This is a genomic window from Streptomyces sp. NPDC053474 (assembly GCF_044544845.1).
Lineage (GTDB): Bacteria > Actinomycetota > Actinomycetes > Streptomycetales > Streptomycetaceae > Streptomyces.
The window spans coordinates 115,344-171,891 of sequence record NZ_JBITXV010000005.1 but is presented as its reverse complement, the minus strand read 5'-3'; the positions used below and the strand labels follow the sequence as shown (position 1 = coordinate 171,891).

Here is a 56,548-nt window from a genome sequence, read left to right as displayed (position 1 = left end):
CCTGGGTGATCTGGTGGGCGAAGGCCGCGCGCAGCAGTCGCGCCATGTCCTCGCCGGGGCGGTCCACGCTCGCCGGGTTCTCGGCGCGGCGCAGCAGCCTGCGCGCGTGGTCGGCCGAGTCGTCCGGAACGTACGTGTGCCGCGGCTCGTGCGCGGCGGTCAGCTGGAGCACGACCGGCAGGTCCCCGGCCGGGGTGTCGGGCGGCAGCGGAAGGCGCGCGGTGGCGACTCCGGCCTCCTCCTCGTCCAGATACAGCTCGTACTGGGCCTGGCTGTCGGGCCCTGTGTTGTGCACGAGCTCCCAGAGGGTGAGCGCGCTGCCGTCGGCGAGCAGCCAGGTGTGGCGGTACGTCTCGCGGTGCAGGCCCGCGCTGTGGTGCGCGGAGTGCAGCGAGCTGTCGTAGGCCAGGGACCGCTCCAGGCGCCGGACGGTGTCGTCCGGCAGGTCGAAGGAGTTCAGCGCGCGGCTGAGCAGTCGCTCGAGGTGCTCCTCTGGAGTCAGGGGCTCGGGCGACTCAGGTGGTTCGTACGCTGTCTCGTACGGAACGCTCACGGATACTCCCGGATGCTTCCGGCGTTGCTGCATGTCACCTTGTGCGTGCATACCGTAGCCCCTGGGTCCGACATCATGTCCGGGAACAGGAAAACGATCGAGCCGCACGGCAAGTTCCCGTGCGGCTCGCTCCGTTGAGGCCCTGAGTGCGCCGTTCGGGGCGCCACGCGCGCCCCTTTTGTGGCGTGTCCGTCAGGCGCGCGTCACTCGGCGCTGCCCGCCGTCCACTGGCTCCACGACATGTTCCAGCCGTTCAGGCCGTTGTCGGGGGCGATGGTCTTGTCCGGCGAACCCTTGACCGTCACGACGTCACCGATCAGCGAGTTGTCGTAGAACCACTTGCCCATCGTGTCGCCCTGCGCCCCTTGCACATCCTGGAGCCCCACACAGCCGTGGCTGGTATTGGTGCTACCGAAGATGGAGGGCGAGCTCCAGTAATTGCCGTGGATGAACGTGCCGGACGTCGACAGACGCATGGCGTGCGGCACGTCCTTGATGTCGTACTCCCCGCCGAAGCCGACCGTCGAGCCGTTCATCCGCGTCTGGACGAACTTCTCGGAGATCACCATCTGGCCGTTGTACGTGGGGTTCTGCGCGCTGCCCGCGGAGATCGGGACGGACTTGAGGACCTTGCCGTCCCGCTCGACCGTCATCTTCTTGGCGCCCACGTCGACCGTGGAGACCTGCTTGCGGCCGATGGTGAAGGTGACCGTCTTGTCCTGGACGCCGGTGATGCCGTTGCCGCCCTTCACGCCGTCCAGGGCGATCTTCATCGTGACCTTGGAACCGGCCTTCCAGTACTCCTGCGGCCGGAAGTCCAGGCGCTGGTTGCCGAACCAGTGGCCGACGACCTTCTGCCCGCTGCTGGACGTGACCGTGATGTGCGACTGCACGTCCTTCTTGTTGGTGATCGCCTTGTCGAAGTTGAACGACACCGGCATGCCGACGCCGACGGTGGTGCCGCCGTCCGGCGCGTACGAACCGATGAAGCTGTTCGCCGACGACACCGTCGTGAACGTCGCGTTCTCCGTCGCCGGGCGGCCCTCGCCGTCCTTGGCGTTGGCGGTGACCTTGTACTTCGTGCCGCGCTCCAGCTGCGCCTTGGGCTTCCAGGTGCTGCCGTCGGCGGATATGGAGCCCTCGACCGCGGCGCCGGACGTCACCTGCGTCATCTTCACGCTGGTCAGCTTGCCGTCCTTGACCTTCACGCCGGTGGCGTTGATCGAGGCGTCGGTCGCGCCGTCCTTGGAGGAGATGGATATCTGGGCGCCGGACGCGTCCTTGGCCGCCCCGGACTTCTTGTCGTCCTTGGCGTCGGCGTCACCGCCGCAGGCCGTCAGGGTCAGCGCGCCGACCGCCGCGAGCGCGGCGGTCGCCAGCATGACCCGCCGACGGCGACGGGGCTGAGGCTGCGCTGCAATGTCCGGCGTTGTCACGGGCTGCTCCCATTCGGTCTGCGTTCAGCACGTTCTTGGTATGTACGTGGTCTGATCCAGTACGGGTAAAGAGTCGCCCGGCCGGGGATTGGTTCCGGGGCGCGGGTGTGAGCGCTGGCACATGGCTGCGCCCGCGGCTGTTTTCAAGGTCCTTTGCCTTGGCGGCACTTGGGGTGTTCTGGGCTGTATATGGGGCTTCGCCCCTTTCCCCCTTTGTTGGCCCTTCGGGCCTCGTCCTCAAACGCCGGACGGGCTGGGATCGTAGAGGCTTCGGTAGGACGGGAAGGTGCCGCCCGGGGTTTCCACTGGTTCTGCTGCCAGGAGGGCCCTGACGATCGCTCGCGTCACCATGTCCGCGCCCGCCGCCAGGATCTCGTTCAGCGCCAAGGGGTTCGCGGCGTCGAGCTGGTGCTCGCCGGTGGCCAGGGCGAACACCGTGTCCCCGTCGTTCAGCAGGTGCACCGGGCGCACGGCCCGCGCCATGCCGTCGTGCGAGGTGCCCGCGAGCTTCTGCGCCTGGGCCTTGGTGAGCTCGGCGTCCGTGGCGACGACGGCCAGCGTGGTGTTCAACGGCGGCCGTCCGTTGCGCGCCGCCGCCTCGGCCAGGCGCCGCCGGGCCGCCTCGTGGACCTCGGCCGTGGGCAGCTCGACCCGCGCCCCCTCGAAGAACCGCCCGTACAACGCCCCCGTCGCCGGATCCACCCCCGACCCCGCCGCGTTCGCCACCACCAGGGCGGCCACCGTGACGCCCGAGTCGAGGACCGTGCTCGCCGTGCCGACGCCGCCCTTGAGTACGCCCACCACCGCGCCGGTGCCCGCGCCCACATTGCCCTCGGCCATCGCGTGACCGCTCGGGCGCGCCGCCGCGTCCTCCACCGCCGCCCGCCCCAGCGCCGCGTCGGGCCGCGCCCGGAACGCGCCGCCGCGCCCCAGGTCGAACACGCACGCCGCGGGCACCACCGGCACCACGTGCACGCTCTCGGGCCCCACCCGCACCCCGCGCTCCTGCTCCTCCAGCCAGGCCATCACTCCGGTCGCGGCCTCCAGGCCGTACGCGCTGCCGCCCGTCAGCACGACCGCCTCCACCCGCTGGACCAGGTTCCGCGGGTCGAGCGCGTCCGTCTCCCGGGTGCCCGGGCCGCCGCCGCGCACGTCCACGGCCGCCACGGCCCCGCCCTCCGGCGCGAGCACGACGGTCGTCCCGCTGAGCCAGCCGTCGCCCACCCGGCCCGCGTGCCCGACCCGCAGCCCCGCGACGTCGGTCAGCGCTCCGTCCGACCCGTCCCGCGTCCCTGCCCCAGGTGCGTCAGATGTCGTCATGCGGCCATGCGTATCACGGACTTCGCCGGAGGGGACCGGGTGTTCGGGACGGATGGGCGCCCTTCTGCGGCCGCTGTCAGGCAGTCTGCTCGGACCGCACCATCCGGGTCGTCAGCGTCACCCCGACCGCCACCGCGAGCGCCGCCACGATCCCCGCGGCGAGCACCGCCCAGCGGCCCGCGAACGTGCACGCCAGGATCGCGACCGCCGTCACCGGAAGCACCAGTTGCTGCGCGAGCCCCACCTTGAAGTGGCGCGAGTGCAACAGCCACACCGCGAGCAGATACACCGCCGCCGGGACCGTCACCGCCGCCGACGCCGCCGTCTCCGAGATGTGGGCCTTGCCGACCGCCTGCTCCACCGCCACCTCGATCCCCGCGCCGATCGCCGCGGCCGAACCGAAGATCACGTAGTGGCCGTAGCCCCAGAGGAACGCCTGCTGGTTGGAGCGGAGGTGGCCGTGGATCGGCACCACGAAGTAGATCCACCACGCGGAGAAGATCAACAGGAGTCCGCCGACGGCGATGGGCAGCATCTCGCCGAGCGCGTCGTTCTCGTCGATGCCCGACTTCACCGCGATCGTCGCCGCGGAGATCGTCTCGCCGAGCATGATGATCGTGAACAGGCCGTACCGCTCGGCGATGTGGTGCGGGTGCCACGGCGTCGTCCGCGCCCGCTCCGCGATCGTCGGCACGGCCATCTCGGCGATCGCCATCACCAGGAACGTCCACGACCGGGCGCCCTCCGGCAGGACGAGGAGGCCCAGCCAGCCCACTTGGCAGAGCGCGACCCCGGCCGCGTAGCGCAGTGCCGTGCGCCGCTCGTCGCCCGTCGTCGAGGCCGCCGCCCGCAGCCACTGGGCGATCAGCGCGAGCCGCATGATCAGGTAGCCGAGCCAGAGGGCCAGGAACTGATGCTCCTCGAAGGCCTTCGAGACCCCGGCCGCGAGCACCAGGACACCGGCGATCTGGAGGAGGGTCACGACGCGGTACAGCGAGTCGTCGTTGTCGTACGCCGAGGCGAACCAGGTGAAGTTCATCCAGGCCCACCACACCGCGAAGAACACCATCGCGTAGTTGAGGACCCCGTCGCCCGGGTGTCCCTCGGCCACGGCGTGCACCAGCTGCACCCCGGCCTGGGCGACCGCGACCACGAAGCACAGGTCGAAGAAGAGCTCCAGCGGTGTCGCCGCGCGATGGGCCTCCTCCCGCCCGCGGGCGACCATCGGGCGCAGCGGCGGGGGAGGGGAGGCGGGGGCCGGGCTCGCGGCGGAGGGAGTGGACGTCATGGGGCAAGAACAGCAGAGCCGGGCGGCCCGACGGCCCGGGTCGAGCCGTGTCGGGGCGGGAGCACCCGGGTGGGCGGCGACGACCTTCCACCACACGCCGGGCCACGGCGGTCACGCGCGGGGCCGGGGTCGAGGACCGGGCCGTGCCCATCACACGCTGGGCCGTGGCCGCTGCGGATTGGGCTGGGGCCTTGACGTGCTGGGCCGTGGCCGCTGCGGCTCGGGCCGGGTCCGTGACGTGCTGGCCCGTGGTCACCACCGCTCGGGCCAGGTCCGTCACGCGCCGGGCCGGGGTCGCCATGGACCGGGCCAGGTTCGTCACGCCTCGGGGTGTGGCCCGTGCATCCCGGGCCACAGTCACCGAAGGGTCGGGGCCGGGGAGGCGGACGTACGCTGGAGGCATGAGTACCGCCCCCGCCCCTGAGCCGCGCGACCCCGAGGGCGCCACGCCCCGGCAGGCTCCCAAGAAGCCGTCCAGCGCGCTGATCTTCGACGATCCGCTGTCGCAGCAGTCCGCGGACGACTCGGACCGCGGCTGGGGCGAGCGGCCGACGGCGGGCGGCGACAGCGCCGCCGACCTCGCCCGCTTCCTGGACGAGAAGCCGCCCCACCACATCTGAGCCCGCGCCGCCGCCCGCGCGGCGCGGGCCCGCGGCCCCGCTAGCGCGCGTCGCCGCCGCTCTGCCCCGTCTCGCCGGGGCTCGCGCCGCGCTGGGCGACCAGGGCGTCGCGGATCTCCTTGAGCACCTCCAGCTCCGTCACCTCGATGACCTCCTGCGTGCCCTCCTTGGCCGCCTGGCGCGCCGTCTGCTTGGCCAGGTACTTCGACATCGGCAGGACCATGAGGAAGTAGACGACGGCCGCGGTGATCAGGAAGCTGAGGGTGGCGCTGAGCACCGAGCCCCACATGATCGGGATGCCGCTCACGGCTTCGCCGTTCTTCACCACGCACGGGTCCTTGAGACACGAGCTGTAGTGGTCGAGATCCTTCGTCCCGAAGGCGCCCACCAGCGGGTTGATAACGCCTTTCACGACGGAGTTCACGATGTTCGTGAACGCGGCGCCGATGACGACCGCGACCGCCAGGTCGACGACGTTCCCGCGGGTCAGGAAGGCCTTGAAGCCCTGCCAGACGCTCGGTTCCTTCTTCTCGCTCACCACTAGGCCTTTCGTTGCAAATGCGGGTTGTGCGGCAAACCGCTCCGCAACCTACGGCAGCGCCCGGCTGCCCTGTCCACTTCCGTAACGCGAACGAGCGACTTGACAGGGCATCAGCCGTCTGCCTGGGCTGGTGGTTCATCGCAGCGTCACCGCGAGGCGTGCCGTGGCACTCGCTCCCGCGAGCCGCGCCGCCGTCGCTCTCGGCACGGAGAGGACGACCAGCGCCCCGGCCTCGGCCGTGCCGTCGGCGGTCTCGGGCACCTCGGACACCCGGGCGTTGGCCGCGATCACGCGGGGTGCGGCGCCGCGGCCCGTCGCGGGGTCCTCCGCCGCGACCACGTCCACGCGGTCGCCGGGGCGCAGCAGGAGTGCCGTCGCCGCGTCCGCGATCCGGACCGGGGCGGTCACCGGCCGGGCCGCCCGCCGCACCGGCTCCCGGCCCCGGTCCGCCCCCTTGGCGGCCACGGACGTGGCGGAGTCCCCGGGCCGCGCCCGCTCGGGCTCCCGCGGGCCCGCCGCCGCGAGCGCCGCGGCGGTCATCGCGAGCCCCACGGCCACCGCCCGCCTGCGGTGCCGGGCGAGGCGCCGCAGCCGCTGCCGCCCGCCGCGCACGTGGACCGGGGAGAAGTGGGGCACCTGGCAGGGCGGTGGCGGGGCACCCCCGCCCCCACCGCCGCCGGGCCCGGGCCCGGGCCGCGCCCCGGATCCGTACGCCACGGTCCGGGCACCGGGCCGGGTGCCGGTGCGCGTACCGATGTGTGAAGCGTCCTGCGTCATGACGACCACCGCCCGCCGTGAGGATGTCGGACCGATGAGCTCGGATTCCGATTCCACGATGCGGGCCCGCCGCCGATCCCGCTGAGCCCCGTGCGCTACCGCCCGGTTGTGGACAACTCCCTCACCCGAAGGGAAGGTTCCGCCTAGGGCCGCGCAAAGCCGCCCAGAGCCACCCCGGCACCCGGCGGCAGCAGCCCGAACCGGGCTACGGCAACCGGAACCCCGGATCCATCCCGCCCAGCGCCCCCACGCACAGACAGTCCCGCTCCCCGCCCTCCGGCAGCCCCGCCACCGCGTCGAAGAGCACCGTCCGCAGCCGGTCCACGTTCGCGGAGAACACCCGCAGGACCTCGTCGTGGGAGACGCCCGCGCCCGACTCCGCGCCCGCGTCCAGGTCGGTGACCAGCGTCAACGAGGTGTAGCAGAGCTCCAGCTCGCGGGCGAGCGCCGCCTCGGGGTGGCCGGTCATGCCCACCACGGACCAGCCCTGCGCCGCGTACCAGCGCGACTCCGAGCGGGTCGAGAACCGCGGGCCTTCGATCACCACGAGCGTCCCGCCGTCCACCGGCTCCCAGTCCCGGCCGCGCGCGGCCTTGAGTGCGGCGGCCCGCCCGGCCGGGCAGTACGGGTCGGCCAGCGACACGTGCACCACGTTCGGCACGCTGCCGTCGGGCAGCGGAAGCCCGTCGAAGTAGGACTGCGAGCGCCCCGACGTGCGGTCCACGAACTGGTCGGGCACGAGCAGCGTCCCCGGCCCGTACTCGGGGCGCAGCCCGCCCACCGCGCACGGGCCGAGCACCTGCCGCACGCCCAGGGAGCGCAGGGCCCACAGGTTGGCGCGGTAGTTGATGCGGTGCGGCGGCAGGTGGTGGCCGCGGCCGTGGCGGGGCAGGAAGGCCACCCGGCGTCCCGCTATGTCGCCGAGGAAGAGGGAGTCGCTCGGGGCGCCGTAGGGGGTGTCGACGTGCACTTCGGTCACGTCGTCGAGGAAGGAGTAGAAGCCCGATCCGCCGATGACGCCGACATCGGCCTGCTGCGCGTTCGCCGTGTTCACCATGGCTCGCACAGTAGCCGTAGGGGGAAACGGCCGGGAGTACGCCGAAGGCCCCGCCGTCCCGGGGACGGCGGGGCCTTTCGGAGTGCGGAGAACCGGCGCGCTACGCGGCCGAGGAGCTCGACGAGGTGGTGCTCGACGCCTTGGAGTCCGAGGACGACGAGGAGGAGGACGACGCCGAAGCGGGCGACTTCGAAGAAGACGACGACGTCGAAGAGGACGACGCGGGCGAGCTGCTCGACGACGAGCCGCGGCTGTCGTTGCGGTAGAAGCCGGAGCCCTTGAAGACGATGCCGACCGCCGAGAACACCTTCTTGAGGCGTCCGTCGCAGTTCGGGCACACGGTCAGGGCGTCGTCCGTGAACTTCTGCACCGCCTCGAGGCCCTCGCCGCACTCGGTGCACTGGTACTGGTACGTCGGCACTTGCTTCCTCCTGGCACTCTCACTCGATGAGTGCTAACGACGGTCCATAGTGACGTATTCCGCGGGTTCAGTCCACCGCCACCGGTGCGCGGTGACCCACGCCACGTGCGACGGTCCGGCCCGTGCTGGGGGGAGTGAGCCGCGAACGCAGGGACAGGAGCACGGCCAGGGCGAGCGCGGTGCCGCCGAGCGGGACCAGGAATCCGGCGCCGTCCCAGAGGCGGTCCTCCAGCTGTCCCGCCACCGTGACGGCGGCGGCCTGCCCCAGCGCGACGGCGCCGGTGAGCAGGGTGAAGGCCTCCGTACGGGCGGTCGGCGCGACCAGGCTGTCGACCAGCGTGTAGCCGGTGATCAGGGCGGGCGCGATGCAGACGCCGACGAGCAGGCCGAGCCCGGAGAGCAGCAGCACGGACTGCGCGGCCCACAGGCCCGAGGCCATCAGGGTCAGCGCCGCGTACCCGACGACGAGGCGCCGCTGCGGGGAGACCTTCCAGGCGAGGGCGCCGCAGACGATCCCGGAGAGCATGTTGCCCGCGGCGAAGGTGCCGTACAGGACGCCGTTCAGACCGGGACGGTCGATGGACTCGGTGAAGGCGGCGAGGGCGACCTGCATGCCGCCGAAGACGGTGCCGATGCCGAGGAACGTCACGATCAGGACGCGTACGCCGGGCACCCGGAGCGCCGAATCGTGCTTCACGCGTGCGTGGGCGTCGCCCGCGGCGGCCGGTTGCGGCTGGGTGCTCTTCTGGGCGGCGAACAGCAGGCCGCCCACCAGGGTCAGCCCGGCCTCCGTGAGGAGCCCGGCGGCCGGGTCGACGCCCGTGCACAGCGCGGTCGCGACCAGCGGGCCGAGCACGAAGGTCAGCTCGTCCGTGACGGACTCGAAGGCGGCCGCCGTCTGGGCGAGCGGGGAGCCCTGGAGCTTGACGCCCCAGCGGGCCCGCACCATGGGGCCGATCTGCGGCGTCGAGGCACCCGTGGGCACCGCGGCGACGAAGAGGGCCCACAGGGGGGCGCCGGACAGCGCGAGCACGGTGAGGGTGACGCCGGACGCCGTGTGCACGAGCACGCCGGGCAGGAGCACGGCGCGCTGCCCGAACCGGTCGGCGAGCTTGCCGCTGAAGGGGGCGAACAGCGCCATGGAGACGCCGGTGACGGCCGAGACCGCGCCGGCGGCGCCGTACGAGCCGGTGGTGTGCTGCACGAGCAGCACGATGGAGATGGTGAGCATCGCGAACGGCTGCCGCGCGGCGAAGCCGGGGAGCAGGAACGTCCAGGCGCGGGGGGTGCGCAGCAACTGCCCGTAGCCCGGGCGGGGGTCAGTGACCGTGGACGCCACGGCCCATGCCTTTCCGCTGCCTGGTAGCGCGCCCGTGCGGGGGCGCCGAGAGCTGTCCTCTAGCGCAGAACTGCGGTAGATACCGGGCAGCCCACTGCGAGGGCGCCGCGGCCGCCATACGGTCGCGCCAGCTCTGCGTCAGACAGAGTTGGTTCGATCAGTGTCGGTGCGTGGATCCCGGTACGCGCTCCGCCGACGCTTGTGCAGCGCGCTGACGTGACGTGCCGAGTGCGCCTTCATCGTACAGGTACATCACAAACGAGGCCTGTGATGACGAGAAGTGAGACCGGTGACACCTGGGAATCCCTCCGGCTGCGCCCGGTAGGCCTGGGAATCCGCCGACCGCGCCCCGGCCACGCTCCCGGCCCCACCCAAGCAGCCCCCCGGCCGCCCCCTGACGGCCCCCCGAGCACGGCTACCGCCGCGCGCCCTGCACCCCCAGCCAGCCCGCGAGCTTGCCGCCCTGGGCCACCGCGCGGAGCCGCTTCTCGGCCGCGTCGCGTGCCGGTTCGGTCGCCACCACCAGGAGCTCGTCGCCGTGCCGGAGGACCGTGGTGGGCAGCGGCACGAACGAGGTCTCGTCCCGTACGACGAGGGTCACGGCCGAGCCTGCGGGCAGCCGCAGTTCGTTGACCTCGACGCCGTGCAGCAGTGAGCCCTCCGGTACGGGCACGGAGAGCAGATGGCCGCGCAGCCGCTCCAGGGGGGCCGATTCGATGCCGAGGTCGGAGGCCGCCGTGCCCTTGCCGAGGTCGAGCAGCTTGGCGAGCCCCGGCAGGGTGGGCCCCTGGATCAGCGTGTAGACGACGACCAGGACGAAGACGATGTTGAAGATGCGCTCGCTGTTCTCGACCCCGTTCACCATGGGGATCGTGGCGAGGATGATGGGCACCGCGCCGCGCAGGCCCGCCCAGGACATCAGCGCCTTCTCCTGCCAGGCCATCTTGAAGGGCAGCAGGCTCACGACGACCGAGACGGGCCGCGCGACGATCGTCAGGACCAGGCCGATGAGCACGGCGGGCCAGATGTCGTCGAGCAGTGTGTGCGGCGTGACGAGCAGGCCGAGTAGGACGAACATGCCGATCTGCGCGATCCAGCCGAGCCCCTCGGCGAAGCCCCGGGTGGCGGGCCAGTGCGGCAGCTTGGCGTTGCCGAGGACCATCGCGGCGAGGTACACCGCGAGGAAGCCGCTGCCGTGGGCCATGGCCCCGGCCGCGTAGGAGGCCACGGCGATGGCCATCACCGCGATCGGGTACAGGCCGGAGGCGGGCAGCGCCACGTGCCGCAGGCCGTAGGCGCCGAGGCAGCCCACCGCGAGGCCGATGGCGGCGCCGATGGCGAGCTCCAGGGCGATCTCGCCGATGAGGACGTACCAGTGGTCCACGGGTCCCGCGGCCGAGAAGGCCACGACGAGGATCACCACGGGGGCGTCGTTGAATCCGGACTCCGCCTCCAGGACGCCGGTGACCCGGGAGGGGAGGGGGACCCTGCGCAGGACGGAGAAGACCGCGGCCGCGTCCGTCGACGAGACCACCGCGCCGATGATGAGGGCCTGTCGCCATTCGAGCCCGACCAGGTAGTGCGCGCCCGCCGCGGTCACGCCGACGCTCACCGCGACGCCCGCGAGCGCCAGGGACGCGGCCGCGGGAAGGGCCGGTTTGATCTCGCCCCACTTGGTGCCGAGGCCGCCCTCGGCCAGGATCACGACGAGTGCCGCGTAGCCGATCACCTGGGTCAGCTGGGCGTTGTTGAACGTGAGGTTGCCTATGCCGTCCTGGCCCATGGCGACGCCGATGCCGAGGTACAGCAGCAGGCTGGGCAGTCCGCTGCGCGAGGAGATGCGCACGGCGACCACCGCGACGAGCAGGACGAGCGACGAGACGAGCAGGAGCTGGTTGAGGTCGTGGACAGACAGGGGCGTTCCTTCCGTCGTGCGAGCCGTGATGCTTCGTTACTTTACCTAAGTTTTAACGCTTCCTTGACGGTGACCCCTGCACTTCTTCCGCATTGAGCGAACTTCCGTTCGATGTCTCTTTCCGACTCCGCGTCCGGGGCCGTCTCGCCCTGCGCCTATGGTTGCTCCAGCACTCCAGGACCCGCCCATGCCCCGAACTGCCGCTCGCGAAGGACAGCAAGGACAGCGATGCCCTCCACCACCACCGCCCCTTCCGGCGCCAAGCCCGGGAAGAAGAAGGGGCGCCGCGCCCGACTGATCGTGATCCTCCTGGTGCTGGCCGTCGTCGGCGGCATCGCCTTCGGCGCGTACTGGAGCATCAGCACCGTCCGCGCCTCCTTCCCGCAGACCAAGGGCACCATCGACCTGAAGGGCCTGAAGGGCCCGGTCGACGTCAAGCGCGACGGCAACGGCATCCCGCAGATCTACGCCGACTCCGCCGAGGACCTGTTCATGGCCCAGGGGTTCGTGCAGGCGCAGGACCGCTTCTGGGAGATGGACGTCCGCCGCCATATGACCTCCGGGCGGCTCTCCGAGATGTTCGGCAAGAGCCAGGTCAAGACCGATGAATTCCTGCGTACCCTCGGCTGGCACCGGGTGGCCAAGAAGGAGTACGACTCCAAGCTCTCGCCCGAGACGAAGAAGTACCTCCAGGCGTACGCCAAGGGGGTCAACGCCTATCTCGACGGCAAGGCGGGCAAGGAGATCTCGCTCGAGTACGCGGCGCTCGAGTTCGAGAACGACTACAAGCCCCAGAAGTGGACGCCCGTCGACTCGGTGGCCTGGCTCAAGGCCATGGCCTGGGACCTGCGCGGCAACATGCAGGACGAGATCGACCGCTCCCTGATGACGAGCCGCCTCGGCCCGTCCCAGATCAAGGACCTGTACCCGGACTACCCGTACGACCGGAACAAGCCGATCGTCCAGGAGGGCGCGTACGACCCGGTCACCGGGAAGTTCAGCAGCGACGCGGACGACTCCCAGACGCAGTCCGGCACCGGCGCCACGGGTACCGGTACGGGTACCGGTACCCGTACGGGCACCGGCGGCACGGCGGGCACCGGCACCGGCACGGGTACGGGTACGGGTACCGGCACGGCGGGCTCCGGTACCGCGGGCTCCGGCACCGGCGCCGCGGGCACCGGTGTCGCGGGCGGAACCCCGCCCCCCAACGGCCTCCAGTCGCAGCTCTCCGGCCTCTCCGACGTGCTCGACGAGGTCCCGGACGCGGGCCTCGGCTCGAACGGCAACGGCATCGGCTCCAACTCGTGGGTCGTCTCCGGCGCGCACACCATCACCGGCAAGCCGCTGCTGGCCAACGACCCGCACCTGGCGCCGCAGCTGCCGTCCGTCTGGTACCAGATGGGCCTGCACTGCCGGTCGGTCTCGGCGAAGTGCCAGTACGACGTCAGCGGCTACACGTTCTCCGGGATGCCGGGCGTGGTCATCGGCCACAACCAGGACATCGCCTGGGGCATGACGAACCTGGGCGCCGACGTCACGGACCTCTACCTGGAGAAGTTCACCGCGGACGGGTACCAGTTCGGCGAGAAGGTGCTGCCGTTCACCACCCGCGAGGAGAAGATCAAGGTCGCGGGCGGCAAGACCAAGACGATCACCGTCCGGGAGACCAACAACGGCCCGCTGATCTCCGACCGGGACGACGAACTGGTCAGGGTCGGCAAGAAGGCCCAGGTCGACTCGGCGGCCCCGGACCGCGGCGAGGGCTACGGCGTCGCGCTGCGCTGGACCGCGCTCACGCCGGGCAAGTCCATGGACGCCGTCTTCGAGCTCAACCGGGCGAAGGACTTCAAGCAGTTCCGCAAGGCGGCGGCCTCCTTCGAGGTGCCCTCGCAGAACCTCATCTACGCCGACACCAAGGGCAACATCGGCTACCAGGCCCCGGGCAAGATCCCCACGCGCGGGAAGGGCGACGGCTCGCTGCCCGCGCCCGGCTGGGACCCGAAGTACCGCTGGGACGGCTACATCCCGCAGGACGAGCTGCCCTACGAGTACAACCCCAAGCGCGGCTACATCGTCACCGCCAACCAGGCCGTGGTCGGCGACAAGTACCCGTACAAGCTCACGACGGACTGGGGCTACGGCGCGCGCAGCCAGCGCATCGAGGACCTGATCAAGGCCAAGACCAAGAACGGCGGCAAGATCTCCACGGAGGACATGCGGCTGATGCAGACCGACAACAGCAGCCAGATCGCACGCCTGCTCGTGCCCAAGCTGCTCAAGGTCGACATCAGCGACAAGCACGTCCGTGAGGCGCAGAAGCTCCTGGAGGGCTGGGACTACACCCAGGACGCCGACTCGGCGGCCGCGGCGTACTTCAACGCCGTCTGGCGCAGCATCCTGCAGCTCTCCATCGGCACCAAGCTGCCCAAGGAGCTGCGCGTCAAGGGCCAGTGCCTGTGGGTGGACCACGCCAGCGACACCCGGCCCGCCGACGAGGACAAGAAGGTCCGCGAGTGCGGCGAGCGCGACGCGGACTCGGCGCAGCCCGACGGCGGCGACCGCTACTTCGAGGTCATCCGCAAGATCCTCAACGACGAGGACAACGACTGGTGGAAGTCCCCGGGCAACCGCACGGACAAGGAGACGAAGAACCGCGACCAGCTCTTCGCCCGTGCCCTCGCGGACGCCCGCTGGGACCTGACGGCCAAGCTCGGCAAGGACATCGACACCTGGAGCTGGGGTCGGCTGCACCGGCTCACGCTGAAGAACCAGACGCTCGGCACGGACGGCCCCGGCTGGATCCAGTGGGTGCTCAACCGCGGCCCCTGGAAGCTCGGCGGCGGCGAGGCCACGGTCAACGCCACCGGCTGGAACGCGGCGGGCGGCTACGACGTCATCTGGGTGCCGTCGATGCGGATGGTGGTGAACCTGAAGGACTTCGACAAGTCCAAGTGGATCAACCTCACCGGCGCTTCGGGCCACGCCTACAGCGACCACTACACCGACCAGACCAGCAAGTGGGTCAAGGGCGAGCTGCTGCCGTGGTCCTTCTCCAAGAAGGGCGTCGACGACAGCACGAGCGACACCCTGGTGCTCAAGCCCTGAGCCGGAGCTGAAGCCCGCACGGGCAGGTGATGTGAAAAGGGCCCTCCACGCACGCGTGGAGGGCCCTTTTCGCATGCGGCCTCTCCGGAGGCATGCGGCCTCTCCGGAGGCCTCAGTCGAAACGCCGTACCCCTGAAGGCGTCACGACGGCGCGCACCGGGCGGTCGTGCGCCTCTCCGGGGACGTGCGCGACGACTTCGGCGTCGTACAGGAGCACGACGAGCGCGGGATCGGCGCCCGCCCGCTCCAGGCGCGCCAGGACCCGGTCGTACGAGCCGCCGCCGCGCCCCAGGCGCGTGCCGCGCCCGTCCACCGCGAGCCCCGGGAGCAGCACGGCGTCGGCCTCCAGGACGGCGTCCGGGCCGAGTCGCGGGCCGGAGGGCTCCAACAGGGTCATCTTGCCGGGGTGTTGGACGCGGGCGAGCGAGCCGGGTCCGGTGTACGCCGCCCAGTCCAGGTCGTTGTCCGGGAGCAGCACCGGCAGCAGGACACGGGTCCCGCGCGCGTGGAGGGTGTCGAGGAGCGCGCGGGTGCCCGGTTCGCCGCCCACGGAGACGTACGCGGCGACCGTGCGGGCCGCGGCGAGTTCGGGCAGCTCCAGCGCGCGCCCGGCCAGTTCGGCCGCCGCCTTGTGCGCGTCATCTGGCGGCAACCCCCTTCTCACCGCCAGGATCTCCGCACGCAATGTGCGCTTGATTTCCTTGCCGGAGTCGGGGTGATCCATGATGAAGTCACACACCCTTCCTATTGTGCTCGAATATGGGCCAATAATCCGAAGCCGCAGATTCTCCGCATAGGCAACGGATAGGGTGACGGGCATGACTGAGTCTCACCCCAAGATCACCAAGGCTGTCATCCCCGCAGCTGGTCTTGGCACGCGCTTCCTGCCCGCCACCAAGGCCACGCCCAAGGAAATGCTGCCGGTCGTCGACAAGCCGGCGATCCAGTACGTGGTGGAGGAGGCGGTCGCCGCGGGCCTGGACGACGTCCTCATGATCACGGGCCGCAACAAGCGCCCCCTGGAGGACCACTTCGACCGCAACTACGAGCTGGAGTCCGCCCTGGAGAAGAAGGGCGACGAATCCCGGCTCGCGAAGGTCCAGGAGTCCAGCGACCTGGCCACCATGCACTACGTCCGCCAGGGCGACCCCCGGGGCCTCGGTCACGCCGTCCTGTGCGCCGCCCCGCACGTGGGCCGCGAGCCCTTCGCGGTGCTCCTGGGCGACGACCTGATCGACCCGCGCGACCCGCTGCTCGCCCGCATGGTCGAGATCCAGGACCGGTGCGGCGGCAGCGTCATCGCGCTCATGGAGGTCGCGCCCGAGCAGATCCACCTCTACGGCTGCGCGGCGGTCGAGGCCACCGACGAGGACGACGTCGTGAAGGTCACCGACCTGGTCGAGAAGCCGGACGTGGCGGACGCCCCCTCGAACTACGCGATCATCGGCCGGTACGTCCTCGACCCGCACATCTTCGACATACTGCGCACGACCGAGCCGGGCCGCGGCGGCGAGATCCAGCTGACCGACGCCCTCCAGCAGCTGGCGGCCGACGAAAAGATCGGCGGCCCCGTGCACGGCGTGGTCTTCAAGGGCCGCCGCTATGACACCGGCGACCGCGGCGACTATCTGCGTGCCATTGTCAGACTCGCGTGCGAACGTGAAGACCTGGGCCCCGACTTCAAGGCCTGGCTCCGCAGTTACGTCACCGAGGAGATGTAGCACTTGAGCAGCAGCGGCACGACGACGCACGACGGCACCGGGGCGCACCGCGGGCAGGACACCGGCCAGGAGCGCGTGTGGTCGGTGGACGAGCACCTGGAGGACATCCTGGCGGCCGTCCGCCCGCTGGAGCCCATCGAGCTCCAGCTCCTCGACGCCCAGGGCTGCGTCCTGGTCGAGGACGTCACGGTGCCCGTGTCGCTGCCGCCCTTCGACAACAGCTCCATGGACGGGTACGCGGTCCGCGCCGCCGACGTCGCGGGCGCGGGCGAGGAGTTCCCCGCCGTCCTGACCGTCGTCGGCGACGTCGCCGCCGGGCAGGGCGAGCCGCCCACCGTCGGCCCCGGGCAGGCCGCCCGCATCATGACCGGCGCCCCGCTGCCGCCCGGCGCCGAGGCGGTCGTGCCCGTGGAGTGGACCGACGGCGGGCTCGGCGAGGGCCCGGTCTCCGGGATGCGGGCCCACAGCGCGGCCCCCGAGGGCGCCTCCGGAGAGGTCCGGGTGTACCGCCCGGCGAAGCCCGGCGCCCACGTCCGCGCGCGGGGCAGCGACGTGCGGGCGGGCGACCGCGCCCTGACCGCGGGCACGGTCCTCGGCGCCCCGCAGATCGCCCTGCTCGCCGCGATCGGCCGGGGCACGGTGTCGGTGCGCCCGCGCCCGCGCGTGGTCGTCCTGTCGACCGGAAGCGAACTGGTCCAGCCCGGTGAGGAACTGGCCGAAGGTCAGATCTACGACTCCAACAGCTTCTCCCTCACGGCCGCCGCCCGCGAGGCCGGGGCGATCGCCTACCGGGTGGGCGCCGTCGCCGACGACGCGGAGACCCTGCGCTCCACCATCGAGGACCAGCTCATCCGCGCCGACCTCGTGGTCACCACGGGCGGCGTCAGCGTCGGCGCGTACGACGTCGTCAAGGAGGCCCTCTCCGCCATCGGCGACCCGGACGACGACAAGGGCCTCGGGGCGGGCGGCGGCGTGGAGTTCCGCAAGCTCGCCATGCAGCCCGGCAAGCCGCAGGGCTTCGGCACGATCGGCCCCGACCACACCCCGCTGCTCGCCCTGCCGGGCAACCCCGTGTCGTCGTACGTCTCCTTCGAGGTCTTCGTGCGGCCCGCCGTGCGCACCCTGATGGGCCTGCCGGACGTGCACAGGACCACCACCCGGGCCCGCCTTGCCGGTGCCGACGCGCTCACGTCGCCTTCCGGCAGACGCCAGTTCCTGCGCGGGCGCCACGACGCCGGGGCGGGCACGGTGACGCCCGTCGGCGGCAGCGGGTCGCACCTCGTCGCCGCCCTCGCGCAGGCGGACGCGCTGATCGTCGTCCCCGAGGACACGACGTCGGTCGAGCCGGGCGCGGAGGTCGACGTGGTGCTCCTCGGCTGACGCCCGCCCCGGGCGGGACGGGGGGGCTCGGGCTCGGGTGGGCGACCGCGCGCGGCGGACGGGCGGTACGGTGTCGCGCACAGCAGGCCGCGCGCCCGCGCGGGGTCCGGACCAGGAGCGCCACAGCACATGAGCACCCAGCAGGGACTGACGCACATCGACGAAGCGGGCGCCGCCCGCATGGTCGACGTATCGGAGAAGGACGTGACCGCGCGCACCGCGCGGGCGAGCGGGCGCGTCCTGGTCGCGCCACGCGTGATCGAGCTGCTGCGCGGCGAGGGCGTCCCGAAGGGCGACGCCCTCGCGACCGCCCGGATCGCGGGCATCATGGGCGCCAAGCGCACGCCCGACCTGATCCCGCTCTGCCACCCGCTGGCCGTCTCCGGGGTGAGGCTCGACCTGTCCGTCGCCGACGACGCCGTGGAGATCACCGCCACCGTGAAGACGACGGACCGCACGGGCGTGGAGATGGAGGCCCTCACGGCGGTGAGCGTCGCCGCGCTCACGGTCGTCGACATGGTGAAGGCCGTCGACAAGGGGGCCGTCATCACGGACGTACGGGTGGAGGAGAAGACGGGCGGCAAGTCCGGCACCTGGAGCCGCGAGGGGGAGGGCGCGTGAGCGCCGCCACCGGCGCCGCCCCGGGCCCCCCGGCCCCGTACCGCGCCCTCGTCGTCACCGCGTCCAACCGCGCCGCCGCCGGTGTCTACGCCGACACGGGCGGACCGATCATCGCCGAGGGGCTCGCCGCGCTCGGCTTCGCCGTCGACGGCCCCCAGGTGGTGCCCGACGGCGACCCCGTGGCGCGGGCCCTGCGCGCCGGGGTCGAGGCCGGGTACGACGTCATCCTCACCACCGGCGGCACCGGTGTCTCGCCCACCGACCGCACGCCCGAGGCGACCCGTGGCGTCCTCGACCACGAGGTGCCGGGCATTCCGGAGGCGATCCGGGCGTACGGCCGCGAGAAGGTGCCCACGGCCGCGCTCTCCCGGGGCCTGGCCGGGGTCGCGGGCCGCACCCTGATCGTGAACCTGCCCGGCTCCAGCGGCGGGGTGCGCGACGGCCTCGCGGTCCTCGGGCCGCTCCTGACGCACGCCGTCGACCAGCTGCGCGGCGGCGACCATCCGAGAACCGACGGGGGTGCGAGCTGAACACCCCCAGCTGGCCCGCCGAGCTGACGGACGGTGATGTCACCCTCCGCCCCATAAAGCTGCGTGACCAGCGCGCCTGGCGCGAGGTCAACCGGCGCAACCGCGACTGGCTGCGCCCCTGGGAGGCCACGATCCCGCCGCCCACGCCCGGCGGCCCGGTCGCGCACCGGCCCACGTACCGCCAGATGGTCCGGCACCTGCGGGCGGAGGCCAACGCGGGCCGGATGCTGCCGTTCGTCATCGAGTACCAGGGGCGGCTCGTCGGGCAGTTGACCGTCGCCGGGATCACCTGGGGCTCGATGTGCTCCGGGCACGTCGGGTACTGGGTGGACGAGTCCGTCGCGGGGCGCGGGGTGATGCCGACCGCCGTGGCGCTCGTGGTCGACCACTGCTTCCGGACGGTCGGGCTGCACCGCGTCGAGGTCTGCATTCGGCCGGAGAACGCGCCGAGCCGCCGGGTCGTGGAGAAACTCGGATTCCGTGAGGAGGGGCTTCGTCCACGATATCTTCACATCGACGGGGCCTGGCGCGACCACCTCGTGTTCGCGCTCACCGCGGAGGAGGTCCCGGAGGGCCTGCTGCACCGCTGGCACCGGGCCCGGCCACGGCACACCGCGTAGCGGAGCGTGTGCGCGGCGCAGGCGTGACGGGTCGTCCGGGGCGGTCGACGGGGCGCTCACCTGGGTGCTTTGACGCGCGGACGGGGCGAGTTGGCGCCCCGCGGCGGCCGTGGGGCGCGGATGCTGCCTCTCTCATAAATGAAATACCTGTTCGAAAGTGCTCGGTGAGCGACCGTTAAATTCCTTGCGGGAACGGCCTGTTGATCGCACCAGTCGCAAAAAAGGTTTGAGATATCAGCCAGATCGTGCGACACACCGGCCCAATTGGCGGATGGCCTCGACAAAACCCCTCTACCGTGTGAGGCGTGAGCAGCAGCGGCCTCTTCTACGCAGTCATCGTCGGGGCCTGGGCCGCCTACTTGGTGCCGATGTGGCTCCGTAGGCAGGACGAGCTCAATGAAGCCCGTCCGACGGAACGCTTCAGCACCGCCATCCGGCTGCTGTCCGGACGGGCGGGCATGGAGCGCCGATACGCCAAGGACCTGCGCGCGCGTACGTCCGACTCGCCGGAGGAGGAGTCGCGCGCCGAACCGGACGCCGCCACCGACTCGGTGGACGTCCGGGCCTTCGCCATGCTCCCGGACGAGGACGTGGCGACCGAGCCCCGCGGCCGGGTGACGGGACGGCAACGGCCCCGGCCCCAGGCGGGTGTGGACACGGAGCCGCACGGTCGGCAGCCGTCCGCGCCGGATCCCGCGGACCGGCGCGGGGGCCCCGACCGGCAGCAGGCCCCCCGCCGGGGCCCGCGCGGCGCGGCGGCCGACCGGCAGGCCGCCCGCGGCGCCGCCGAGGCCGCCGCCCGGGCCCGCCGCTCCAAGGTCCTCGCGCGCCGCCGCCGCACCACGGTGATGCTGTTCCTCGCCTTCACGCTCGCGGCGGTCGTCGCCGCGGTCGGCGGCGTGGGGCTGCTGTGGGTGCCCGGCGTGCCCGCGGCGCTGCTGAGCGCGTACATCGTCTATCTGCGCCGCCAGGAGCGGCGGCGCTTCACGTACACGATGGACCGGCGCCGGGCCGAGGCCGCCGCGCGGCAGCTGCGCGAGCGGCAGCCGCGTCGGCCCGAGCGCGGCGCCGAGCCCGTCGCCGAGGAGCCCGCTCCGGAGTCCGACCCCGGTCTGTCCGCCCTCGCCGCCGACCGGCGCGCGCTCGTCGAGCAGACCGACCACGCCGAGTGGGTCGACCAGCAGCGCGAGCGGCGGCACGGCCCCGCCCGCGGCGACAGCTGGGACCCGGTCCCGGTGCCCCTGCCGACGTACGTGACGGCCCCGGTCGCCCCGCGCGCCACCGGCAGCGTCGACCTGGGCGCGCCCGACACCTGGAGCTCGGCCCGGTCGAGCACGGCGGAACCGGCCGCGGACGGCACGGCGGACCGCGCCGAGCGGGACGGGGCCGAGCGCGCCGAGCAGGAGCACCCGGAGCGCGAGGAGCGCGCCGAGGCCGTCGGGGACGACGCCCGCAGCGACGCCCGCAGGGCCGCATCCGCCCGCCGCTCCCGCGAGCGCGGCCGCACCCCGCTGTTCGACCAGTACGACGACGGCGCCTGTGCCGACGGCCGCCCGCGCGCCGCGAACGAGTGACCGGCGGCACACCTCGGGACCCCGTCGCGCCGTCGCGGGGTCCCGCTCGCTGACCAGCGGGGAACGGATTTCCAAGCACCCCGGTGGGGGTGCTAGAGTTTCACTCGTTGCAAGGGCCTGTGGCGCAGTCCGGTAGCGCACCTCGTTCGCATCGAGGGGGCCAGGGGTTCAAATCCCCTCAGGTCCACTGCACATGAAGATCCCGCCCGATCGAAAGATCGGGCGGGATCTTTGCGTTGGGCCCCCGGGCGGGGGCCCGGCGGGGCTCAGTCCGGCAGGAGCGCGAGGTCGAGCGCGTGCAGGCGGGACGGGGTCGCGATGACGTCGTACGCCGTGACGCGGCCGGACTCGACGGTGAGGGTCAGGGCCAGGCGCAGTCGGCCGTGGGGGGCCACGACCAGGCCGGGGCGGCCGTCAACGAGGGCCGGGGCGGCGAACCGGGCGTTGCGGGCGAGCCGGATCGTCTCGCGGGCGACGGCGTCGGCGCCGCGGATCTCCGTCCACGCGCCCGCGGGCAGCGCCGCGGCCTCGGCCCGGCGGACGACGTCCGGGGCCAGGACCGCGAGCAGGGCGGTGAGGTCGCCGCCGCGGGCCGCGTCGAGGAAGGCCTCCACGACGTGCCGGTGCCGGGCCAGCTCCGCGTCCGGCAGCGCGGGGGTGCCGCGGACCTTCTGGCGGGCGCGGCTCGCCAGCTTCTTCGTGGCGGCGGTGGAGCGGTCCACGACGGGGGCGATCCGGTCGAAGGGCACCGCGAAGGTGTCGTGCAGCACGAAAGCGACCCGTTCGGCGGGGCCGAGCGTGTCCAGGACCACGAGCAGGGCGCGCCCCACGGACTCGACCAGGACGGCCTCTTCCTCGGGGGTCGGCGTGGTGCGGCTGGGGACGCGGTCGAGGGCGCCCTCGTCGGACAGGAAGTCCTCGCGGCGCGACGCGCGCGTGCGCAGCATGTCGAGGCAGATGCGGGAGACGACCGTGGTCAGCCAGCCCGGGAGGTTCGCGATGTCCTCGGCGTCGGTGCGGCTGAGCCGCAGCCAGGTCTCCTGCACGGCGTCGTCGGCCTCGGTGGCGGAGCCGAGCATGCGGTACGCGACCGCCCGGAGGCGGCCTCGGTGCGTCTCGAAGCGGTCCGCGAGGCCGTGTTCCTCGTCCTGCTCGTCCATCGGTCACCTTTTCCCGCGTCGCTCCGTCAGGGCCGTGACGTAGCCAACCACCTTGTGGTGACAGGAGTGATGACCATGGACGAGGCCGTACGGACCGGGGCGCCGGTGCTGCTGCACCTGGACTCCAGCGCCGACCGGAGCGACGGTTCGGTGACCCGGGCGCTCGGCGCCGCGTACGCGCGCGGCTGGCTGGCCCGGCACCCGGGCGCCGCGTACCGGTACCGGGACCTGACCGCGGAGCCCGTACCGCTCGTCGGCGAGGGGTACGTCCGGCTCGGGACGCGGGTGGAGCGGCACGGCGCGCTGCCCCTGGAGAAGGTGGCCGCGCTGGCCGAGGGGGCCGACGAGGAGCGGGAGTGGGCGGCGACGCTGCCGCTGGTCACCGAGGTGCGGGCGGCCACGACGCTGCTCGTCGGGGCTCCCATGTACAACTTCTCCGTCTCCGCCGCCCTGAAGGCCTGGATCGACCGCGTCTCCTTCCCCGGCGCGTACGCCGACCCGGACAGCGGGCGGTCGCTGCTCGCCGGGACCTGGGTGGTGGTGGCCGCCGCGTGCGGGGGCGGCTACGGTCCCGGCACCCCGCGCGAGGGGTGCGACTTCCAGCTGCCGTACCTGCGGGCGTACTTCGCGCAGCTCGGGGTGGCGGAGGCGAACCTGCGCGTGGTGCGGGCCGAGCTGACGCGGGCCGGGGACATTCCGGCGCTGGGGCGGTTCCGCGAGCTCGGGGAGCGGTCGCTCGCCGGGGCCCGGGAGGCCGTGGCGGAGCTGGCGCGGTCGTTCTAGGCCTGACGGGGCCCCGCTGCCGGGCGTCCCTCCTCCGGCTGGTCCCCGCGCGTGCCCTTATGGGGTGATCGTTACATTTGACGCATGCTGGGCAGCTGGAGGAGGCGTGCCGCGGCCGTCGGCGGGGCGGCGCTGGCCGTCGTGCTCGCCGGGGGCTGCGCGGAGCACGAGGGGCTGCACGTCGAGGGCTCCGCGCTCAAGCCGACGCGTTTCAGCGGTCCGGTGTACGTCGCCGACGCGCTCGCGCGGCCCCTCCAGCGGCCCACGGCCTTCGGCGTCACCGACGACGTGGCCATGTCCTCGCTGCGCTGGAAGGACTGGGGCGGGCCCACCGCGCGGGCCACGGGGCGGCTCAGCGGCAGCTGGTGCCTGCCCGGCTGCGGCCGGGAGCCGTACGAGGCGACGCTGACGCTCAGCGGGGTCGAGCGGGAGGGCTCCGCCGCCTACTACCGGCGGGCGACCGTCGAGCCCGCGAAGCCCGAGGCGCTGCCGCCCGCCGCCGTGAACGTGCAGTTCCAGGGCATCCGGCTGATGGCGCCGGACCTCTGAGGCCGGGGCGCCCATGGGACTGCGGACGAAGATCGGCCTGGCCATCGCGGGCACGGCGGCCGTCGTGTCCGTGGTGATCGGGCTGCTCGTGCACCACCGCACCGTCGAGGCGCAGTACGACAACGCGCGCGGCCAGGCGGGGGAGCGGCTGCGGACCGCCGTGCAGGACCACGCGGCCGGGATCGACGGCGACCGCACCCTCATCGACCCGCCCGACCTGCCCAGGCCCCTCGCGCACGCGGTGCGGGCGGGCAAGTGGGGCGTGTTCCTCGACCGGAGCGGGAAGGTGCCGCAGCTCTGGGCGGCCAGCGGGTACCGCGACGAGATCGTCGCCGTGAAGCGGCCGTACCGCTGGGAGACCGAGGCGGTACGCGACCTGGACCGGGTCCTGTGGGCCGCGGGCGGCATCGGCACCGCGCTCGCGTGCGTGGCCGGGCTGCTGGTCGCGACGCGCCTCGGGCACCGGCTCACCGCGAAGGCGGACGCGGCGCAGCGGATCGCCGACGGCGATCTGACGGCCCGCCTGCCGCTGCACGGCAAGGACGAGATCACCCGGCTCGCCGCCGCCGTGAACACCATGGCGGACGCGCTCGCCGCGCGGCTGCGGGCCGAGCGGGAGGTCACCGCGAACATCGCCCACGAGCTGCGGACGCCCGTCGCGGGCATGGTCACCGCGGCGGGGCTGCTGCCGCCGGGGCGCCCCGCCGAGCTCGTACGGGAGGCCGCGGGGCGGCTGCGGGAGCTCGTCGACGACGTGATCGAGGTGGCGCGGCTCGACACGGCGGGCGAGGAGGTGCGGACGGAGGTGTGCGGGCTCGGGGACGTGGTGCGGCGGGCCGTGGACGGGGCGGTGGGGGACGCGGAGGGGGTGTCCGTGCGGGTGGTGCGGGACGTGGAGGTGGAGACCGACCCGCGGCGGGTCGAGCGCATCTCGCCAACTTCGTCACCAACGCGGTGCGGCACGGGCGGGCGCCGGTGGTGGTGGCGGTGGAGGGGGGTGTGGTGTCCGTGCGGGATCAGGGGGGCGGGTTTCCGGAGGCGCTGCTTGCCGGGGGGCCGCAGCGGTTTCGCACGGGGGCTCGGGAGACGGGGCTGGGGCTCGGGCTGACCATCGCGGTGGGTCAGGCGCGGGCCCTTGGAGCTTCGGTGCGCTTCGCGAATGAGGGGGGTGGGGCGGTGGCGACCCTCGACCTCACCGGGGCGGTACGGGCCTCCCCTGGCGGGGGCTAGTTGACCGGGCCCTTCCCTGGGCGGGGGCTTGGTTCCACGGTTGCTCGGCACCTGGGGCTGTGCCCACCCTTCCCCAAGCTCTCGGCTTCGCTCGAGCAGGGGAGACCCCACTCGCCCTGCGGGACGATTGCCCACAGCGGGCGGGCCGAGCGGCGTTCGCCGTCCGGGCCCCGTCAGGGGCGCGGGGAACTGCGCGAGCGGCCACGACGGACCGGGAGGCGGGCGACGGCCCGGCGCGGCACGGCCTGGCGCGGCGCGGCACGGCACGGCGTGGCCCGGTGGGGCGCGGAGCTCAGCGCAAGGGCTTGGCGTAGCAGCGGCTCAGGTCGTGGAAGCGGTAGTAGCCGAAGCGCTCGCAGAGGGCGTAACCGCTGGAGGCGTAGAGGGCGATGGCCTCCGGCTGCTTGGTGCCGGTCTCCAGGACCATGCGGGCCCGCCCCGCCCCGCGGGCATCGTCCTCCAGGGCGGCCAGGATCCGCCGCGCGAGCCCGAGGCCCCGCGCCTCGGGGACGACGTACATGCGCTTGATCTCGGCGTCGCCGTCCGCGTACCCCTCGCCGTTCTCGTCCATCACGCGCCAGCCGCCCGTCGCCACGGGCGCGTCCGTGGCGTCGTACGCGATGAGGTAGAGGCCGCGCGGCGGCCGGAACATCGTCGGGTCCAGCGGCGTGACGTCGCCCTCGTCCCCGTAGCGCTCGGCGTACTCGGCCTGGACACGGTCGTTGAGCTTCACGGCGTCGGGGTGGTCGAAGGCGACCCGGCGTATGTCCATGCTGTGAATCGTATCCCTATGCAGAAGGTGGTGGCTGCGACGGTCGCCTCCAGTGTGCCGGTAGGGTGCCGGGATGCTCACTGTGACCAGCGTGAATGTGAACGGGCTGCGGGCCGCCGCCAAGAAGGGGTTCGTGGAGTGGCTCGACGGCACCGGCGCCGACGTGCTGTGCCTGCAGGAGGTGCGGGCCGAGCCGCAGCAGCTGCCGGAGGAGGTGCGCGCGCCCGAGGGCTGGCACGTGACGCACGCCCCGGCCGCGGCGAAGGGCCGCGCGGGCGTCTCGCTGTACACGCGGCGGGAGCCGGAGCGCGTCCAGGTGGGATTCGGGTCCGCCGAGTTCGACGGGAGCGGGCGCTATGTGGAGGCGGACCTTCCGGGCGTGACGGTCGCGAGCCTGTATCTGCCCTCGGGCGAGGTCGGCACCGAGCGGCAGGACGAGAAGATCCGGTTCATGGGGGAGTTCCTCGCCTATCTGAAGGACCTGAAGGCACGGGCCGCGGCCGACGGCCGCGAGGTCCTCGTCTGCGGCGACTGGAACATCGCCCACCAGGAGGCGGACCTCAAGAACTGGCGCGGCAACAAGAAGAACTCTGGCTTCCTGCCGGAGGAGCGCGCCTGGATGTCGGAGGTGTTCGCCGAGTTCGGCGACGTCATGCGCGTCCTGCACCCGGACGTCGAGGGCCCGTACTCGTGGTGGTCCTACCGGGGCCGCGCCTTCGACAACGACTCGGGCTGGCGCATCGACTACCACGTCGCGACGCCCGGCCTCGTGGGCCGCGCGGTCAAGGGCTTCGTCGAGCGGGCCGCGACGCACGACGAGCGCTGGTCGGACCACGCCCCGGTGACCGTCGTCTACGAGTAGGCCCGGGAAGTCGCCTGCTTGCGCCCTCCGGGCGAACCGCCGGTGAAAGGTCCGGCGGAGGGCTGTCCCGCCCCCGTACGGCATGGCAGATTGCGGACGCGTACATGGCGAGCGCGTCAACTGCCGGTCGGACGAGGGGGCTTCATGGCTGCTGGTCTTTCCAGACGGGGTTTTCTGATCGCGGCGGGCGCCGCGGGCGCGCTGGGCGTGGCTCCCGCCGTCGCCGGGGCCGCGCCGCGCGGGGTGCCCCCGGGCACCCCGCCCGTGCTCGTCACCGAGCAGGCGAGCAGGCGCCTGCTCGTCCTCGACCCGAGGCGGCGGGAGTGGGACCCGGCCGCCGATCCGTCCGTCGTGCGCTGGCAGTTCTCGCCGCTCGGCGACCCGCGCTACGCGGACCTGCGGCCCGAGGAGAGCTGGGTCTACCCGTGCGAGGCGCGGCCGCGGCGGCTGCGGGGCCGCACGCTGGTCCTGACGACGGCGTCCTTCGGGTTCGTGGCCGCTGTGGAGCACCCGTCGGGCCGCCGCTACTGGGGGACCGCGATCGGCCCCGGCGACGACCTGTTCAACCCGCACTCCGCCGAGCTGCTGCCCGACGGCAACGTAGCGGTCGCGTGCAGCACCGGCGCGCTGGTGCGCCTGTACGCCGCCTCGTGCGGCCCTGACGCCACGCGGTACGCCGAGGCGCGCCTCAAGGGCGCGCACGGCCTGCACTGGGACCGGGCGCGGCGCGTCCTGTGGGCGCTCGGCGACGACGAGCTGGTGACGTACGAGGTCGGCGAGGATCCCGCGCGCCCCGCGCTCACCCGGGCCTCCGCCACGCCGCTGCCGGTGGCCGTGCCGGGGCGGACGGCGGGCGGCCACGACCTGTTCCCGGTGGCGGGGCGGCCGGGGCGGCTGTGGGTGACGACCAACGCGGCGGTCTTCCAGTACGAGAAGCGGACGGGAGCCTTCGTACGCGACTACGCGGGCCACGAGCTGATCGACCGGGACAAGGTGAAGGCGGTCGGCAACGACCCGCGCACCGGGCAGGTGCTCAGCACCGTGCCGGAGGGCGGCCTGGGGGAGACCTGGTGGACGACGCGGGTCAGCGTGCACCGGCCGAGCGGCAGCTACCACCTGGCCAACGGGGGGATCTACAAGGCGCGTTGGTGGCTTCCCAGTTGAACCGGCTGCCCAGTTGGAGCATCTCGTGAAGGAGCTTCAGGACCGGTTCAGGCGTCGGTCGAGGGCCAGGGAGAGCTCCGCCTCCACCACGCTCTTGGCGAGCGGGCGCAGCTCGTCCGCCGTGACCTCCGGGTGCTCGGCGGCGTGCTCGACGGTGAACGCGACGAACAACTCGGCCAGCGCGTCGGCGTGTTCGCGGATGCGCTGGCCCGCCTCCATGACGGACGCCAGCGGAATGCCCTTGCGCACGAGGGCGGCCGAGGCGTCGAGCAGGCGGTTGCTGATGTGCACGATGTCGTCGCCGTCGGTGCCCAGATAGCCGAGCTCCAGCGCGGCCGCCAGGTTCTCCGGGGTGACCTGGCCCGCGAAGCGGTCGGCCAGCTCCTCGGGGGTGAGGCGGACCGGGGTCTCCTCCGACGGGCCGTCGATGCCGAGGAGTTCGGCCACGTCGCGGCCCTTCTCGAAGGCCTCGGCCAGCTCGGCGATGCCCTGGAGGGTGTGGCCGCGCTCAAGCAGGGCGGCGATGGTGCGCAGGCGGGCCAGGTGGTGGTCGTCGTACCAGGCGATGCGGCCCGCGCGGCGCGGGGGCGGGATGAGGCCGCGCTCGCGGTAGAAGCGCACGGTGCGCACGGTGATCCCGGCCGCCGCGGCGAGTTCGTCCATGCGGTACTCGCGCACCGGCGGTCGGTCGCCGCCCGCGCCCGCCGCCCCTGCCGTCCCGTCCGTCACCGCGTCCGCCCCGTCTCCCGCCACACCCCGCACCCTATGCGCAGGCCCGAGCCCTACCGCCGGTAACTTTCCTCCGCCGCCCCCTACCCATGAGTACGGAGCTGCTCTACGCTCCGATTGTGCCAGCGATTACTGGCAGAGTCATGGACTTCGGGAGGCGGCGGCATGGCCGAGCGCAAGCGGGTACGCGACAAGGCGCACGAGCACGTCCGGGTGGCGGTGATCGGATCCGGGTTCGGCGGCCTAGGAGCGGCCGTGCGACTGCGCCGCGAGGGCGTCACCGACTTCGTCGTCCTGGAGCGCGCGGGCGCGGTCGGCGGCACCTGGCGCGACAACAGCTATCCGGGCTGCGCCTGCGACGTGCCGTCCCATCTGTACTCGTTCTCCTTCGCGCCCAACCCCGACTGGCCGCGCACCTTCTCCGGCCAGGAGCACATCTGGGACTACCTGGAACGGGTCGCCGACACCTTCCGGCTGCGGCCGCACATCCGCCTCGACACCGAGGTCCTCGGGGCGCGCTGGAACGGCGAGCGGCTGCTGTGGGAGCTTCAGACGAGCCGGGGCCGCCTCACCGCCGACGTCGTGGTGTCCGCCACCGGGCCGCTGTCCGACCCGAAGACGCCCGACATCCCGGGCCTGGACACCTTTCCCGGCAAGGTCTTCCACTCCGCCCGCTGGGACCACGACTACGACCTGCGCGGCAAGCGCGTCGCGATGATCGGCACCGGGGCGTCCGCGATCCAGATCGTGCCGGAGATCCAGCGCGACGTACGCCGCCTCACGCTCTTCCAGCGCACGCCGCCGTGGGTCATGCCGCGCGCGGACCGGGACATCACCGGGGCCGAGCGCTGGCTGCACCGGCAGCTGCCGTTCACCACGCAGCTGCGGCGCGGCCTGCTGTGGGGCATCCGCGAGCTCCAGGTGCAGGCGTTCACCAAGCGGCCGAACGAGCTGGGCCTGGTGGAGAGCATCGCCAAGCGGAACATGGCGCGCGCCATCAAGGACCCGGAGCTGCGCGCCAAGCTGACGCCGACGTACCGCATCGGCTGCAAGCGCATCCTGCTGTCCAACAGCTACTACCCGGCGCTCGCGCAGCCCCACGTGGACGTGGTCGCGAGCGGCCTCGCGGAGGTGCGCGGCTCCACGGCCGTGGCCGCCGACGGCACCGAGGCGGAGGTCGACGCGATCATCTTCGGCACCGGCTTCCACGTCACGGACATGCCGATCGCCGACCGCGTAGTGGGCGCCGAAGGCCACACGCTCATGGAGAGCTGGAAGGACGGCATGAAGGCGCTGCGCGGCGCGACCGCGGCGGGCTTCCCCAACTTCCTCACCGTCATCGGCCCGAACACGGGCCTGGGCAACTCCTCCATGATCCTCATGATCGAGTCGCAGCTGAACTACCTGGCCGACTATCTGCGGCAGTTGGACGTCCTCGGCGGCCGCGCCGCCCTCGCCGCCCGGCCGAGCGCCGTCAACGCGTGGAACCGCCGCGTGCAGGACCGCATGAAGCGCACCGTGTGGAACACCGGCGGCTGCACCAGCTGGTACCTGGACGCCAACGGCGTCAACACGACGGTCTGGCCCGGCACCACGACGGAGTTCCGCGCGGCGACGCGCAGCGTGGACCTGAACGAGTACGAGGTGCTGCGGCCCCCGGCCCCGCTCCCCGGCCCCCGGGGCGGCCGCGCCCTTGAGGTCTCCGCGTGAGGGGCCGGGGGCACGCCCTGGCCGGTCCGTTCGCGCCGCCTCCCGCCGCGCGCGAGCTGAGCGCCGTGTCGGCCGACGGCACCCGGCTGCACGTCGAGGCGCACGGGCCCGACGGCGCGCCCGCCGTGGTCCTCGTCCACGGCTGGACCTGCTCGACCGCGTTCTGGGCCGCGCAGCTCCGCGCCCTGTCGGCCACGCGCCGCGTCATCGCGTACGACCAGCGCGGGCACGGGCGCAGCGAAGTGCCGGTGGAGGCCGCCGGATACAGCACGCGGGCGCTCGCCGACGACCTGGAGGCCGTGCTCGCCGCGACGCTCGCGCCCGGCGAGCGGGCGGTGCTCGTCGGGCACTCCATGGGCGGCATGACGCTGATGGCGGCGGCCGCGCGGCCCGGGGTGCGCGCGCACGCGGCGGCGGCGCTGCTGTGCAGCACGGGCAGCTCGCGCCTGGTCGCGGAGTCGACGGTGCTGCCGCTGCGGGCGGGCGCGGTACGGACCCTGCTCACGCGGCGGGTGCTTGCCGCGCGGGCGCCGCTGGGCCCGGTCACGCCGCTCGCCCGCAGGCTGCTCAAGTACGCGACGATGGGGCCCGGTTCGGCCCCCGAGCGGGTCGAGGCGTGCGCGCGGATCGTGCACGCGTGCCCGCGCGTGCCGCGGTACCGCTGGGCGCACGTGCTCGACGGGCTCGGGCTCGACGCCGGGCTCGCCGACCTGACGGTGCCCACGGCCGTGCTCGCCGGGACCGCGGACCGGCTGACGCCCCTCGTCCACGCGCGGCGGCTCGCGGCGGCGCTGCCGCACTGCACCGGCCTGACCGAGCTGGTGGGGGTCGGACACATGACACCGGTGGAGGCGCCGGAGGCGGTCACGCGGGCGGTCGCGGAACTCGCCGACACCTACCTGGGCGGAACATCCGCACGACTGAAGGAGGGCGCGTGAGCAAGGTCAGCCTGGAGGGACAGGTCGCGGTCGTCACCGGCGCGGCGCGGGGGGTCGGCGAACTCCTCGCCCGCAAGCTGTCGGCACGCGGCGCGCGCGTCGCGCTCGTGGGCCTGGAGCCGGAGGAGCTGAAGCGGGTCAGCGGGCGGCTGCACACCGAGAGCGACTTCTGGTACGCGGACGTCACCGACCACGAGGCGATGGCGCGGGTGGCGGCGGAGGTCAAGGAGCGCTTCGGCAAGGTCGACACCGTGGTCGCCAACGCGGGCGTCGCCAGCGGCGGGCCCTTCATGGACTCGGACCCCGTCGCCTGGCGGCGGGTCATCGAGGTCAACCTGATCGGCAGCGCGGTGACGGCGCGGGCGTTCCTGCCCGTGCTCGCCGAGAGCCGGGGCTATCTGCTGCAGATCGCCTCGCTCGCGGCGATGACCCCGGCGCCGATGATGACCGCGTACTGCGCGTCCAAGTCCGGCGTGGAGGCGTACGCGCACGCGCTGCGGGCCGAGGTCGGGTACAAGGGCGTGAAGGTGGGGGTCGGGTACCTGTCCTGGACGGACACCGACATGGTGCGGGGGGCCGACCAGGACGACGTGATGCGGGAGTTGCGGCAGCGCCTTCCCTGGCCCGCCAACAAGACCTATCCGCTGGGGCCCGCGGTCGACCGGCTCGTGGCGGGGATCGAGCGGCGCGCCGCCCATGTCTACGGGCAGTGGTGGCTGCGGGGCCTGCAAGGCGCCCGGCCCTATCTGCCCGGGGTCATCGCCGGGGTCGGGCAGCGCGAGGTGCGGCGTCTTGAGCCGCGGCTTGGCCAGGTGTCCAGGGGCCTGGTCGGCGCGGGCGGCACCGCGGACGAGGCCATCCGGCCCCGCTGACCCCCAGCCCACGCCTTGGCCTCGGGCCCCGGTGGAAGGGCTGGGCGGCACCTTGGCCTCGGGCCCCGGCTGAACGGCTGGGCGGCACCTCCGCGCTGTGCCCACCCGTCCCGCCCTGCGGGACGATTGCCCACAGCAGGGGACGGGGCGGCCCCACCCGCCCGCCCACAGCGGGGAGCGGGGTGGTCCCACCCGCCCGCCCCCACCGGGCGGCAGCGCTGCGCGTCGGGGCCGGGCCTCGCAAGGCCGGGGAGACATGGGTGGGCGGGTGGGCGAAACCCTGCCGCGGTAGCGGCAGGGGCGCTCACCCGCCCGAGCGCAGCGCAGCGTTACGCGTCGTAGTCGCGGTTGAACCGGTCCTCCGCCTCGCGCTGCGCGTCGTCCAGGGACTCCTGCGACTGCTCGCGCGCCTGCGAGGACCGCTCGCCCGCCTCGCTCCGCCCCCGCTGCGCGGCCTGCTTGGCCTTCTCGGAGAGCTCCTGCGCCTTGTCCTGGAACTGGTCCTTGATGCCCATGAAGGTTCACTCCCAATGTGGGTGAGGGGATTGGGCCTCGACCAGCCTGACACGCGCCGACATCCCACGCATGTCGGACAGTTACGCTCCGTTGACCCCGCGCGGCGGGAGCGGGGGCCGCCGCCGGTCGGGCACGTCGTCGTACCCGGGAGGGACGGCCGCGGGGCGCGCGGCGAGGAGGTCGAGCGCGACCCGCACCGCGTCGTCGAGCTGGGCGTGGCGCCCCTCGGCCCAGTCCAGCGGGGTGCGCAGCACGGCGAGGTCGGGCTCGACGCCGTGGTTCTCCACGCCCCAGCCGTACGCGTCGAACCAGCCCGCGTTCATCGGCACGGTGATCACCGTGCCGTCGCCGAGCGCGTGCCGCCCGGTCATGCCGACGACGCCGCCCCAGGTCCGCTGCCCCACCACGGGCCCGAGCCCGAGGAGTTTGAACACGGCCGTGATCATGTCGCCGTCGGAGGAGGTCGCCTCGTCCGCGAGGGCCACCACGGGGCCCCGGGGCGCGCTGGAGGCGTACGACACGGGCTGCGCGTCGCGCGTGAGGTCCCAGCCCAGGATCTTCCGGGTCAGCTTCTCCACGACGAGTTCGCTGATGTTCCCGCCCGCGTTGCCGCGTACGTCGACGATCAGGGCGGGCCGGGAGACCTCCAGGCGCAGATCGCGGTTGAACTGGGCCCATCCGGAGCCGCCCATGTCGGGGATGTGCAGATAGCCGCACTTGCCGCCGCTGAGGTCCCGTACGACGCCGCGGCGCTTGGCGACCCAGTCCTGGTAGCGCAGCGGCCGCTCGTCGATCAGCGGTACGACGGCGACGCGCCGGGCGCGGCCCTCGCCCCCGGCGGGCTTGAAGGTCAGCTCCACGGTGGTCCCGCCCGCCGCGGCGAGCAGCGGGGCCGGGCCGGTCACCGGGTCCACCGGGCGGCCGTCCACGTGCGTGAGCACGGCGCCCTCCCGGATGCCCGAACCGGCGAGCGGGGAGCGCGCCTTGGAGTCGGAGGACTCGCCGGGCAGGATGCGCTTGACCATCCAGCCGTCGTCGCGGCGTACGAGGTTGGCGCCGAGCAGGCCGATGGCGCGCTGGTAGTGGGCGGGCCCCTCGTTGCGCCGGGCGGCGCTCACGTACGCGTGGGAGGTGCCCAGCTCGCCGAGGACCTCCCGGAGCAGGTCGGCGAACTCGTCGGGCGAGGCGACGCGCTCCACGAGCGGCCGGTACTGGTCGAGGATCGCGTCCCAGTCGATGCCGCACATCCCGGGGTCCCAGAAGTAGGCGCGGATCAGCCGGCCCGCCTCGTCGAAGGACTGGCGCCACTCGGCGGCCGGGTCGACCTCGTGCAGGATGCGCCGCAGGTCGATCCAGACCGTGGTGTCGCCGTCGCCGGACTCCGTGGACGGCACGGCCCGCAGCTCGCCCTCGTCGACGACGACGAGCCTGCTGCCGTCGCCGCTGAGCGCGAACCAGTCGAGGTGGTCGACGAGTTCGGACTTCTTGGCCTTGGTGATGTTGAAGTACTCCAGAGTCGGCCGCCCCGAGGTGTCGGCCGGGTTGGCGAAGGTCTCGCCGAGGGCGCCCGAGATCGGCCAGCGCAGCCACACCAGGCCGCCGCCGCTCACCGGGTGGAGGGCCGAGTACTTGGACGCGGCCACCGGGAACGGCGTCACCCGGCTCTCCAGGCCCTCCGCCTCCACGGTCACCTGCCCGTCCCGGGACTCGTCGTCGTCCGGGTCGAGCCCGCCCGCCGCGGGCCGCCCGTCCGGCAGGAGCGCGAAGGGCGAGGGCGTGGCGGAGGACAGCGGGACGAGGTAGGGGCGGCAGCCGAGCGGGAAGGACAGGTCGCCGGTGTGCACGTCGTAGACGGGGTCGAAGCCGCGCCAGGACAGGAAGGCCAGATAGCGGCCGTCCCGGGTGAACACCGGGTTCTCGTCCTCGAAGCGGCCGTTGGTGACGTCGATGATGGTGCGCGCCCCCGGGCCCTCGATCCGGGCCAGCTTGATCTGCCGCAGGGAGCGGCCGACGCCGGGGTGCGACCAGGTGAGCCAGGCGCCGTCGGGGGAGAAGGCGAGGTCGCGCACCGGGCCGTTGAGGGACCGGATCAGCTCGGTGACCTCGCCGTGGGAATCCTCTGTGGCATCGACGAGGAGGAGCCGTCCGTCGTGCGAGGCGATCGCGAGCCGCTCGCCGTCGGGGTCGGACACCAGCTCCAGGACCCGGCCGAGCTCCCCGGAGGCGAGGCGGCGCGGCTCGCGCTCGCCGCTGGCCCGGGGCAGATAGGCGATCTCGATCGCGTCCTCGCCCTCGGCGTCGGTGACGTAGGCGACCTGTCCGCCCGTGCCGAGCATCTCGGGGAGCCGGACGCGGACGCCGGGGGTGTCGGCGATGGTGCGGGCGGGGCCGTCGCGGTGGGTCAGCCAGTACAGGCTGCCCCGGACCACGACCGCGCTCGCCCGTCCTGTGGTGTCCACGGAGAGGGCGTCGACGTGGTGGGCGGCGGGCACCTGGTAGGTGCGGCGGCCCGCGCGCGGGCCGCCGATGGTCACCGGCACGCGGCGCGGCACCGCGTCGGGGGACAGGTCCTCGACGAGCCAGATCTCGCCCGCGCACTGGTAGACGACGCGGGTGCCGTCGCTGGCCGCGTGCCGGGCGTAGAAGGCGTCGTGGTCGGTGTGGCGCCGCAGGTCCTTGCCGTCGGGCAGGCACGAGTAGAGGTTGCCGACGCCCTCGTGGTCGGAGAGGAACGCCAGGCGCCCGGCCACGAACATGGGCGCGTCCAGATGCCCTTGGAGGTCCTTCAGGATGTGCTCGCCGTGCAGCCACAGGCGGCCCGTGGCGCCGCCCCGGTAGCGCTTCCAGGCGGCGGGCTCGTGCGGCGGCTTGCCGGTCAGGAGCAGCGTCTTGCGCTCGCCGTCGAGGTCGTCGACGGCGATGTCGTGGACCGGGCCCCAGGGCAGCTTGCCGCCGGGGGAGCCGTCGGTGGGCACGCTGTAGGCCCAGCAGAAGTGCGAGAAGGGCTGGCCGTGCGAGGACACGGCGAGGATCTGCCCGTCGGGCGTCCAGCCGCACACGCGGGTGTCCGGGGAGCCCCAGTAGGTCAGGCGCCGCGCGGCCCCGCCGTCCACCGGCGCGAGGTGGATCTCCGGGTCGAGGCTGCGCCAGCTCGTGTACGCGATGTGGCGGCCGTCCGGGGCGAAGCGGGGGTGGCCGAGCTTGGTGCGGTCGGCCGTCACCCGCCAGGCCCGGCCCGGTGGGGCGCCCGCGGCGGCGAGCGGGGCCACCCACAGGTCGTCCTCGGCGACGAAGCAGAGCCGGTCGCCGCTGATGTGGGGGAAGCGGAGGTAGGCCTGGGTCACCTCCCCATGCTTTTCCCTGGCCGGGGGCCCGGCAACTTTTGCTGGCGTGGACGCCTTGGGCCGTCGTCTGGATGGGGCTTCGCCCCTTTCCCCCTTGTTGGCGCTTCGCGCCTCGTCCTCAAACGCCGGACGGGCTGAGTCTGTGTGACCCAGTTCATGAACGAAACCGTTTCGTTTCGATACGGGATCCGCGTACAGTGTGCGGGGCAACCAGTGAAAGGAAAGGCGACGGCCATGGCGGACACGGCGACGGCCCGGCGCAGCCGGATCTCCCCCGAGCGCGCGGCGGAGCTGTACGAGGCCGTGCTCGACCTGCTGCGCGAGGTGGGCTACGAGAACCTCACGATGGACGCCGTCGCCACCCGCACCCGCTCCAGCAAGGCCACGCTCTACCGCCAGTGGGGCGGCAAGCCGGAGCTGGTCGCGCGGGCGCTCCGGCACAACAAACCGGCGTCCCTCGCGGACATCGACACCGGTTCGCTGCGCGGCGACCTCATGCGCATGGCGACCCTCCAGGACGACTGCAAGATGGAGCGGGACCACGCCCTGATGCGCGGCCTGTTCCACGCCATCCACGGCAATCCCGAACTGCACCAGGCGCTGCGCCAGCTGCTCATCGAGCCGGAGCTCACCGGGCTCGACGCGATGCTGCGGCGCGCGGTGGAGCGCGGCGAGGTCGCCGCGGACAACCCGGCGCTGGAATACGTCATCCACATGCTGGTCGGCGGCTTCGCCGCCCGTGAGCTCATCGAGGAGCGCACGGTCGACCAGGAGTTCCTCATCACGTACATCGACGCCGTGATCCTCCCCGCCCTCGGCGTCTGACCCGAGACCCCTCTCGGACCTCGAAGAACGCTCCACCTGACGCGAGTCGCTCACGTCGTCGGGCCGATCCCCCCTGCCCTGTAGCCATCCCACGACCTGACCGGGAGTACCCCCTCGTGGCCACGTTCCTGTACAAACTAGGCCGAATCGCCTTCCGGCGACGGCACTTCGTCGCCCTGATCTGGGTGGCGCTCCTGACCCTCGCCGGAGTGGGCGCCGCCTCCGCGCCGACCGCCGCGTCGAGTTCCTTCTCGATCCCGGGCACGGAGGCCCAGCAGGCCTTCGACCTCCTGGAGAAGCGCGCCCCCGAGGCCAGCGCCGACGGCGCCAGCGCCCGCGTGGTGTTCAAGGCGCCGGACGGCGAGAAGGTCACCGACCCGGACAACAAGGCCGCGATCTCCAAGACCGTGGGCGCGCTCGCGTCCGGCTCGGACCAGGTGGCGCGCGCCGCCGACCCGTTCGCGGCCAAGACGGTCTCCAAGGACGGCACCACGGCCTACGCGTCGGTGACGTACAAGGTCACCTCCATGGAGCTGTCCGACGACAGCCGGGACGCCCTGGAGAAGACCACCGACAAGGCCCGCACCGGCGGCATGACCGTCGAGGTCGGCGGTGACGCGCTCCAGGCCGTGCCGCACACCGGCGCCACGGAGATCATCGGCATCGCCGTCGCCGCCGTCGTCCTTGTCATCACCTTCGGCTCGCTCGTGGCGGCCGGGCTTCCGCTGCTCACGGCCCTGATCGGCGTCGGCATCGGCGTCTCGTCGATCGCCGCGCTCGCCAGCGCGCTCGACCTCGGTACGACCACGTCGACGCTCGCCATGATGATCGGCCTCGCGGTCGGCATCGACTACGCCCTGTTCATCGTCTCGCGCTACCGCGCCGAGCTGGCCGAGGGCCGCGACCGCGAGGACGCGGCGGGCCGGGCCGTCGGCACGGCGGGCTCCGCGGTGGTCTTCGCCGGTCTGACGGTGGTCATCGCGCTGGTCGGCCTCGCGGTCGTCAACATCCCGATGCTCACCAAGATGGGCGTCGCGGCGGCCGGTACGGTCGCCATCGCGGTCCTGATCGCGCTCACCCTGGTCCCGGCGCTGCTCGGGTACGCGGGCCGCAAGGTCAGGCCCGCGGGCGAGAAGGGCAAGCGGTTCGGCCGCGGAAAGAAGGCCGCGCCGCGGGCTGCGGAGGCCGCCGCGCCCGCGAAGGAGAACCTCGGCACCCGCTGGGCCCGCTTCGTGGTCCGCCGCCCGCTCGCCGTCCTGCTGCTCGGCGTGCTCGGCCTCGGCGCCGCCGCCGTGCCGGTCGCCAGCCTCGAACTCGGCCTGCCCGACGACGGCGCGCAGCCCACCTCCACCACCCAGCGCAAGGCCTACGACCTCATCGCGGACGGCTTCGGCCCCGGCTACAACGGCCCGCTGATGACCGTCACCGACCTCAAGGGCGTCGCCGACCCCAAGGGCGAGGCCGCCGCCGTCGCCAAGAAGATCGGCGGCCTGGACGACGTGCTCACCGTGAGCCCGCCGGTGTTCAACAAGGCGGGCGACACCGCGATCATCAGCGTCGTGCCGTCCTCCAAGCCGAGCGGCACCGAGACCGAGGACCTCGTCCACGCCATCCGCGACGAGGCCAAGCACGTCAAGGCCGACAGCGGTGCCGACGTCATGGTCACCGGCACCACGGCCATGAACATCGACGTCTCGCAGAAGCTCAACGACGCGCTGATCCCCTACCTCGCGCTGGTCGTGGGCCTCGCGTTCCTGCTCCTGATCGTCGTCTTCCGCTCGGTCCTCGTCCCGCTCAAGGCGGCGCTCGGCTTCCTGCTCTCGGTGCTCGCCGCGCTCGGCGCGGTGGTCGCGGTCTTCCAGTGGGGCTGGCTCGGCTCGCTGTTCGGCGTGGAGCAGACCGGCCCGATCATGAGCATGATGCCGATCTTCATGGTGGGCGTCGTCTTCGGCCTCGCGATGGACTACGAGGTGTTCCTGGTGACCCGCATGCGCGAGGCGTACGTCCACGGGGAGAGCCCCGAGGACGCGATCGTCACCGGCTTCAAGTACGGCGCGCGGGTCGTGACGGCGGCCGCCGTCATCATGATCGCCGTCTTCGCGGGCTTCATCGGCTCCAGCGAGCAGATGGTCAAGATGATCGGCTTCGGCCTGGCGATCGCGGTCTTCTTCGACGCGTTCATCGTGCGCATGGCGATCGTCCCGGCCGTGCTCGCGCTCCTCGGCCGCACGGCCTGGAGCCTGCCGCGCTGGCTCGACAGGGCGCTGCCGAACGTGGACGTCGAGGGCGAGGGCCTGAAGGACATGGCGCCCCCCGCCACCGGCGACCGCGACGAGCGGCGGGAGCCCGTGGGCGTGTGACGCCCGCGCCCCCGGGCGCTCAGTGACTGACCGGCGTGGCGGCCGTGTACGTACGACGCAGGAAGCGCACCAGCGCGGACGAGTCGAACTGCACGACCGCCACGCCCTTCGGCGTGTGGAACTCCACCACCGCCTGCACCCGCCCGCACGGCCAGATCCGTACGTCGCCCTCGGCCGCCGGGGCCCTCAGCCCCCGCTCCAGGAGGTCGCGGTCGAGGACCCAGTCGGGTGATCCGGGGTGGTCCGCGGCCACCGTGCCGGGCAGGCCGATGCGCACGGAAGCCGGGTCGGCGTCCGGGTCGTACCGCAGGGCGACGGGGACGACCACGTGGTCGTCGGGGGAGTCGGTGACGAGGTGGGCCCGGGTGACTTGTTCGACCACTGACATGGCTCTGTCCTCTCGTCGTCCCGGCCCGCACGCAGGCGGAGGCCCTCTCCCCAATGTCGCATATGTACAGATATTGGGGCGCTTGGGGGGGGCGCTGTTCCGGGGCGCGGGCGGGGGCGCGTATTGGTGCTCCTACGCTCTTGCGACCTTTTCGCAGGAGCGCACATCATGGAAAGGTTCGCGAGCGTCCCGCTCGGGAGCGATCCGCTCATTTCACGTGAGTGCCTCCCCACGCTCACGACATGCACCTTTCCAGGAGCGCGCGCATGCATGTCCCCGACGGATTCATCAACGCTCCCGTATCCGCCGCCGCGGGCGTCGCCGCGGCGGGTGCCGTCGCCGTCGCGCTGCGCGGGGCGCGACGGGAATTGGACGAGCGCACGGCGCCGCTCGGGGGTCTTGTGGCGGCCTTCATCTTCGCCGTGCAGATGCTGAACTTCCCCGTCGCCGCCGGGACGAGCGGCCACCTCCTCGGCGGCGCCCTCGCGGCGATACTCGTGGGCCCCTACACAGGGGTCCTGTGCGTTTCCGTGGTGCTGCTCATGCAGGGCGTCCTGTTCGCGGACGGCGGCCTGACCGCGCTCGGCGTGAACATCACGGTCATGGCGGTCGTCACCACGCTCGTGGCGTACGCGGTCTTCCGTGGCCTGGCGAAGGTCCTGCCGCGCGGGCGCCGCTCGCTCACCGCCGCCGCGTTCACGGCGGCCCTGCTCTCCGTGCCCGCCGCGGCCGCCGCCTTCACCCTCATCTACGCCGTCGGCGGCACCACCGACGTGCCGATCGGCAAGGTCGCCACCGCCATGATCGGCGTCCACGTCCTCATCGGCGTCGGCGAGGCCGCCATCACCGCGCTCACGGTCGGCGCGGTGATCGCCGTGCGGCCCGACCTGGTGCACGGCGCGCGCGGCCTGACCGCGCCGCTCAAGCTGCGCGTGGGGGGCGCACTCGTCGACGCGCCCGCCGCCGTCCCCGCCCCCGCGGCCCGCTCCCACCGCAAGCTGTGGGCCGCGGGCCTGGTCGCCTCGCTCGTCCTCGCCGGATTCGTCTCCTTCTACGCCTCCACCAACCCCGACGGCCTGGAGAAGGTCGCCCACGACAAGGGCATCGACCGCAAGGAGGAGGAGCACGCCGCCAAGGACTCGCCCTTCTTCGACTACAGCGTGGAGGGCATCACCGACACCCGCCTCTCCGGCGGCCTCGCGGGCGTCATCGGCGTCGGCGTGACCGTCGTCGCGGGCACCGGCGTCTTCTGGGCGGTGCGCAGGCGACGCGCCCCGTACGCGGACCAGGCGGACCCGGCGGGGACCGTCGCGGTGACCGAGCCCGCCGAGAGCGCCTGACGTGGGCGCGGGCCACGCGCACCGCCTGTACCGCCACGGCCGCTCCCCGGTGCACGCGCTGCCGCCGCACGCCAAGCTCACCGCCGTCCTCTGCTTCGTGGTCGTGGTGGTGTCCACCCCGCGCGAGGCGCTCTGGGCCTTCGCCGCGTACGCCGTGCTGCTCGCGACCGTCGCGTACGCGGCCCGCGTGCCGCCCCCGTTCCTCCTGAAGCGGCTGCTGATCGAGATCCCCTTCGTGGGGTTCGCGCTGCTCCTTCCGTTCGTCGCGCAGGGCGAGCGCGTGCACGTCCTCGGCCTCTCGCTCAGCGAGAGCGGCCTGTGGGGCGCGTGGAACGTCCTCGCCAAGGGCACCCTCGGCGTCGCCGCATCGGTGCTGCTCGCCGCCACCACGGAGCTGCGCGAACTGCTCCTCGGGCTCCAGCGCCTGCGGCTCCCGCCGCTCCTCGTCCAGATCGCCTCCTTCATGATCCGCTACGGCGACGTCATCGCCGACGAGATGCGCCGCATGCGCGTCGCGCGCGAGTCCCGCGGCTTCGAGGCCCATGGCGTACGCCAGTGGGGCGTGCTCGCCAAGTCGGCGGGGGCCCTGTTCATCCGCTCCTACGAACGGGGCGAGCGCGTGCACCTGGCCATGGTGAGCCGGGGCTATACCGGCTCCATGCCGGTCATCGACCAGGTGACGGCGAGCCGCGCCCAGTGGTCGTACGCCCTCGCCCTGCCCGTGACCGCCCTCGTCGTCTGCCTGTTGGGATGGACCCTGTGACCGCTTCCCTTGAGGTCCGTGGCCTCGCCTACGCCTACCCCGACGGCCACCAGGCCCTGTTCGGCGTCGACCTCACCATCACCCGCGGCGAGCGCGTCGCCCTGCTCGGGCCGAACGGCGCGGGCAAGACGACGCTCGTGCTGCACCTCAACGGCATCCTCACCGCGGGCGCCGGGACCGTCACCGTGGCCGGACTGCCGGTCGGCAAGCGGCACATGGCGGAGATCCGCCGCAAGGTCGGCATCGTCTTCCAGGACCCGGACGACCAGCTGTTCATGCCCACCGTGCGCGAGGACGTCGCCTTCGGCCCCGCGGCGGCGGGCCTGCGCGGCCCGGAGCTCGAAGCGCGCGTGCACAAGGCGCTCGCCCAGGTCGGCATGGACGCGTACGCCGACCGCCCGCCGCACCACCTCTCCTTCGGCCAGCGGCGCCGCGTGGCCGTGGCGACGGTCCTCGCGATGGAGCCGGAGATCCTCGTCCTGGACGAGCCCTCGTCGAACCTCGACCCGGCCTCGCGCCGCGAACTCGCCGACATCCTGCGGGCGCTGGACGTCACCGTCCTGATGGTCACGCACGACCTGCCGTACGCGCTCGAACTGTGCCCCAGGGCGCTGGTCCTCAGCGAGGGCGTCATCGCGGCCGACGGCGCCACCGGCGAGCTGCTCGCCGACGAGGAGCTGATGCGTAGCCACCGCCTTGAACTCCCCTTCGGCTTCGATCCGAAGACGGCGGGGGCGGCCCGCTAGCGGAATCTTCGGCGGCGCGGGGCGGTTGGCTCAGGTATGGACGCTGACGGAGTGGCTGTGGCGGGGGCGGACACCGACGTGCACGGCACGGTCGCCCCCGGGTACGAACCGGTCGAGGACGCCTTCCGGCGCACCTTCACCGCGCTCGGCGAGCGCGGCGCGGCGGTCGTCGTGTACCGCGACGGGCGGCGCGTGGTGAACCTGTGGGGCGGCACGCGCGACGCCGACGCGGCCGCCCCCTGGGAGCCCGGCACCGCCCAGATCGTCCGCTCGGCCACCAAGGGCGTGGCCGCCGCCGCGCTGCTCCTGCTGCACCAGCGCGGGCGCCTCGACCTGGACGCGCCCGTGGGGGAGTACTGGCCGGAGTTCAAGGCGCGCGGCAAGGAGCGGGCGCTCGTGCGGCACGTGCTCGCCCACCGGGCCGGAGTGCCGGTCCTCGACCGGCCGCTGACCCCCGCCGAGGCGTACTCGCCCGACCTCGCGGCCGCGGTCGTCGCCGCGCAGGCGCCCGCGTGGGAGCCGGGCACCGACCACGGCTACCACGCGCACACCTTCGGCTGGCTCACCGGGGAGCTGGTGCGCCGCGTCACCGGGCGCGCCATCGGCGACTGGATCGCGGACGAGGTCGCGGGGCCGCTGGGCCTCGACCTGTGGCTGGGGCTCCCCGACGACCAAGCATCGCGGGTCGGGCGGCTCGGGCGCCTCACGGCCGACACCGGGCGCGGCGGGCCGCGCGCCCGGCCCAAGCCGGAGGTCGCCGCGGCCTACGCGGACCCCGCCTCCCTGACGCGGCGCGCCTTCGCGGTCATCGACCCGCCGCCCGACGAGAACGACCCCGCCTACCGCGCGGCCGCCCTGCCCGCCTCGAACGGCATCGCCACGGCCGACGGGCTCGCCCGCTTCTACGCCGCGCTCATCGGGGACGTCGACGGGGGCGGGCGCCTCTTCGCGCCCGCGACGCTGGCCCTCGCGCGCGGCGAGGCGTCCGCCGGGGCCGACCGGGTCCTCGTCACCCGCACCCGCTTCGGCCTCGGCTACATGCTCCACGGCCCCGCCGCCCCGCTCCTGACCCCGTCCTCCTTCGGCCACCCCGGCCGCGGCGGCACCCTGGCCTTCGCCGACCCGGAGTCGGGCCTGTCCTTCGCCTACGTCACGAACACCATGGCCAAGGGCATCACAGCGGACCCCCGCCCGCAGACGGTACTCCGCGCCCTGCGCACGGTGCTGCCCTGATCCCTCGCGGTGCGCCCCAGGCCCGCCCCTTCCCGATCCGGGGGCTGCGCCCCCGTGCCCCCGCTTTTCGGCGCTCCGCGCCTCGTCCTCAAACGCCGGACGGGCTGAAACTGTCGCCGGTTGCGGCAGTCTTTTAGCCCCTCCGGCGTTTGAGGAGCGGGGGTCTGGGGGCGGAGCCCCCAGGAATCGGGAAGGGGCGGGATTGGGGACCCCCGGTAGGGCATCAGCCCGCGTGCAGCATCAAGCCGATGCCCGCCACCATCACGCCCGCTGCAAGCATCCGCGGTGCACCAAACCGCTCCTTGAAGAACACCGCCCCAATCCCCGCCCCCACGATGATCGAAGACTCCCGCAGCGCGGAGATCGGCGCGAGATCGGCCCGCGTCTGCGCCCACAGGACGAGCGCGTACGCGGAGACGGAGAGGGCGGCCCCGATCAGCCCGAGCGGCGCCGCCGACCGCACCCGCGCCACGAAGCCGCCGCGCCAGAGCCACAGCGCGTACAGCGGCACGACGGTGCCCTGCACGAGCATGAGCCAGGCGATGTACCCCAGGGACGAGCCGGACGCGCGTACGCCGAGCCCGTCGACGACGGTGTACGCCGCGATGGAGACGCCGGTGGCGAGCGCGGCGCCAAGCGCGGTCCAGTCGGGCCGCCGCCCGGAGCCCCGGATGCCCCACAGGGCGAGCCCGGTGAGCCCGGCCGAGCAGACGGCGACCCCGGCGGCCTGCCACCCGCCGGGCACCTCGCCCACGAACACGGCCGCGAGCACGGTCACCACCAGCGGCGCGGTGCCGCGCGCGATGGGGTAGGCCTGACCGAAGTCCCCGAGCCGGTAGGACCACATGAGCAGCGCGTAGTAGCCGACGTGCAGGACGGCGGAGAGCAGCAGCCAGGGCCGGGCACCGGCGTCGGGGAAGGACACGAAGGGGGCGAGCAGCAGCCCGATGAGGGCGCCGCCGCCCGAGATGAGCGTGAAGCCGACGAGCTTGTCGGTGATGTGGTGGGCGAGCGCGTTCCAGGCGGCGTGGGTGACGGCGGCGAGCAGGACGGCCGCGGTGACCAGCGGGGTCATCGAGCGGTTCCGGCGGCCTCGCGCACGTCCACCAGGGTGCCTCCGGCGTGGGCGACGAGGGCCTCGGGAGCTATGGGGAACACCGTGTGCGGGGTGCCCGCGGCGGCCCACACCACGTCGTGGGCGAGCAGCGAACGGTCGGCGAGGACCCGGGTCCTGGTGGCGTGCCCGAAGGGCGGCACCCCGCCGATGGCGTACCCGGTGGTCTCCCGGACGAGGGCCGCGTCGGCCCGCGTGACGCGCTCCGCGCCGAGCTCCTCGCGCACCCGCTCGACGTCGACGCGCGAGGCGCCGTCCAGGAGGACGAGGACGGGCACCCCGTCCGCGGCGAAGACCAGGGACTTGCAGATCTGGCTCAGCGCGCAGCCGATCGCGGCGGCGGCCTCGGCGGCGGTCCGGGTCCGCTCGGGGAACCGCCGGACCGCGCCGGTCAGTTCGCCGAGGCCGAGCTCGCGCAGGGCCCGGGCGAATCGGGGGTGCGCGGGTGAACCGCCGGTGTCGTACGCGTCGCTCGCAGAAGTACCCATGCGGCGCACGCTAGCGGCGCGTGTACGCACCACGCGACCGGGTATCCACGAAGCGAACGGCCCGCCCCGGTGAACCGGCGCGCAGGCCTCAGCCCCCGGCCAGCAGCACCGCCCGCACCACCGGGCCCGCCGAGTCGCCGCCGTGGCCGCCCGCCTGGACCACCGCCGCCGCGGCCACGTCGCCGCGGTACGCCGTGAACCAGCCGTTGGGCTTCTTCTGCCCGTCGACCTCGGCGGAGCCGGTCTTCGCGCCGGAGTCGGAGCCGAGGCCCGACATCGGCTTGACCGCGGTGCCCGCGACCGCCGTGTAGTGCATGAGGTCGCGCAGGGCGGACGCCGTGGCGGGGGACATCTTCCGCGCGGCCGTCGCCAGCTTCCGCTTGTCCAGGGCGGGGGAGACCAGGTACGGCTGCCGGAAGGTGCCGGACTTGACCGTGGCCGCCACCGACGCCATGTTCAGCGGGTTCATCCGCACCCCGCCCTGGCCGATGAGCGACGCCGCCATCTGCGCGTCCGACTGCACCGGCACCGCGCCGTCGAACGACGGCACGCCGATCGACCAGTTGTCGTTGCCGAGCCCGAAGACGTCCCGGGCCTGCTTCGTCAGGTCGTCGTCGGAGAGCTTCTTCGCCTGGCTGATGAAGGCCGTGTTGCAGGACCGCGCGAAGCTCGCCCGGAACGTGCCGTTCTTGATCTGGAACTTGTCGTCGTTCTGGAACTTCCAGCCGCCGTACGTCTCGTACTTGGGGCAGGGGTGCTTCTTGTCGACGCCCGCGAGCTTCTTCTCCAGGAGCATCGCCGACGAGACGACCTTCATCGTGGAGCCGGGCGCGAGCGAGCCCTGGAAGGCCGTGTTGAAGCCGCCGGGGCTGGAGTTGGCGACGGCCAGGATCTCGCCGGTGCTCGGCTTCACCACCACGACGGACGCCCGCTTCCGCTTGGCCGTCTCCCGCTCGGCCGCCGCCTGCGCGGCGGGGCTGATCGTGGTCTTCAGGGTGCCCGGGGTGCCGGGCGCGAGCGTCAGGAGCGTCTTGTCGGGCGTCACCTTCGCGTCGTCGCTCTTGGTCTTCGTGCGCGCCGCGTCCCGCGCGTCCTTGCGCACGATCCGCAGCTCGATGCCGCCGGTGCCGCCCGCCTTCTTGCCGTACTTGTCGCGCAGGCCGTCGAGGACCGTGCCCAGCGAGGGGTACTTCGCCGCGGTCAGCACGCGGCCGTCGCGGTCCAGGGCCTTGATCGGCGGGGTGCCCGCCTCGCCGGTGACCAGGCGGTCGCCGGGCTTCAGCTCCGGGTGGACGACGGAGGGGCGCCAGTCGACGAGCGTCCTGCCGTCGGACGCCCGGCGCACCACCCGCAGCGCCGACGCGTACCCGTACGGCTTGCGGACCGTGCCCACCGCGCCCTGGGTCTCGCGGTTTCCCTCGTACGAGACCGTCGCCGCGGCCTTGAACGGCACCGTCGGGCTCTTGCGGCTCGCGGGCCTGCCCGGCGTGAGCCGCACCTTCGTCATCCGCGCGTCCTTCTGATACGACCGCAGGGCCGCCCGGGCCGCCTCGCGGTCGTCCGTCAGCGCGGCCGCCCGGTCCACGTCGCCCGCGGCCCAGGCCGCGAGGAACCCCCGCGCGGTGGTGCGCACTTCCGCGGCCGTCGGCGGGCCCGTCGCCACGGCCTTGCCGTCCGCCCCGCTGGCGCCGCCCGTCTCCGGCTCCCCGGCCAGCGCGTACGCGGCGAAGCCCACGCCGCACACGACGGCGACCACGGCCCCGCCGAGCACGCCCGGACGCACCTTCTTGCGCTCGGCGACACGTCTTCTCTTGCCCACGAACCAGTCCTCCGCGAATCCCCGTCGGCCCCCGCCGCGCCTCTGCTCAACTCACCGACCGCCCAACCTAGCGGCAGCCCGTCCGGGCATGGTTCGCAGTGTCGTTGGATTGGGCTATGCGTCGATGGGGTCTGCGGGTTGTTCGTGGCTGGGCGCGCCCGCGCGGCGGAGCCGCATATGGACACAGCCCCGCGCCCCTTCGGGGCGCGCCCCCGGGGCGCTCCCTCTCGGCGCCCGTTTAGCGCGTCGCTCGTAGGATCGTCGCTACGATCGGGCCCGCCGTGTCGCCGCCGTGGCCGCCCTCCTGGGCCATCGCGGCCGCGGCCACGTCGCCGCGGTAGCCCGTGAACCAGCTGTTGGGCTTCTTCTGCCCGTCGACCTCCGCCGAGCCGGTCTTCGCGCCGACGTCGGGGCCGAGGCCCGCCATGGCCCGCGCGCCCGTGCCGGACAGCGCGGTGCGCCGCAGCATCTGGCGCAGCTGGGCGACGGTGGTCCCGGACAGGCCGCGCGCGGCGGCCAGTTCGCCGTCGATGAAGGACTTGGGCACGAGCACGGGCTGGCGGAAGGCGCCCGTCATCGCCGTGGCCGTCACCGACGCCAGGTTCAGCGGGTTGAGCTGCACCTCGCCCTGGCCGATGGCGTTCGCCGCCCGGTCGGGGCCGGTGGAGGCGGGCACGGAGCCGTCCGCGGAGGGGATGCCGGTGTGCCAGTCGCCGCGCCCCAGGCCGAAGTTGTCCCGCGCCTCCTCGGTGAGCGAGGCGTCGGTGAGCGGCTTCTCGTCGATGAGCTTCACGAACGCGGTGTTGCAGGAGCGCGCGAAGCTGTCCGCGAGCGTGGCCCCGTCGTCGGGCGCGAGGCCGGTGAGGTTGGTGAAGGTCTGGCTCTGCCAGGTCGCCGTCGCCGGGCACGGCGCCGGGCCGCCCGCCTTGGTGACGCCCTTGTCGATGAGCATCGCCGCGGTCACGATCTTCATGGTGGAGCCGGGCGCCAGCTTGCCCTGGAAGGCCGCGTTGAAGTCGTCCTTACGGTGGTTGGCGACCGCGAGGACCTCGCCGGTGCTCGGCTTGACCGCGACCACCGACGACTCGGGGTACTTGGCGACCGCGTCCTCGGCGGCCCGCTGCGCGGCGGCGCTCAGCGTCGTCGGCAGCGTGCCGGGTCTCCCCTTGGCGAGCGTGAGCAGCGTCGTCGTACCGGCGTCCGCCGAGGCCCGCTTCACATACAGCTCGATCCCCGGGCGGCCGCCCGCCTTCTCGCCGTACGCCGTCCGCAGCTTCGCGAGCACCGGCGCGAGCGAGGGGTAGGCGTCGGGCGTCAGGACCCTGCCGTCGCGGTCCACGGCCCTGACGGGCGGCGCCGCGGCCTCGCCCGTCTCCAGGCTCTCGCCCTCGTGCAGCCGGGGGTGCACGACGGACGCCTCCCAGTCGACCAGCGGCCGCCCGGTGGTCCGGCCGCGCACGACCTCGAACGACGACTCGTACGCCAGGCTCTTGGACGTGCCCTCGTACGACACGGTGGCGCGCACCGAGAACGGCACGTGCGTGCCGTCGATCCGACCCGCCGTCAGGCGCACGCGGCGGATGTGCGCGTCCTCGCGGTAGCCGGTCAGGGCGCGCGCGGCGCTCTCCTGGTCGTTCGTGTACACGGCCGCCGTGTCCGCGTCCCCCTTCGCCCACGCCGCGAGGAACGTCCGCGCGGTGTCGCGGACCTCCTTCGCGGCGAGCGGTCTCTTCCGCGCCGCCGCGGGCGAGGCTGAACCGCCGTCGTCGTTCAGCGCGTTCACCACGTTGTACGTGCCGTATCCGGCGCCCCCCACCATGACGGCGAAGACCCCGCCGATGATGACGCCCTTCACTCGTTTGCTCATGAAGCGCTCCCTCCCCAGGAATGCCCACACTTTAGGAGCAGGAACGCCGCCCCAACCCGGCTTTCCCCAGGGCGGACCCGTCTTGGCCGGATCTCCGGCTGAATTCTCGATCGCTATGCGTCAAGAAGAATGGCCGGACCGGCACGGATCGGCCAGAACCGAATGGGCGCGGGAAAACCGGCGCTGCCCCGATCCATCGTGGCGTTCCCGGTCCCGCGTCGGCGCGGAGGGGAGCGATCGCGTCAAACCGCTCGGTTCCGGCCGCCGTTGGCGGGGGAGTTGTCCGTGAAATCTCCCGGAATTGTCCGTGATCCGTAACAGCGGGATCCTCCGGCCGCCCCGCCCCCTCTTGCCGTGCGGTCGCGAGGGTGACCGGGGATCGGCTGGGGACTGTGAGAGGGGCGGACATGGCGCGGCACAGCGGCGGGCGGGGCTGGTACGGCAAGGTGGTCGGGGCGGCGCTCGGGGTGATGCTGCTCGCCACCGGCGCCTCGGTGTGGACCGCGCAGGCCGGTGGCACCGAGGACGCGGCACCGCGGGCGACCGGACCCGGCAAGGCCGCCGTCAAGCCGGTGTCGGCGTCCATCGCGCACGCCTCGGAGAAGGGGAAGCGCGCCGTCAACATCACCATCGACGACGGCCCCGACCCCAAGTGGACCCCGCCGATGCTCGACCTGCTGCGCCAGTACGGCGTGAAGGCCACGTTCTGCATGGTGGGCACGCAGGCGCAGGCCCACCCGGACCTCGTCAAGAAGGTGGTGGCGGAGGGGCACCGGCTGTGCGACCACACGGTGTCGCACAACACCGCCATGGACAAGGACTCCCAGGCCTACCAGTCGCAGCAGATACTCGACGCCGAGCGCATGATCACCAAGGCGTCCGGGGGCGTGCGGCCGATGTACTACCGGGCGCCCGGCGGGGCCTTCACCCCCTACAGCCGCAAGCTCGCCGCCTCCCGCGGCATGCGCCCGCTGGGCTGGAACGTGGACACCAAGGACTTCGAGCGGCCCGGCACGGACGCCATCGTCGCCACCGTCCAGCGCGAGCTGTCCAACGGCCCGACGCTGCTCTTCCACGACGCGGGCGGCGACCGCACCCAGACCGTCGAGGCCCTGCGCCGCCTCCTGCCCTGGCTCAAGGGGCAGGGCTACTCCTTCGGCTTCCCCGTGCGCTGAACCGGGCCCCGCCGCCCGCTCAGACCCAGGTGTCCAGCCACATCCGCGACCGCCACGACTCGATGGGGATCGCGGTGCCCGTGTAGATCGGCCAGAAGTAGATGAAGTTCCAGAAGATCAGCAGGACCAGGACCCCCGCGCTCGCCGCGCCCGCCACCCGGCGCCGTTCACCGGTGACAAGCCCCGGCTCCACTGGAGCGGCTCCGCCGCGCCCCCCACTGGGCGGTCCGATCAGCGCGCCCACGAGCATCGCCACGGCCAGGCACAGGAACGGCACGAAGACCACGGCGTAGAAGTAGAAGATGGTCCGTTCCTGGTACATGAACCACGGCAGATAGCCCGCCGCGACCCCGCAGACGATCGCGCCCGCGCGCCAGTCCCTGCGGAAGAACCACCGCCACAGCACATAGAGCAGCGCGGCGCCCGCCGCCCACCACAGCAGCGGGGTGCCGAGGGCGAGGACCTCGCGGGCGCACTTCTCCTTGGTGTCGGCCGGGCAGCCGTCCTTGCCGGGCAGCGGCGACTCGTAGAAGTACGAGACGGGACGGCCGTCGACGATCCAGCTCCACGGGTTCGACTGGTAGGTGTGCGGCGAGGACAGGCCGACGTGGAAGTCGTACACCTTGTTCTCGTAGTGCCACAGGCTGCGCAGCCAGTCCGGGAGCCAGGTGAAGCTTCCGCCCTTGCCGTCCGTCGCCGCCCAGTCGCGGTAGTAGCCGCCGGTGCCGTCGCTCGGCGAGAGGATCCAGCCGAGCCAGGAGAGCAGATACGTGCCGACGGCGACCGGCACCGTCGCGGCGAACGCGGGCAGCACGTCCAGCCTGAGCACCGCCGCGTACGGCCGCCGCGCTCCGGCCACGCGGCGCGCGCCCACGTCCCAGGCCACGGTCATCAGGCAGAAGAACACCAGGACGTACAGGCCGTTCCACTTGGTCGCGAAGGCCAGGCCGAGGCAGAGCCCCGCCGCCCAGCGCCACGGCCGCCACCCCAGGCGCGTGGTCTCGGCGACGCGCCGGTCCGGGCGCACCGCGCCGTCGGCGTCCAGCGGCAGCGCCGCCGCGAGCCGGGCGCGCGCCCGGTCCCTGTCCACCAGGAGGCAGCCGAACGCGGCGAGGACGAAGAACATGAGGACCAGGTCGAGCAGCGCGGTCCGGCTCATCACGAAGTGCAGGCCGTCCACGGTGAGCAGCGCGCCCGCGAGGCAGCCGAGGAACGTGGAGCGGAACAGGCGCCGCCCGATCCGGCACAGCATCAGGACCGACAGGGTGCCGAGCACCGCCGTCATGAACCGCCAGCCGAACGGATCGAAGCCGAACAGCCACTCGCCGACGCCGATCACGTACTTGCCGACCGGCGGATGCACCACGTACGCGGCGTCCGTGGGCAGCGCGACGCCGTCGCCCTGCTGGATCACCGTGTCGTTGACCTTGTCGGGCCAGCTCAGTTCGTAGCCGCGGTGGATCAGCGCCCAGGCGTCCTTGGCGTAGTACGTCTCGTCGAATATCACCGCCTTCGGGCTGCCCAGGTTCCAGAACCGCAGCAGGCCCGCGACGAGGGCCACCAGGATCGGCCCGCCCCAGCCCGACCAGCGGGTCACCCGCCGCGCGGCGGCCGGGGGCACCCCGAGCGCCGCCCAGATCCGCGAGCTCGGTTCGGCGTACGGCGGGACGAGCCGCGCCCGCACGTCGGCCCCGGTCCGGGCCGTGTGGCCGAAGCGGCGCAGTCTGCGGTGCCAGGGCGACGGCTGCTGGTCCTCGGCTCGGCGGCCCTCACGAGTGTCCGGGGACGACGCGGTACTGGTCACCGCGCCATCGTAGGGAACCAGACTGTGACAGTCCCGCTGCCCGCCCCTGCGAGGATGGATCCGTGACAGGAAGCGCAGACTCAAGCCCCGACGGCACGCCCGGCACCACGCCCGCGGGCTCCCCCGACACCGCAGGCACGCTCGTCCTCGCGGGCACCCCCATCGGCGACCCCGCGGACGCCCCGCCCCGGCTCGCGGCCGAACTGGAGCGCGCCGACGTCGTGGCCGCCGAGGACACCCGCAGGCTCAAGCGGCTCACGCAGGCGCTCGGCGTGTCCGTGGGCGGCCGCGTGGTGTCGTACTTCGAGGGCAACGAGTCGGCGCGCACGCCCGAGCTCGCCGACGCGCTCGAAGGCGGCGCCCGGGTGCTGCTCGTCACCGACGCGGGCATGCCGTCGGTCTCCGACCCCGGCTACCGCCTGGTCGCCGCCGCCGTCGAGCGCGGCATCCGGGTCACCGCGGTGCCCGGCCCCTCGGCCGTCCTGACCGCGCTCGCGCTCTCCGGTCTTCCCGTGGACCGGTTCTGCTTCGAGGGCTTCCTGCCCCGCAAGGCGGGCGAACGCCTCGCCCGGCTCCGCGAGGCCGCCGACGAGCGCCGCACCCTCGTGTACTTCGAGGCCCCGCACCGGCTGGCCGACGCCCTCGCCGCGATGGCCGAGGCCTTCGGGCCCGAGCGCCGGGCCGCCGTGTGCCGCGAGCTCACCAAGACCTACGAGGAGGTCCGCCGCGGCCCCCTCAAGGAGCTCGCCGAGTGGGCGGCCGACGGGGTGCGCGGCGAGATCACCGTCGTCGTGACGGGCGCGCCCGAGCGCGGCGCCGACGAGCTGGACGACGACGAGCTGGTGCGCCGGGTCCGGGTGCGCGAGGAGGCGGGGGAGCGGCGCAAGGAGGCGATCGCCGCCGTGGCCGCCGACGCCGGGCTCCCGAAGCGGCGTGTTTTCGACGCCGTGGTCGCGGCGAAGCACGCGCCTGAGGCGTGACGCGAGACGGGTGCGACAGCGTGTGCGCAGGGGCGTGAGATACCGGCGCACACGCTTGCTACCTGCACCGTTTCCGTCCTCGCCCGGCGTCGGGGGCGGGAGGGTTTTATTCCTCCGAGCGGCCCATCGCCTGGCAAAGGACTATCGTGAAAGGCAAAAGCGCGGGCCCCGCGTCCGGCCGAATTCCTATGGGAATGCCAAATCGGGCCCAACAGTGCACAGGTCTGGTGCACTCGCCGCGGGAAAGGCGTCCACTGGTGGTCAGGGACGCACCCGTCCCTCGCCGCCAGGCCCGGGTCCGGGCAGGACGCTCCGGGCCGGTGGCGCTTGTCCTGCGGACAAGAGGAGCTCGCATGAGTGAGATCGCAGACACCGGTCACCGCACGGCTGTCGACGTCGTCCATGAGTCCTACGCGTTCGCCTGCATGCGCTGCGGGCACGGCTGGGAGCAGTCGTACGAGATAGAGCACCACGTGGACGCCAAGGGGCAGGAGTTCGTGATGTACCTGGCGGGCGGGCAGCGCGTGCCGTCCCCGCTCACCCGGCCCACCTGCCTGAACTGCGGGGGCCACGTCGTACGGATCATGCGCGCGGGCCAGGTGTCGACCGTGCGGTCCGCTCTGGAGTCCCTGCACCGCCAGCCCCACACCGAGCACCCGCCGTCGGCCACGAAGGTCCCGGCGAGCGACGGTTCCGCCGAGGCGGGGGAGGACCTCGGCAAGCACCACTGGCACCTCTCGGACCTGCTGCACCCCTTCCAGAACCACCGCAAGGCGGGCTGAGGCCCGCCGCGGCGCGGGGGCGGGGCGAGGGGCCGGGCGGCCGGGCTCTGTGGGGGAGGCCGGGCTCCGTAGGATCGGGGCATGCCCGCCGACACCACCCCGCCCCCGGCCCCCGCCCCGCTCCGGGTCCCGGTCGCCGACTCCCACACCCACCTGGACATGCAGTCCGCCACCGTCGAAGAGGCGCTCGCCAAGGCCGCGTCGGTGGGCGTCACCACGGTCGTCCAGGTCGGCTGCGACGTCGCCGGGTCCCGCTGGGCCGCCGAGACCGCCGCCGCGCACACCGCCGTCCACGCGGCGGTGGCCCTTCACCCGAACGAGGCGCCGCGCATCGTGCACGGGGACCCCGACGGATGGTCGCGGCAGGGGGCCCGCGGCGCCGGGGGCGAGGCCGCGCTCGACGAGGCGCTCGCCGAGATCGACCGGCTCGCCGCGCTGCCGCACGTCAAGGGCGTCGGCGAGACCGGCCTCGACTACTTCCGCACCGGCCCGGAGGGCATGGCCGCGCAGGAACGGTCCTTCCGCGCCCACATCGAGATCGCCAAGCGGCACGGCAAGGCCCTGGTCATCCACGACCGCGAGGCCCACGACGACGTGCTGCGCGTCCTCAAGGAGGAGGGCGCCCCCGAGCGCACCGTCTTCCACTGCTACTCCGGCGACGCCGCGATGGCCGAGGTGTGCGCGGAGCACGGCTACTTCATGTCCTTCGCGGGCAACGTCACCTTCAAGAACGCGGGACACCTGCGCGCCGCCCTCGCCGTGGCCCCGCGCGAGCTCGTCCTCGTCGAGACCGACGCCCCGTTCCTGACCCCCGCGCCCTACCGCGGACGGCCCAACGCCCCTTATCTCATTCCGGTCACGCTGCGCGCCATGGCCGAGGTGCAGGGCGTCGACGAGGACACCATGGCCGAGGCCGTCTCGGCGAACACGGCCCGCGCCTTTGATTACTGATCGATAACGACCGAAGCGTTCCAGGGCCTGACAGCCCGGGGCAGTGCCACGACACAGAGTAGTCACCCTGCTTTGGAGAGTGACGGCCGCTCCGCTAGGTTCTGCAAGCCGATCTGCACATGGCTTGTCAGTGGTTCACATGTCAGCTGGAGCGTCGCCGTGAGCACACCGCAGTACGAGACGTACGGGCAGGCGCCGTTCGCGCCCCACGAGCCGTACGGGGGCGCCACGGCCGCCGTGGGGCACGGAGGGTACGAGGATCCCTACCGCCCGGCGTACGACATGGCCCCGGCGGCCGGGGAGTACGCCGCGTACGCGGTCGGCGGCGAGACGAGCGCGCCCGGCGGCCCGGAGTACGGCGGATACGCCGGGCAGGCCGAGCACGACGAGTACGCCGGAGCCGGGGACGACCCGGCCCTCGCCGAGCCCGCCCAGGACGCCGCTGCCGACGTCGGCGCCGCGCCCCTGCTGCCCCGGCAGGCCGAAGGGCCCCGGAGCGCGGGGCGCGCCCGGGCCCGGCGCGCCGCGCGGCGCAAGCGGGGCGGCGAGCGGCCCGACGGCCTGCGCAGGCTCGTCCCGCAGGCCCTCGTCGTCGCCTTCCTCGCGGGCGGCACCTCCGCCTTCGTCGCCAACGACAAGGCCATCCAGCTCAGCGTCGACGGCAAGTCCCGCACCCTGCACACCTTCGCCGACGACGTCGGGGAACTCCTCGCCGACGAGGGCGTGGACGTCGGCGCCCACGACATCGTGGCGCCCACCGCCGGGACCGTGCTCGCCAGCGGCGACGAGATCGCCGTCCGCTACGGCCGCCCCGTGCGGCTCACCCTCGACGGCAAGAGCCGCCAGGTGTGGACCACCGCCCGCACCGTCGACGGCGCGCTGCGCCAGCTCGGCGTGCGCGCCGAGGGCGCCTATCTGTCGGCCTCGCGCAGCAAGCGCATCGCCCGCGAGGGCCTCGAACTCGACGTCCGCACCGAGCGCACCGTGACCGTCATGGCCGACGGCCGGGCCCGCACCATCCGCACCAACGCCGCGACCGTCCACGAGGCCGTGGAGGAGTCCGGCGTCACCCTGCGCGGCTCCGACACGACGTCCGCGGCGCCGGACAGCTTCCCGCGCGACGGCCAGACCATCACCGTCATGCGCATCTCCGGCCGCAAGGAGGTGCGCGAGGAGGTCATCCCCTTCGAGGTCCGCAAGACCGAGGACGCCTCGCTGCTTCGCGGCACGGAGGCCGTCGTGCAGGCCGGGCACACCGGGGCCCGGCGGGTCACCTACGCGCTGCGCACCGTCAACGGCGTGAAGCAGAGGCCGCGGCGCATCAAGAGCGAGGTGGTGCGCGAGCCGCAGACGCGCATCGTGAAGGTCGGCACCAAGGCCCCGCCCACGACCGCCGTGCCCGGCGCCGACGGGCTCGACTGGGGCGCCCTCGCGAGCTGCGAGTCCGGGGGGCGGCCCAACGCGGTCGACCCCTCCGGCACCTACGGCGGGCTCTACCAGTTCGACACCCGCACCTGGCAGGCCCTCGGCGGCTCCGGCCGCCCCCAGGACGCCCCCGCCGCCGAACAGACCCACCGCGCCAAGAAGCTCTACGTCCAGCGCGGCGCGAGCCCCTGGCCGCACTGCGGCAAGCGTCTGTAGGCCGGGGCCGGGGCGGGGCGCGGATACCCTGGGGCGGTGAGTAGCACCGAGCACGACGCCCTTCTGGGCCCCGCCGACATCCGCGAGCTGGCCGCGACCCTCGGCGTCCGGCCGACCAAGCAGCGCGGCCAGAACTTCGTCATCGACGCGAACACCGTCCGCCGCATCGTCCGCACCGCGGAGGTCCGCCCCGACGACGTCGTGGTCGAGGTGGGCCCGGGCCTCGGCTCGCTGACCCTCGCGCTCCTGGAGACGGCCGCGCACGTCACCGCCGTGGAGATCGACGACGTGCTCGCCGGGGCCCTCCCGGCGACGATCGCGGCCCGGCTCCCGGCGAAGGCGGACTCCTTCGCCCTCGTGCACAGCGACGCCATGCTGGTGCGCGAGCTGCCGGGCCCCGCCCCGACGGCCCTGGTCGCGAACCTCCCGTACAACGTGGCCGTCCCCGTGCTCCTGCACATGCTGGACACCTTCCCCAGCCTGGAGCGCACCCTCGTGATGGTGCAGGCCGAGGTCGCCGACCGCCTCGCCGCCGCCCCCGGCTCGAAGGTGTACGGCGTCCCGTCCGTGAAGGCCAACTGGTACGCGGACGTCAAGCGCGCGGGCTCCATCGGGCGCAACGTCTTCTGGCCCGCGCCGAACGTCGACTCCGGCCTCGTGTCCCTGGTCCGGCGCGCCGAGCCGGTGCGGACCTCGGCCTCGAAGCAGGAGGTGTTCGCCGTCGTGGACGCCGCCTTCGCCCAGCGCCGCAAGACGCTGCGCGCCGCCCTCGCGGGCTGGGCGGGCTCCGCCGCCGCGGCCGAGGCCGCCCTGGTCGCCGCG

At 73.3% G+C, this 56,548-nt stretch carries 50 protein-coding genes, 1 tRNA gene and 1 pseudogene (2 of these 52 only partly in view); 30 read left to right on the top strand and 22 right to left on the bottom strand.

The window, feature by feature from the left end; all coding sequences use genetic code 11:
- The 4 genes from ACIG3E_RS13585 to ACIG3E_RS13570 form a co-directional block, all read right to left on the bottom strand.
- On the bottom strand, positions 1–553 hold the 5' portion of the coding sequence (locus tag ACIG3E_RS13585) for a DUF6227 family protein (protein ID WP_399615177.1). Its footprint begins 221 nt before the window's first position; only the first 553 of its 774 coding nucleotides appear in the window; the start codon lies at positions 551–553; its stop codon lies off the left edge, out of view.
- Positions 554–756: 203 nt separating this feature from the next.
- The gene (locus ACIG3E_RS13580) at positions 757–1,989 is read right to left on the bottom strand and encodes an Ig-like domain-containing protein (protein WP_399615175.1); all 1,233 of its coding nucleotides are present in this window, start codon (positions 1,987–1,989) and stop codon (positions 757–759) included.
- 237 nt (positions 1,990–2,226) lie between these two features.
- On the bottom strand, positions 2,227–3,309 hold the full coding sequence (locus ACIG3E_RS13575) for a P1 family peptidase (RefSeq protein WP_399615173.1): 1,083 nt from the start codon (positions 3,307–3,309) through the stop codon (positions 2,227–2,229).
- Positions 3,310–3,385: 76 nt separating this feature from the next.
- Entirely contained in the window at positions 3,386–4,597 is a 1,212-nt protein-coding gene (locus ACIG3E_RS13570) for a low temperature requirement protein A (protein ID WP_399615171.1), read from the bottom strand.
- A gap of 401 nt (positions 4,598–4,998) precedes the next feature.
- Here ACIG3E_RS13570 and ACIG3E_RS13565 point away from each other — a divergent pair, with 401 nt between their 5' ends.
- Positions 4,999–5,217: a hypothetical protein gene (locus ACIG3E_RS13565; protein ID WP_399615169.1), complete on the top strand. Its 219-nt coding sequence runs from the start codon at positions 4,999–5,001 to the stop codon at positions 5,215–5,217.
- 40 nt (positions 5,218–5,257) lie between these two features.
- Here ACIG3E_RS13565 and mscL read toward each other — a convergent pair whose 3' ends face one another.
- The 6 genes from mscL to ACIG3E_RS13535 form a co-directional block, all read right to left on the bottom strand.
- Positions 5,258–5,755 (bottom strand): large conductance mechanosensitive channel protein MscL, encoded by a 498-nt coding sequence (gene mscL / locus ACIG3E_RS13560; RefSeq protein WP_399615167.1) that lies wholly within the window; start codon positions 5,753–5,755, stop codon positions 5,258–5,260.
- A gap of 138 nt (positions 5,756–5,893) precedes the next feature.
- Positions 5,894–6,535, bottom strand: a complete 642-nt coding sequence (locus tag ACIG3E_RS13555) for an RcpC/CpaB family pilus assembly protein (protein ID WP_399615165.1) — start codon at positions 6,533–6,535, stop codon at positions 5,894–5,896.
- A gap of 205 nt (positions 6,536–6,740) precedes the next feature.
- Complete coding sequence (locus ACIG3E_RS13550; protein WP_399615163.1) at positions 6,741–7,592, bottom strand: S-methyl-5'-thioadenosine phosphorylase; 852 nt, start codon at positions 7,590–7,592, stop codon at positions 6,741–6,743.
- Positions 7,593–7,692: 100 nt separating this feature from the next.
- The gene (locus tag ACIG3E_RS13545) at positions 7,693–8,013 is read right to left on the bottom strand and encodes an FmdB family zinc ribbon protein (protein ID WP_399615161.1); all 321 of its coding nucleotides are present in this window, start codon (positions 8,011–8,013) and stop codon (positions 7,693–7,695) included.
- 67 nt (positions 8,014–8,080) lie between these two features.
- Positions 8,081–9,352, bottom strand: a complete 1,272-nt coding sequence (locus ACIG3E_RS13540; RefSeq protein ID WP_399615159.1) for an MFS transporter — start codon at positions 9,350–9,352, stop codon at positions 8,081–8,083.
- Between the two features lie 415 nt (positions 9,353–9,767).
- Positions 9,768–11,267 carry a potassium/proton antiporter gene (locus ACIG3E_RS13535; RefSeq protein WP_399615796.1) on the bottom strand — a complete coding sequence of 500 codons (1,500 nt, stop codon included), beginning with the start codon at positions 11,265–11,267 and terminating at the stop codon, positions 9,768–9,770.
- Positions 11,268–11,495: 228 nt separating this feature from the next.
- Between ACIG3E_RS13535 and ACIG3E_RS13530 the strand changes: the two genes are divergently transcribed.
- Complete coding sequence (locus tag ACIG3E_RS13530; RefSeq protein WP_399615157.1) at positions 11,496–14,375, top strand: penicillin acylase family protein; 2,880 nt, start codon at positions 11,496–11,498, stop codon at positions 14,373–14,375.
- Between the two features lie 112 nt (positions 14,376–14,487).
- Here the strand turns inward: ACIG3E_RS13530 and ACIG3E_RS13525 are convergent, their stop codons facing one another.
- The gene (locus ACIG3E_RS13525; protein WP_399615155.1) at positions 14,488–15,099 is read right to left on the bottom strand and encodes a 5-formyltetrahydrofolate cyclo-ligase; all 612 of its coding nucleotides are present in this window, start codon (positions 15,097–15,099) and stop codon (positions 14,488–14,490) included.
- Between the two features lie 94 nt (positions 15,100–15,193).
- Between ACIG3E_RS13525 and galU the strand changes: the two genes are divergently transcribed.
- The 7 genes from galU (at position 15,194) to ACIG3E_RS13490 (ending at position 21,008) form a co-directional block, all read left to right on the top strand.
- Positions 15,194–16,096 carry a UTP--glucose-1-phosphate uridylyltransferase GalU gene (galU, locus tag ACIG3E_RS13520; protein WP_150511592.1) on the top strand — a complete coding sequence of 301 codons (903 nt, stop codon included), beginning with the start codon at positions 15,194–15,196 and terminating at the stop codon, positions 16,094–16,096.
- Positions 16,097–16,171: 75 nt separating this feature from the next.
- Positions 16,172–17,476 carry a gephyrin-like molybdotransferase Glp gene (gene glp / locus ACIG3E_RS13515; RefSeq protein WP_399615794.1) on the top strand — a complete coding sequence of 435 codons (1,305 nt, stop codon included), beginning with the start codon at positions 16,172–16,174 and terminating at the stop codon, positions 17,474–17,476.
- 129 nt (positions 17,477–17,605) lie between these two features.
- Positions 17,606–18,097, top strand: coding sequence for a cyclic pyranopterin monophosphate synthase MoaC (gene moaC, locus ACIG3E_RS13510; RefSeq protein WP_399615153.1), 492 nt, complete (start codon positions 17,606–17,608; stop codon positions 18,095–18,097).
- Positions 18,094–18,627, top strand: a complete 534-nt coding sequence (locus ACIG3E_RS13505; protein ID WP_399615151.1) for a molybdenum cofactor biosynthesis protein B — start codon at positions 18,094–18,096, stop codon at positions 18,625–18,627. The genes moaC and ACIG3E_RS13505 overlap by 4 nt, the downstream gene beginning before the upstream one ends.
- Positions 18,624–19,247: a GNAT family protein gene (locus ACIG3E_RS13500; RefSeq protein ID WP_366791705.1), complete on the top strand. Its 624-nt coding sequence runs from the start codon at positions 18,624–18,626 to the stop codon at positions 19,245–19,247. Before ACIG3E_RS13505 ends, ACIG3E_RS13500 begins: the two co-directional genes overlap by 4 nt.
- Before the next feature lie 305 nt (positions 19,248–19,552).
- Entirely contained in the window at positions 19,553–20,821 is a 1,269-nt protein-coding gene (gene glpR, locus ACIG3E_RS13495) for a gephyrin-like molybdotransferase receptor GlpR (RefSeq protein ID WP_399615149.1), read from the top strand.
- A 113-nt stretch (positions 20,822–20,934) separates the two neighbouring features.
- A tRNA-Ala gene (locus tag ACIG3E_RS13490) sits at positions 20,935–21,008 on the top strand.
- A 79-nt stretch (positions 21,009–21,087) separates the two neighbouring features.
- Here ACIG3E_RS13490 and ACIG3E_RS13485 read toward each other — a convergent pair.
- Positions 21,088–21,981, bottom strand: a complete 894-nt coding sequence (locus ACIG3E_RS13485; RefSeq protein ID WP_399615146.1) for a sigma-70 family RNA polymerase sigma factor — start codon at positions 21,979–21,981, stop codon at positions 21,088–21,090.
- A 69-nt stretch (positions 21,982–22,050) separates the two neighbouring features.
- Between ACIG3E_RS13485 and ACIG3E_RS13480 the strand changes: the two genes are divergently transcribed.
- The 4 genes and pseudogenes from ACIG3E_RS13480 (at position 22,051) to ACIG3E_RS13465 (ending at position 24,543) form a co-directional block, all read left to right on the top strand.
- A complete protein-coding gene (locus ACIG3E_RS13480) occupies positions 22,051–22,764 on the top strand; it encodes an FMN-dependent NADH-azoreductase (protein WP_399615143.1) in 714 nt (237 codons plus the stop codon).
- A gap of 84 nt (positions 22,765–22,848) precedes the next feature.
- Positions 22,849–23,313, top strand: coding sequence for a hypothetical protein (locus ACIG3E_RS13475; protein WP_399615140.1), 465 nt, complete (start codon positions 22,849–22,851; stop codon positions 23,311–23,313).
- Between the two features lie 13 nt (positions 23,314–23,326).
- Positions 23,327–24,034, top strand: a pseudogene (locus ACIG3E_RS13470) (HAMP domain-containing protein); the annotation flags it as partial.
- Positions 24,035–24,120: 86 nt separating this feature from the next.
- A complete protein-coding gene (locus ACIG3E_RS13465; protein WP_399615792.1) occupies positions 24,121–24,543 on the top strand; it encodes an ATP-binding protein in 423 nt (140 codons plus the stop codon).
- Positions 24,544–24,835: 292 nt separating this feature from the next.
- On the opposite strand, the gene ACIG3E_RS13460 is transcribed toward ACIG3E_RS13465, so the two are convergent.
- Positions 24,836–25,315: a GNAT family N-acetyltransferase gene (locus tag ACIG3E_RS13460; protein ID WP_399615137.1), complete on the bottom strand. Its 480-nt coding sequence runs from the start codon at positions 25,313–25,315 to the stop codon at positions 24,836–24,838.
- A 73-nt stretch (positions 25,316–25,388) separates the two neighbouring features.
- On the opposite strand from ACIG3E_RS13460, the gene ACIG3E_RS13455 reads away from it, so the two are divergent.
- Positions 25,389–26,177: an exodeoxyribonuclease III gene (locus tag ACIG3E_RS13455; RefSeq protein WP_399615134.1), complete on the top strand. Its 789-nt coding sequence runs from the start codon at positions 25,389–25,391 to the stop codon at positions 26,175–26,177.
- Positions 26,178–26,321: 144 nt separating this feature from the next.
- Positions 26,322–27,341, top strand: coding sequence for a DUF6528 family protein (locus tag ACIG3E_RS13450; protein WP_399615133.1), 1,020 nt, complete (start codon positions 26,322–26,324; stop codon positions 27,339–27,341).
- Positions 27,342–27,377: 36 nt separating this feature from the next.
- On the opposite strand, the gene ACIG3E_RS13445 is transcribed toward ACIG3E_RS13450, so the two are convergent.
- On the bottom strand, positions 27,378–28,004 hold the full coding sequence (locus ACIG3E_RS13445) for a MerR family transcriptional regulator (RefSeq protein ID WP_399615790.1): 627 nt from the start codon (positions 28,002–28,004) through the stop codon (positions 27,378–27,380).
- Between the two features lie 231 nt (positions 28,005–28,235).
- Between ACIG3E_RS13445 and ACIG3E_RS13440 the strand changes: the two genes are divergently transcribed.
- Genes ACIG3E_RS13440 through ACIG3E_RS13430 form a run of 3 tightly spaced genes read left to right on the top strand, consistent with a single transcriptional unit; the run spans position 28,236 to position 31,590 of the window.
- The gene (locus tag ACIG3E_RS13440; protein WP_399615131.1) at positions 28,236–29,780 is read left to right on the top strand and encodes a flavin-containing monooxygenase; all 1,545 of its coding nucleotides are present in this window, start codon (positions 28,236–28,238) and stop codon (positions 29,778–29,780) included.
- Positions 29,777–30,718: an alpha/beta fold hydrolase gene (locus ACIG3E_RS13435; RefSeq protein ID WP_399615128.1), complete on the top strand. Its 942-nt coding sequence runs from the start codon at positions 29,777–29,779 to the stop codon at positions 30,716–30,718. Before ACIG3E_RS13440 ends, ACIG3E_RS13435 begins: the two co-directional genes overlap by 4 nt.
- A complete protein-coding gene (locus ACIG3E_RS13430) occupies positions 30,715–31,590 on the top strand; it encodes an SDR family oxidoreductase (protein WP_399615125.1) in 876 nt (291 codons plus the stop codon). Before ACIG3E_RS13435 ends, ACIG3E_RS13430 begins: the two co-directional genes overlap by 4 nt.
- A 329-nt stretch (positions 31,591–31,919) precedes the next feature.
- Here the strand turns inward: ACIG3E_RS13430 and ACIG3E_RS13425 are convergent, their stop codons facing one another.
- Positions 31,920–32,105 carry a hypothetical protein gene (locus ACIG3E_RS13425; RefSeq protein ID WP_144003910.1) on the bottom strand — a complete coding sequence of 62 codons (186 nt, stop codon included), beginning with the start codon at positions 32,103–32,105 and terminating at the stop codon, positions 31,920–31,922.
- Between the two features lie 81 nt (positions 32,106–32,186).
- Positions 32,187–35,450, bottom strand: coding sequence for a S41 family peptidase (locus tag ACIG3E_RS13420; RefSeq protein ID WP_399615122.1), 3,264 nt, complete (start codon positions 35,448–35,450; stop codon positions 32,187–32,189).
- A 234-nt stretch (positions 35,451–35,684) separates the two neighbouring features.
- On the opposite strand from ACIG3E_RS13420, the gene ACIG3E_RS13415 reads away from it, so the two are divergent.
- Together ACIG3E_RS13415 and ACIG3E_RS13410 are read left to right on the top strand one after the other, a co-directional pair.
- Entirely contained in the window at positions 35,685–36,275 is a 591-nt protein-coding gene (locus ACIG3E_RS13415) for a TetR/AcrR family transcriptional regulator (RefSeq protein WP_399615119.1), read from the top strand.
- 116 nt (positions 36,276–36,391) lie between these two features.
- On the top strand, positions 36,392–38,635 hold the full coding sequence (locus ACIG3E_RS13410; RefSeq protein ID WP_399615116.1) for an MMPL family transporter: 2,244 nt from the start codon (positions 36,392–36,394) through the stop codon (positions 38,633–38,635).
- A gap of 19 nt (positions 38,636–38,654) precedes the next feature.
- On the opposite strand, the gene ACIG3E_RS13405 is transcribed toward ACIG3E_RS13410, so the two are convergent.
- Positions 38,655–39,023 carry an SsgA family sporulation/cell division regulator gene (locus tag ACIG3E_RS13405; RefSeq protein WP_399615111.1) on the bottom strand — a complete coding sequence of 123 codons (369 nt, stop codon included), beginning with the start codon at positions 39,021–39,023 and terminating at the stop codon, positions 38,655–38,657.
- Positions 39,024–39,289: 266 nt separating this feature from the next.
- On the opposite strand from ACIG3E_RS13405, the gene ACIG3E_RS13400 reads away from it, so the two are divergent.
- The 4 genes from ACIG3E_RS13400 to ACIG3E_RS13385 are packed head-to-tail and all read left to right on the top strand — an operon-like array spanning position 39,290 to position 43,105.
- Positions 39,290–40,363 (top strand): energy-coupling factor ABC transporter permease, encoded by a 1,074-nt coding sequence (locus tag ACIG3E_RS13400; RefSeq protein ID WP_399615109.1) that lies wholly within the window; start codon positions 39,290–39,292, stop codon positions 40,361–40,363.
- A 1-nt stretch (position 40,364) separates the two neighbouring features.
- Complete coding sequence (cbiQ, locus tag ACIG3E_RS13395) at positions 40,365–41,126, top strand: cobalt ECF transporter T component CbiQ (RefSeq protein ID WP_399615108.1); 762 nt, start codon at positions 40,365–40,367, stop codon at positions 41,124–41,126.
- Complete coding sequence (locus ACIG3E_RS13390) at positions 41,114–41,872, top strand: energy-coupling factor ABC transporter ATP-binding protein (RefSeq protein WP_399615106.1); 759 nt, start codon at positions 41,114–41,116, stop codon at positions 41,870–41,872. Before cbiQ ends, ACIG3E_RS13390 begins: the two co-directional genes overlap by 13 nt.
- Before the next feature lie 36 nt (positions 41,873–41,908).
- On the top strand, positions 41,909–43,105 hold the full coding sequence (locus tag ACIG3E_RS13385) for a serine hydrolase domain-containing protein (protein ID WP_399615103.1): 1,197 nt from the start codon (positions 41,909–41,911) through the stop codon (positions 43,103–43,105).
- A gap of 223 nt (positions 43,106–43,328) precedes the next feature.
- Here ACIG3E_RS13385 and ACIG3E_RS13380 read toward each other — a convergent pair whose 3' ends face one another.
- The 4 genes from ACIG3E_RS13380 to ACIG3E_RS13365 form a co-directional block, all read right to left on the bottom strand.
- A complete protein-coding gene (locus ACIG3E_RS13380) occupies positions 43,329–44,180 on the bottom strand; it encodes an EamA family transporter (RefSeq protein ID WP_399615100.1) in 852 nt (283 codons plus the stop codon).
- On the bottom strand, positions 44,177–44,707 hold the full coding sequence (locus tag ACIG3E_RS13375) for a YbaK/EbsC family protein (protein ID WP_399615097.1): 531 nt from the start codon (positions 44,705–44,707) through the stop codon (positions 44,177–44,179). Before ACIG3E_RS13375 ends, ACIG3E_RS13380 begins: the two co-directional genes overlap by 4 nt.
- An 88-nt stretch (positions 44,708–44,795) precedes the next feature.
- Positions 44,796–46,526, bottom strand: a complete 1,731-nt coding sequence (locus ACIG3E_RS13370; RefSeq protein WP_399615095.1) for a penicillin-binding transpeptidase domain-containing protein — start codon at positions 46,524–46,526, stop codon at positions 44,796–44,798.
- Positions 46,527–46,764: 238 nt separating this feature from the next.
- Complete coding sequence (locus tag ACIG3E_RS13365) at positions 46,765–48,393, bottom strand: penicillin-binding transpeptidase domain-containing protein (protein WP_399615092.1); 1,629 nt, start codon at positions 48,391–48,393, stop codon at positions 46,765–46,767.
- Positions 48,394–48,800: 407 nt separating this feature from the next.
- Between ACIG3E_RS13365 and ACIG3E_RS13360 the strand changes: the two genes are divergently transcribed.
- Complete coding sequence (locus tag ACIG3E_RS13360) at positions 48,801–49,568, top strand: polysaccharide deacetylase family protein (protein WP_399615090.1); 768 nt, start codon at positions 48,801–48,803, stop codon at positions 49,566–49,568.
- A gap of 19 nt (positions 49,569–49,587) precedes the next feature.
- Here the strand turns inward: ACIG3E_RS13360 and ACIG3E_RS13355 are convergent, their stop codons facing one another.
- Entirely contained in the window at positions 49,588–51,372 is a 1,785-nt protein-coding gene (locus tag ACIG3E_RS13355; protein ID WP_399615088.1) for a dolichyl-phosphate-mannose--protein mannosyltransferase, read from the bottom strand.
- 62 nt (positions 51,373–51,434) lie between these two features.
- Here ACIG3E_RS13355 and rsmI point away from each other — a divergent pair, with 62 nt between their 5' ends.
- The 5 genes from rsmI to rsmA form a co-directional block, all read left to right on the top strand.
- On the top strand, positions 51,435–52,352 hold the full coding sequence (rsmI, locus tag ACIG3E_RS13350) for a 16S rRNA (cytidine(1402)-2'-O)-methyltransferase (RefSeq protein WP_399615085.1): 918 nt from the start codon (positions 51,435–51,437) through the stop codon (positions 52,350–52,352).
- Positions 52,353–52,705: 353 nt separating this feature from the next.
- The gene (locus ACIG3E_RS13345; protein WP_399615083.1) at positions 52,706–53,134 is read left to right on the top strand and encodes a hypothetical protein; all 429 of its coding nucleotides are present in this window, start codon (positions 52,706–52,708) and stop codon (positions 53,132–53,134) included.
- An 81-nt stretch (positions 53,135–53,215) separates the two neighbouring features.
- A complete protein-coding gene (locus tag ACIG3E_RS13340; protein ID WP_399615081.1) occupies positions 53,216–54,085 on the top strand; it encodes a TatD family hydrolase in 870 nt (289 codons plus the stop codon).
- 159 nt (positions 54,086–54,244) lie between these two features.
- The gene (locus tag ACIG3E_RS13335) at positions 54,245–55,726 is read left to right on the top strand and encodes a ubiquitin-like domain-containing protein (RefSeq protein ID WP_399615078.1); all 1,482 of its coding nucleotides are present in this window, start codon (positions 54,245–54,247) and stop codon (positions 55,724–55,726) included.
- Between the two features lie 36 nt (positions 55,727–55,762).
- Positions 55,763–56,548, top strand: partial view of a 16S rRNA (adenine(1518)-N(6)/adenine(1519)-N(6))-dimethyltransferase RsmA gene (rsmA, locus tag ACIG3E_RS13330; protein WP_399615076.1) — the 5' portion only. 84 nt of this gene lie beyond the right edge of the window; the window shows 786 of its 870 coding nt (coding positions 1–786); its start codon is at positions 55,763–55,765; its stop codon lies beyond the right edge, outside the window.

What these genes read in the sequence shown, in the direction of transcription:
- ACIG3E_RS13575 (WP_399615173.1), bottom strand. Translation starts at nt 3,309, where the DNA reads ATGACGACATCTGACGCACCTGGGGCAGGGACGCGGGACGGGTCGGAC.
- ACIG3E_RS13400 (WP_399615109.1), top strand. Translation starts at nt 39,290, where the DNA reads ATGCATGTCCCCGACGGATTCATCAACGCTCCCGTATCCGCCGCCGCG.
- ACIG3E_RS13485 (WP_399615146.1), bottom strand. Translation starts at nt 21,981, where the DNA reads ATGGACGAGCAGGACGAGGAACACGGCCTCGCGGACCGCTTCGAGACG.
- ACIG3E_RS13345 (WP_399615083.1), top strand. Translation starts at nt 52,706, where the DNA reads ATGAGTGAGATCGCAGACACCGGTCACCGCACGGCTGTCGACGTCGTC.
- galU (WP_150511592.1), top strand. Translation starts at nt 15,194, where the DNA reads ATGACTGAGTCTCACCCCAAGATCACCAAGGCTGTCATCCCCGCAGCT.
- ACIG3E_RS13550 (WP_399615163.1), bottom strand. Translation starts at nt 7,592, where the DNA reads ATGGTGAACACGGCGAACGCGCAGCAGGCCGATGTCGGCGTCATCGGC.
- ACIG3E_RS13375 (WP_399615097.1), bottom strand. Translation starts at nt 44,707, where the DNA reads ATGGGTACTTCTGCGAGCGACGCGTACGACACCGGCGGTTCACCCGCG.
- ACIG3E_RS13340 (WP_399615081.1), top strand. Translation starts at nt 53,216, where the DNA reads ATGCCCGCCGACACCACCCCGCCCCCGGCCCCCGCCCCGCTCCGGGTC.
- ACIG3E_RS13475 (WP_399615140.1), top strand. Translation starts at nt 22,849, where the DNA reads ATGCTGGGCAGCTGGAGGAGGCGTGCCGCGGCCGTCGGCGGGGCGGCG.
- ACIG3E_RS13530 (WP_399615157.1), top strand. Translation starts at nt 11,496, where the DNA reads ATGCCCTCCACCACCACCGCCCCTTCCGGCGCCAAGCCCGGGAAGAAG.
- ACIG3E_RS13525 (WP_399615155.1), bottom strand. Translation starts at nt 15,099, where the DNA reads ATGGATCACCCCGACTCCGGCAAGGAAATCAAGCGCACATTGCGTGCG.
- ACIG3E_RS13445 (WP_399615790.1), bottom strand. Translation starts at nt 28,004, where the DNA reads ATGGACGAACTCGCCGCGGCGGCCGGGATCACCGTGCGCACCGTGCGC.
- ACIG3E_RS13450 (WP_399615133.1), top strand. Translation starts at nt 26,322, where the DNA reads ATGGCTGCTGGTCTTTCCAGACGGGGTTTTCTGATCGCGGCGGGCGCC.
- ACIG3E_RS13385 (WP_399615103.1), top strand. Translation starts at nt 41,909, where the DNA reads ATGGACGCTGACGGAGTGGCTGTGGCGGGGGCGGACACCGACGTGCAC.
- moaC (WP_399615153.1), top strand. Translation starts at nt 17,606, where the DNA reads ATGAGCACCCAGCAGGGACTGACGCACATCGACGAAGCGGGCGCCGCC.
- ACIG3E_RS13440 (WP_399615131.1), top strand. Translation starts at nt 28,236, where the DNA reads ATGGCCGAGCGCAAGCGGGTACGCGACAAGGCGCACGAGCACGTCCGG.
- ACIG3E_RS13570 (WP_399615171.1), bottom strand. Translation starts at nt 4,597, where the DNA reads ATGACGTCCACTCCCTCCGCCGCGAGCCCGGCCCCCGCCTCCCCTCCC.
- ACIG3E_RS13380 (WP_399615100.1), bottom strand. Translation starts at nt 44,180, where the DNA reads ATGACCCCGCTGGTCACCGCGGCCGTCCTGCTCGCCGCCGTCACCCAC.
- ACIG3E_RS13415 (WP_399615119.1), top strand. Translation starts at nt 35,685, where the DNA reads ATGGCGGACACGGCGACGGCCCGGCGCAGCCGGATCTCCCCCGAGCGC.
- ACIG3E_RS13565 (WP_399615169.1), top strand. Translation starts at nt 4,999, where the DNA reads ATGAGTACCGCCCCCGCCCCTGAGCCGCGCGACCCCGAGGGCGCCACG.
- ACIG3E_RS13390 (WP_399615106.1), top strand. Translation starts at nt 41,114, where the DNA reads ATGGACCCTGTGACCGCTTCCCTTGAGGTCCGTGGCCTCGCCTACGCC.
- ACIG3E_RS13480 (WP_399615143.1), top strand. Translation starts at nt 22,051, where the DNA reads ATGACCATGGACGAGGCCGTACGGACCGGGGCGCCGGTGCTGCTGCAC.
- ACIG3E_RS13365 (WP_399615092.1), bottom strand. Translation starts at nt 48,393, where the DNA reads ATGAGCAAACGAGTGAAGGGCGTCATCATCGGCGGGGTCTTCGCCGTC.
- ACIG3E_RS13405 (WP_399615111.1), bottom strand. Translation starts at nt 39,023, where the DNA reads ATGTCAGTGGTCGAACAAGTCACCCGGGCCCACCTCGTCACCGACTCC.
- ACIG3E_RS13425 (WP_144003910.1), bottom strand. Translation starts at nt 32,105, where the DNA reads ATGGGCATCAAGGACCAGTTCCAGGACAAGGCGCAGGAGCTCTCCGAG.
- ACIG3E_RS13555 (WP_399615165.1), bottom strand. Translation starts at nt 6,535, where the DNA reads ATGACGCAGGACGCTTCACACATCGGTACGCGCACCGGCACCCGGCCC.
- ACIG3E_RS13455 (WP_399615134.1), top strand. Translation starts at nt 25,389, where the DNA reads ATGCTCACTGTGACCAGCGTGAATGTGAACGGGCTGCGGGCCGCCGCC.
- ACIG3E_RS13460 (WP_399615137.1), bottom strand. Translation starts at nt 25,315, where the DNA reads ATGGACATACGCCGGGTCGCCTTCGACCACCCCGACGCCGTGAAGCTC.
- ACIG3E_RS13360 (WP_399615090.1), top strand. Translation starts at nt 48,801, where the DNA reads ATGGCGCGGCACAGCGGCGGGCGGGGCTGGTACGGCAAGGTGGTCGGG.